Annotated in this window: 58 protein-coding genes (2 of these 58 only partly in view); 23 read left to right on the top strand and 35 right to left on the bottom strand. The window is 70.2% G+C overall.

Features of this window, described 5'->3' with window-relative positions; genetic code table 11:
• From ACZ7CD_RS23580 to ACZ7CD_RS23560, 5 genes are all read left to right on the top strand, one after another.
• Positions 1–360: the 3' end of an ABC transporter ATP-binding protein gene (locus ACZ7CD_RS23580; protein WP_470379677.1), read on the top strand. The gene continues 3,339 nt to the left of window position 1, outside the view; the window shows 360 of its 3,699 coding nt (coding positions 3,340–3,699); the start codon falls outside the window, past its left edge; it ends in the stop codon at positions 358–360.
• Between the two features lie 814 nt (positions 361–1,174).
• Positions 1,175–1,999: a hypothetical protein gene (locus tag ACZ7CD_RS23575; RefSeq protein WP_470379676.1), complete on the top strand. Its 825-nt coding sequence runs from the start codon at positions 1,175–1,177 to the stop codon at positions 1,997–1,999.
• A 301-nt stretch (positions 2,000–2,300) separates the two neighbouring features.
• On the top strand, positions 2,301–6,017 hold the full coding sequence (locus ACZ7CD_RS23570; protein ID WP_470379675.1) for a multifunctional oxoglutarate decarboxylase/oxoglutarate dehydrogenase thiamine pyrophosphate-binding subunit/dihydrolipoyllysine-residue succinyltransferase subunit: 3,717 nt from the start codon (positions 2,301–2,303) through the stop codon (positions 6,015–6,017).
• Positions 6,018–6,097: 80 nt separating this feature from the next.
• Positions 6,098–6,277, top strand: a complete 180-nt coding sequence (locus ACZ7CD_RS23565) for a DUF6104 family protein (RefSeq protein WP_030471325.1) — start codon at positions 6,098–6,100, stop codon at positions 6,275–6,277.
• Between the two features lie 30 nt (positions 6,278–6,307).
• Positions 6,308–9,001, top strand: coding sequence for an NACHT domain-containing protein (locus tag ACZ7CD_RS23560; protein WP_470379674.1), 2,694 nt, complete (start codon positions 6,308–6,310; stop codon positions 8,999–9,001).
• Positions 9,002–9,007: 6 nt separating this feature from the next.
• Here the strand turns inward: ACZ7CD_RS23560 and ACZ7CD_RS23555 are convergent, their stop codons facing one another.
• Positions 9,008–10,000 carry an aldo/keto reductase gene (locus ACZ7CD_RS23555; RefSeq protein ID WP_360395209.1) on the bottom strand — a complete coding sequence of 331 codons (993 nt, stop codon included), beginning with the start codon at positions 9,998–10,000 and terminating at the stop codon, positions 9,008–9,010.
• Positions 10,001–10,199: 199 nt separating this feature from the next.
• Here ACZ7CD_RS23555 and ACZ7CD_RS23550 point away from each other — a divergent pair, with 199 nt between their 5' ends.
• A complete protein-coding gene (locus ACZ7CD_RS23550) occupies positions 10,200–11,375 on the top strand; it encodes a S8 family peptidase (protein ID WP_360395206.1) in 1,176 nt (391 codons plus the stop codon).
• A gap of 123 nt (positions 11,376–11,498) precedes the next feature.
• Here the strand turns inward: ACZ7CD_RS23550 and ACZ7CD_RS23545 are convergent, their stop codons facing one another.
• From ACZ7CD_RS23545 to ACZ7CD_RS23510, 8 genes are all read right to left on the bottom strand, one after another.
• Positions 11,499–12,380 (bottom strand): hypothetical protein, encoded by an 882-nt coding sequence (locus tag ACZ7CD_RS23545; protein WP_360395203.1) that lies wholly within the window; start codon positions 12,378–12,380, stop codon positions 11,499–11,501.
• 63 nt (positions 12,381–12,443) lie between these two features.
• Entirely contained in the window at positions 12,444–13,592 is a 1,149-nt protein-coding gene (gene hutI / locus ACZ7CD_RS23540) for an imidazolonepropionase (RefSeq protein WP_470370180.1), read from the bottom strand.
• Entirely contained in the window at positions 13,589–14,863 is a 1,275-nt protein-coding gene (locus ACZ7CD_RS23535; RefSeq protein ID WP_360395197.1) for a formimidoylglutamate deiminase, read from the bottom strand. The genes hutI and ACZ7CD_RS23535 overlap by 4 nt, the downstream gene beginning before the upstream one ends.
• Positions 14,860–16,029, bottom strand: a complete 1,170-nt coding sequence (locus ACZ7CD_RS23530; protein WP_360395194.1) for an allantoate amidohydrolase — start codon at positions 16,027–16,029, stop codon at positions 14,860–14,862. Before ACZ7CD_RS23530 ends, ACZ7CD_RS23535 begins: the two co-directional genes overlap by 4 nt.
• On the bottom strand, positions 16,029–17,690 hold the full coding sequence (hutU, locus tag ACZ7CD_RS23525; RefSeq protein ID WP_360395191.1) for a urocanate hydratase: 1,662 nt from the start codon (positions 17,688–17,690) through the stop codon (positions 16,029–16,031). Before hutU ends, ACZ7CD_RS23530 begins: the two co-directional genes overlap by 1 nt.
• Positions 17,687–19,192 carry a histidine ammonia-lyase gene (gene hutH / locus ACZ7CD_RS23520; RefSeq protein ID WP_470370177.1) on the bottom strand — a complete coding sequence of 502 codons (1,506 nt, stop codon included), beginning with the start codon at positions 19,190–19,192 and terminating at the stop codon, positions 17,687–17,689. Before hutH ends, hutU begins: the two co-directional genes overlap by 4 nt.
• A gap of 72 nt (positions 19,193–19,264) precedes the next feature.
• Positions 19,265–20,173: a hypothetical protein gene (locus ACZ7CD_RS23515; protein WP_470379673.1), complete on the bottom strand. Its 909-nt coding sequence runs from the start codon at positions 20,171–20,173 to the stop codon at positions 19,265–19,267.
• Complete coding sequence (locus ACZ7CD_RS23510; protein WP_360395183.1) at positions 20,170–20,697, bottom strand: SigE family RNA polymerase sigma factor; 528 nt, start codon at positions 20,695–20,697, stop codon at positions 20,170–20,172. Before ACZ7CD_RS23510 ends, ACZ7CD_RS23515 begins: the two co-directional genes overlap by 4 nt.
• 113 nt (positions 20,698–20,810) lie before the next feature.
• Between ACZ7CD_RS23510 and ACZ7CD_RS23505 the strand changes: the two genes are divergently transcribed.
• Positions 20,811–21,596 carry an IclR family transcriptional regulator gene (locus ACZ7CD_RS23505; RefSeq protein ID WP_360395180.1) on the top strand — a complete coding sequence of 262 codons (786 nt, stop codon included), beginning with the start codon at positions 20,811–20,813 and terminating at the stop codon, positions 21,594–21,596.
• Positions 21,597–21,663: 67 nt separating this feature from the next.
• On the opposite strand, the gene ACZ7CD_RS23500 is transcribed toward ACZ7CD_RS23505, so the two are convergent.
• From ACZ7CD_RS23500 to ACZ7CD_RS23485, 4 genes are read right to left on the bottom strand one after another with little or no spacing between them, the layout of a single operon-like run.
• Entirely contained in the window at positions 21,664–22,563 is a 900-nt protein-coding gene (locus ACZ7CD_RS23500; protein WP_360395177.1) for an ABC transporter substrate-binding protein, read from the bottom strand.
• Positions 22,560–23,222: an ABC transporter permease gene (locus tag ACZ7CD_RS23495; protein WP_360395174.1), complete on the bottom strand. Its 663-nt coding sequence runs from the start codon at positions 23,220–23,222 to the stop codon at positions 22,560–22,562. The genes ACZ7CD_RS23500 and ACZ7CD_RS23495 overlap by 4 nt, the downstream gene beginning before the upstream one ends.
• A gap of 8 nt (positions 23,223–23,230) precedes the next feature.
• Entirely contained in the window at positions 23,231–23,869 is a 639-nt protein-coding gene (locus ACZ7CD_RS23490) for an ABC transporter permease (RefSeq protein WP_360395171.1), read from the bottom strand.
• Positions 23,866–24,948 (bottom strand): ABC transporter ATP-binding protein, encoded by a 1,083-nt coding sequence (locus ACZ7CD_RS23485; RefSeq protein ID WP_360395169.1) that lies wholly within the window; start codon positions 24,946–24,948, stop codon positions 23,866–23,868. Before ACZ7CD_RS23485 ends, ACZ7CD_RS23490 begins: the two co-directional genes overlap by 4 nt.
• 133 nt (positions 24,949–25,081) lie before the next feature.
• On the opposite strand from ACZ7CD_RS23485, the gene ACZ7CD_RS23480 reads away from it, so the two are divergent.
• Entirely contained in the window at positions 25,082–26,632 is a 1,551-nt protein-coding gene (locus ACZ7CD_RS23480) for a bis-aminopropyl spermidine synthase family protein (RefSeq protein ID WP_360395166.1), read from the top strand.
• On the opposite strand, the gene ACZ7CD_RS23475 is transcribed toward ACZ7CD_RS23480, so the two are convergent.
• The 4 genes from ACZ7CD_RS23475 to ACZ7CD_RS23460 form a co-directional block, all read right to left on the bottom strand.
• Positions 26,629–27,408, bottom strand: a complete 780-nt coding sequence (locus ACZ7CD_RS23475; protein WP_470379672.1) for a hypothetical protein — start codon at positions 27,406–27,408, stop codon at positions 26,629–26,631. The two genes, ACZ7CD_RS23480 and ACZ7CD_RS23475, sit on opposite strands and share 4 nt — an antisense overlap.
• Positions 27,409–27,417: 9 nt before the next feature.
• Entirely contained in the window at positions 27,418–28,119 is a 702-nt protein-coding gene (locus ACZ7CD_RS23470; protein ID WP_470379671.1) for a helix-turn-helix domain-containing protein, read from the bottom strand.
• A gap of 73 nt (positions 28,120–28,192) precedes the next feature.
• On the bottom strand, positions 28,193–31,369 hold the full coding sequence (locus ACZ7CD_RS23465) for a bifunctional diguanylate cyclase/phosphodiesterase (RefSeq protein WP_360395158.1): 3,177 nt from the start codon (positions 31,367–31,369) through the stop codon (positions 28,193–28,195).
• A gap of 246 nt (positions 31,370–31,615) precedes the next feature.
• Positions 31,616–32,764, bottom strand: coding sequence for an NAD(P)-dependent malic enzyme (locus ACZ7CD_RS23460; RefSeq protein WP_360395666.1), 1,149 nt, complete (start codon positions 32,762–32,764; stop codon positions 31,616–31,618).
• A gap of 386 nt (positions 32,765–33,150) precedes the next feature.
• Between ACZ7CD_RS23460 and ACZ7CD_RS23455 the strand changes: the two genes are divergently transcribed.
• Entirely contained in the window at positions 33,151–33,750 is a 600-nt protein-coding gene (locus ACZ7CD_RS23455) for a dTDP-4-dehydrorhamnose 3,5-epimerase family protein (protein ID WP_360395155.1), read from the top strand.
• On the opposite strand, the gene ACZ7CD_RS23450 is transcribed toward ACZ7CD_RS23455, so the two are convergent.
• Positions 33,740–34,042, bottom strand: a complete 303-nt coding sequence (locus ACZ7CD_RS23450; protein ID WP_470379670.1) for a S26 family signal peptidase — start codon at positions 34,040–34,042, stop codon at positions 33,740–33,742. The two genes, ACZ7CD_RS23455 and ACZ7CD_RS23450, sit on opposite strands and share 11 nt — an antisense overlap.
• 73 nt (positions 34,043–34,115) lie before the next feature.
• On the opposite strand from ACZ7CD_RS23450, the gene sodN reads away from it, so the two are divergent.
• Complete coding sequence (gene sodN / locus ACZ7CD_RS23445) at positions 34,116–34,523, top strand: superoxide dismutase, Ni (protein WP_065916284.1); 408 nt, start codon at positions 34,116–34,118, stop codon at positions 34,521–34,523.
• 113 nt (positions 34,524–34,636) lie between these two features.
• Here the strand turns inward: sodN and ACZ7CD_RS23440 are convergent, their stop codons facing one another.
• Positions 34,637–34,798, bottom strand: a complete 162-nt coding sequence (locus ACZ7CD_RS23440) for a hypothetical protein (protein ID WP_360395152.1) — start codon at positions 34,796–34,798, stop codon at positions 34,637–34,639.
• Between the two features lie 68 nt (positions 34,799–34,866).
• On the opposite strand from ACZ7CD_RS23440, the gene ACZ7CD_RS23435 reads away from it, so the two are divergent.
• From ACZ7CD_RS23435 to ACZ7CD_RS23425, 3 genes are all read left to right on the top strand, one after another.
• Complete coding sequence (locus ACZ7CD_RS23435) at positions 34,867–35,463, top strand: histidine phosphatase family protein (protein ID WP_360395150.1); 597 nt, start codon at positions 34,867–34,869, stop codon at positions 35,461–35,463.
• Positions 35,463–35,936: a GNAT family N-acetyltransferase gene (locus tag ACZ7CD_RS23430; RefSeq protein WP_458430352.1), complete on the top strand. Its 474-nt coding sequence runs from the start codon at positions 35,463–35,465 to the stop codon at positions 35,934–35,936. Before ACZ7CD_RS23435 ends, ACZ7CD_RS23430 begins: the two co-directional genes overlap by 1 nt.
• A gap of 115 nt (positions 35,937–36,051) precedes the next feature.
• Positions 36,052–36,432: a DUF5684 domain-containing protein gene (locus ACZ7CD_RS23425; RefSeq protein WP_360395144.1), complete on the top strand. Its 381-nt coding sequence runs from the start codon at positions 36,052–36,054 to the stop codon at positions 36,430–36,432.
• Positions 36,433–36,546: 114 nt separating this feature from the next.
• Here the strand turns inward: ACZ7CD_RS23425 and ACZ7CD_RS23420 are convergent, their stop codons facing one another.
• The 3 genes from ACZ7CD_RS23420 to ACZ7CD_RS23410 all read right to left on the bottom strand — a co-directional run bounded on the left by ACZ7CD_RS23420 (position 36,547) and on the right by ACZ7CD_RS23410 (position 38,749).
• Positions 36,547–37,365: an SAM-dependent methyltransferase gene (locus tag ACZ7CD_RS23420; RefSeq protein WP_470379669.1), complete on the bottom strand. Its 819-nt coding sequence runs from the start codon at positions 37,363–37,365 to the stop codon at positions 36,547–36,549.
• 168 nt (positions 37,366–37,533) lie between these two features.
• Entirely contained in the window at positions 37,534–38,250 is a 717-nt protein-coding gene (locus tag ACZ7CD_RS23415; RefSeq protein ID WP_360395140.1) for a S1 family peptidase, read from the bottom strand.
• 82 nt (positions 38,251–38,332) lie between these two features.
• Positions 38,333–38,749 carry a hypothetical protein gene (locus ACZ7CD_RS23410; RefSeq protein WP_360395138.1) on the bottom strand — a complete coding sequence of 139 codons (417 nt, stop codon included), beginning with the start codon at positions 38,747–38,749 and terminating at the stop codon, positions 38,333–38,335.
• Between the two features lie 250 nt (positions 38,750–38,999).
• Between ACZ7CD_RS23410 and ACZ7CD_RS23405 the strand changes: the two genes are divergently transcribed.
• Together ACZ7CD_RS23405 and ACZ7CD_RS23400 are read left to right on the top strand one after the other, a co-directional pair.
• Positions 39,000–39,938, top strand: coding sequence for a diacylglycerol/lipid kinase family protein (locus tag ACZ7CD_RS23405; RefSeq protein ID WP_360395135.1), 939 nt, complete (start codon positions 39,000–39,002; stop codon positions 39,936–39,938).
• 252 nt (positions 39,939–40,190) lie between these two features.
• Positions 40,191–40,445 (top strand): WhiB family transcriptional regulator, encoded by a 255-nt coding sequence (locus ACZ7CD_RS23400; RefSeq protein ID WP_015104912.1) that lies wholly within the window; start codon positions 40,191–40,193, stop codon positions 40,443–40,445.
• A gap of 141 nt (positions 40,446–40,586) precedes the next feature.
• On the opposite strand, the gene ACZ7CD_RS23395 is transcribed toward ACZ7CD_RS23400, so the two are convergent.
• Positions 40,587–42,065: a sensor histidine kinase gene (locus ACZ7CD_RS23395; RefSeq protein ID WP_360395662.1), complete on the bottom strand. Its 1,479-nt coding sequence runs from the start codon at positions 42,063–42,065 to the stop codon at positions 40,587–40,589.
• A 54-nt stretch (positions 42,066–42,119) separates the two neighbouring features.
• Here ACZ7CD_RS23395 and ACZ7CD_RS23390 point away from each other — a divergent pair, with 54 nt between their 5' ends.
• Positions 42,120–42,194 carry a 50S ribosomal protein bL37 gene (locus ACZ7CD_RS23390; protein WP_369809028.1) on the top strand — a complete coding sequence of 25 codons (75 nt, stop codon included), beginning with the start codon at positions 42,120–42,122 and terminating at the stop codon, positions 42,192–42,194.
• Between the two features lie 73 nt (positions 42,195–42,267).
• Here ACZ7CD_RS23390 and rsrA read toward each other — a convergent pair whose 3' ends face one another.
• Positions 42,268–42,528 carry a mycothiol system anti-sigma-R factor gene (rsrA, locus tag ACZ7CD_RS23385; protein WP_360395132.1) on the bottom strand — a complete coding sequence of 87 codons (261 nt, stop codon included), beginning with the start codon at positions 42,526–42,528 and terminating at the stop codon, positions 42,268–42,270.
• Entirely contained in the window at positions 42,525–43,139 is a 615-nt protein-coding gene (locus tag ACZ7CD_RS23380; RefSeq protein WP_458430349.1) for a sigma-70 family RNA polymerase sigma factor, read from the bottom strand. The genes rsrA and ACZ7CD_RS23380 overlap by 4 nt, the downstream gene beginning before the upstream one ends.
• 109 nt (positions 43,140–43,248) lie before the next feature.
• Between ACZ7CD_RS23380 and ybaK the strand changes: the two genes are divergently transcribed.
• Complete coding sequence (gene ybaK, locus ACZ7CD_RS23375; protein WP_470370172.1) at positions 43,249–43,725, top strand: Cys-tRNA(Pro) deacylase; 477 nt, start codon at positions 43,249–43,251, stop codon at positions 43,723–43,725.
• 22 nt (positions 43,726–43,747) lie between these two features.
• Here the strand turns inward: ybaK and ACZ7CD_RS23370 are convergent, their stop codons facing one another.
• From ACZ7CD_RS23370 to ACZ7CD_RS23355, 4 genes are all read right to left on the bottom strand, one after another.
• Positions 43,748–44,230, bottom strand: a complete 483-nt coding sequence (locus ACZ7CD_RS23370) for a hypothetical protein (RefSeq protein ID WP_470370171.1) — start codon at positions 44,228–44,230, stop codon at positions 43,748–43,750.
• Positions 44,231–44,296: 66 nt separating this feature from the next.
• Positions 44,297–44,842 (bottom strand): DinB family protein, encoded by a 546-nt coding sequence (locus ACZ7CD_RS23365; RefSeq protein ID WP_360395123.1) that lies wholly within the window; start codon positions 44,840–44,842, stop codon positions 44,297–44,299.
• A gap of 42 nt (positions 44,843–44,884) precedes the next feature.
• Positions 44,885–45,496: an alpha/beta hydrolase family protein gene (locus tag ACZ7CD_RS23360; RefSeq protein WP_470379668.1), complete on the bottom strand. Its 612-nt coding sequence runs from the start codon at positions 45,494–45,496 to the stop codon at positions 44,885–44,887.
• Entirely contained in the window at positions 45,493–46,221 is a 729-nt protein-coding gene (locus ACZ7CD_RS23355; protein WP_360395117.1) for an SOS response-associated peptidase, read from the bottom strand. Before ACZ7CD_RS23355 ends, ACZ7CD_RS23360 begins: the two co-directional genes overlap by 4 nt.
• A gap of 86 nt (positions 46,222–46,307) precedes the next feature.
• On the opposite strand from ACZ7CD_RS23355, the gene aroA reads away from it, so the two are divergent.
• The 4 genes from aroA to ACZ7CD_RS23335 all read left to right on the top strand — a co-directional run bounded on the left by aroA (position 46,308) and on the right by ACZ7CD_RS23335 (position 49,846).
• Complete coding sequence (aroA, locus tag ACZ7CD_RS23350) at positions 46,308–47,576, top strand: 3-phosphoshikimate 1-carboxyvinyltransferase (RefSeq protein ID WP_470379667.1); 1,269 nt, start codon at positions 46,308–46,310, stop codon at positions 47,574–47,576.
• A 2-nt stretch (positions 47,577–47,578) separates the two neighbouring features.
• Positions 47,579–48,577, top strand: a complete 999-nt coding sequence (rsgA, locus tag ACZ7CD_RS23345) for a ribosome small subunit-dependent GTPase A (protein WP_360395111.1) — start codon at positions 47,579–47,581, stop codon at positions 48,575–48,577.
• 35 nt (positions 48,578–48,612) lie between these two features.
• A complete protein-coding gene (locus ACZ7CD_RS23340; RefSeq protein ID WP_470379666.1) occupies positions 48,613–49,047 on the top strand; it encodes a hypothetical protein in 435 nt (144 codons plus the stop codon).
• 67 nt (positions 49,048–49,114) lie between these two features.
• Positions 49,115–49,846, top strand: a complete 732-nt coding sequence (locus tag ACZ7CD_RS23335) for an NAD-dependent epimerase/dehydratase family protein (protein WP_470379665.1) — start codon at positions 49,115–49,117, stop codon at positions 49,844–49,846.
• Here the strand turns inward: ACZ7CD_RS23335 and pruA are convergent.
• Complete coding sequence (gene pruA, locus ACZ7CD_RS23330) at positions 49,843–51,471, bottom strand: L-glutamate gamma-semialdehyde dehydrogenase (protein WP_470379664.1); 1,629 nt, start codon at positions 51,469–51,471, stop codon at positions 49,843–49,845. The genes ACZ7CD_RS23335 and pruA overlap by 4 nt on opposite strands.
• Positions 51,472–51,507: 36 nt before the next feature.
• Between pruA and ACZ7CD_RS23325 the strand changes: the two genes are divergently transcribed.
• Positions 51,508–51,894 (top strand): VOC family protein, encoded by a 387-nt coding sequence (locus ACZ7CD_RS23325; protein WP_360395099.1) that lies wholly within the window; start codon positions 51,508–51,510, stop codon positions 51,892–51,894.
• A gap of 19 nt (positions 51,895–51,913) precedes the next feature.
• Here ACZ7CD_RS23325 and ACZ7CD_RS23320 read toward each other — a convergent pair whose 3' ends face one another.
• The 4 genes from ACZ7CD_RS23320 to ACZ7CD_RS23305 form a co-directional block, all read right to left on the bottom strand.
• Entirely contained in the window at positions 51,914–52,408 is a 495-nt protein-coding gene (locus ACZ7CD_RS23320) for a pyridoxamine 5'-phosphate oxidase family protein (protein WP_458430340.1), read from the bottom strand.
• Between the two features lie 82 nt (positions 52,409–52,490).
• Positions 52,491–52,982 carry a DUF6912 family protein gene (locus ACZ7CD_RS23315; protein ID WP_360395094.1) on the bottom strand — a complete coding sequence of 164 codons (492 nt, stop codon included), beginning with the start codon at positions 52,980–52,982 and terminating at the stop codon, positions 52,491–52,493.
• Complete coding sequence (locus tag ACZ7CD_RS23310) at positions 52,982–54,373, bottom strand: WS/DGAT/MGAT family O-acyltransferase (RefSeq protein WP_360395091.1); 1,392 nt, start codon at positions 54,371–54,373, stop codon at positions 52,982–52,984. Before ACZ7CD_RS23310 ends, ACZ7CD_RS23315 begins: the two co-directional genes overlap by 1 nt.
• 10 nt (positions 54,374–54,383) lie before the next feature.
• Entirely contained in the window at positions 54,384–55,049 is a 666-nt protein-coding gene (locus tag ACZ7CD_RS23305) for a phosphotransferase (protein ID WP_360395089.1), read from the bottom strand.
• A 118-nt stretch (positions 55,050–55,167) separates the two neighbouring features.
• On the opposite strand from ACZ7CD_RS23305, the gene ACZ7CD_RS23300 reads away from it, so the two are divergent.
• Positions 55,168–55,917 (top strand): TrmH family RNA methyltransferase, encoded by a 750-nt coding sequence (locus ACZ7CD_RS23300; protein WP_360395087.1) that lies wholly within the window; start codon positions 55,168–55,170, stop codon positions 55,915–55,917.
• Positions 55,918–55,921: 4 nt separating this feature from the next.
• Here ACZ7CD_RS23300 and ACZ7CD_RS23295 read toward each other — a convergent pair whose 3' ends face one another.
• Positions 55,922–56,081, bottom strand: the 3' portion of a protein-coding gene (locus ACZ7CD_RS23295; RefSeq protein ID WP_360395084.1) for a hypothetical protein. Its footprint extends 143 nt past the window's final position; the window shows 160 of its 303 coding nt (coding positions 144–303); the start codon falls outside the window, past its right edge; it ends in the stop codon at positions 55,922–55,924.

The following is a 56,081-nucleotide window of genomic DNA, read 5'->3' as shown; positions in this document are numbered from 1 at the left end:
ACCCTCCCCTCGGGCTTCCACCAGCCCGTCGGCGAACGCGGCAACCGCCTGTCCGCCGGCCAACGCCAACTGGTCGCCCTCGCCCGCGCCGAGCTCGTGCACCCCGACCTCCTGCTCCTGGACGAGGCAACCGCAGCCCTGGACCCGGCCACCGAGTCCGCGGTCCTCGCGGCCAGCGACCACCTGGCCGGCTCCCGCACGACCTTCGTGGTCGCCCACCGCCTGGCCACCGCGGCCCGCGCGGACCGCATCGTGGTGCTGGAAGCAGGCCGCGTCGCCGAAGTCGGCACACACGACACCCTCCTGGCCGCCAACGGCGCCTACGCCCGCCTCTGGCGCCACGGCACCTCAACCCCCTGACCCCTCGCCCCTGCTCCCGCCGCCCACCGCTTGGGGCGGCCAACGCGTACACGCTGCCGCTCGCCCGCGAGGTCGGCCGCGCAGGCACTCGCCCGCGCCTTCGCACCGCGGTAGGCGGGCGCGTGCCGTTTGCGGTCGGCACCGGGTTGAGCCGGACACGCTGCCGGTCACCTCGGGAGGGGTGGTCACGCAAAGCGTTCACCTGCGCCTCGCACCGCGGTGAGGTAGGCGCGCGCCGGATGCGGGCGGCACCGGGTTGAGGCGAGCACGCTGCCGGTCACCTCGGGAGGGATGGTCACGCAAAGCGTTCACCTGCGCCTCGCACCGCGGTGAGGTAGGCGCGCGCCGGATGCGGGCGGCACCGGGTTCAGGCGAGCACGCTGCCGGTCACCTCGGGAGGGGTGATCGCGCAAGGCGCTCGCTTGCGCCTTCGCACCGCGAATGGGCACGTCGCCCGCAGTCTTGGCGCCAGGGGCCAGGCACGTTCTCTGTCACGTCGGCACAGCGGTCGGCCACGTCGACCGCTGTGCCGGCACGCGGGCTGGGCACGTTGCCTGTCACGCCGGCACAGCGGTCGGCCACGTCACCCGCCACGTCGGCATGCGGGCCGGGCACGTCGCCCGCCACATCGGCACCCAGGTCGAACAGCCACGGACCATGCGTTCGGGGTCCATCGCCGCACCGCGGCAACCTCCGCCCCGACCGCCCACCCGCCCCACAACACCAACCCCGCCCGTGGCGCCCCCCACGAAACCCTCGTGATCGGCCCCGTCCTCACGTACAAAGCGAACACCCCCACCCCCAGGAGCTCGCCGTGCCCGGTCGCCTCAAGGTCCTCTACGTCACCGACCTCTCCTACCCCGCCCGCGGCCGCCGGTACTGCGACGAGGACATCCACCTGACGTCCCGCCTGCGCGAGCACTTCGACATCGCGCTGTGCAACCCCCGGGACGCCGCCGCGTTCATCCGCGGCGGTGGCGGGTTCGACGTCGTGGTCGTGCGCAACAGCGGGCCGGTGATCGACTACCCGGAGGCGTACCGGGAGTTCAGGGAGGCGGCACTGGCGAGTGGCATCACCGTCTACAACCCGCTCACCGGCAAGGGCGACATGGCGGGCAAGCAGTACCTGGTCGACCTGACCGCGCTGGGGTTGCCGGTCATTCCCACGGTGGAGCGGGTCGCGGACGTCGGGCGGTTGCCGGAGGCGGAGCTGTACGTCGTGAAGCCGAAAGCGGGAGCGGATTCTCACGGGCTGGAAATCGTCCCGCGCGAGAAAATCCGGGACGAGAGCGACATGCTGATCCAACCGAAGGTCGACTTCAAATACGAGGTGTCGTTCTATTACGTCGACCGCGAGTTCCAGTACGCGTTGAACGCACCCGATCCCGCGCGGCGCTGGGAGCTGGTCGAGTACCGGCCGACCGGTGCGGACCTCGCGTTCGCGGAGAGGTTCGTCGAGTGGAACGGGCTGGAGCACGGCATTCAGCGGGTCGACGCGTGCCGGACGCGGGACGGGGAGCTGTTGCTGGTCGAGCTGGAGGACCTCAACCCGTACCTGTCGCTGGACCGGGTACCTGAGCGGACGAGGGACCGGTTCGTCGAGGCCGTGGTCAAGTCGATCACCGGTTCGGCCGGCTGACCGGAAGAGCGGGATCATTCCTCTGAGCGAAGTCGTCGTACCCGTCGTGATCTGATCACTGCGTTCGGTGTCCGTCCCCGGTCCGGGAGCGCGGTGGAAAAGCACGATGGGATGCTTCACAGCGAGTTTCACCTCAAGGGATGCTCAACTGCGGGTGACGTGAAGGCCGTCCTGATCGATCCTGTGACAGAGCACTCCTTGCCAGGTGCCTCCAGCGTGTGAAGGGCCACGCTGAGGGGACTAACCTGACTACCGCATGAGTCACCACCAAGAGCGAGATGGATAGAGGCGAGCGCCAGCCGTGTCCAGCAGCAGTCCTGCGTCACAGTTCGGGCCGAACGAGTGGCTCGTCGAGGAGATGTACGAGCAGTTCCTCGCGGACCCGTCATCCGTAGACCCGGCATGGCATGACTTCTTTGCCGACTACAAGCGATCGGGCGGGAACGGGAACGCCGCCTCGGCGAGCGCGGGTGGCACGACGACCACCACGACCGTGACGCCACCTGCCGCTGACACCGGCAAAGCCCAGGCCGAGGTCAAGGCCGCGCCGCAGCCCGCGGCCGCGAAGCCGGCGGCCGCCAAGCCCGCCGCCGCGAAGCCCGCCGCCGCCAAGCCCGCGGCTGCCAAGCCGGCGCCGCAGCAGGCCGCGAAGGCCGCCCCGGTCACGCCGAGCGCGCAGCCCGAGCAGAAGCAGCTGCGCGGTGCCGCCGCCGCCATCGCGAAGAACATGGAGCTGTCGCTCACCGTTCCGACCGCGACCAGCGTGCGTGCCGTGCCCGCCAAGCTGCTGGCCGACAACCGCATCGTCATCAACAACCACCTGAAGCGGACGCGTGGCGGGAAGGTCTCCTTCACCCACGTCATCGGCTACGCGGTCGTGCGGGCGCTGCAGGCGTTCCCGAACATGAACCGCCACTACGCCGAGGTGGACGGCAAGCCGTTCGTCGTCACGCCGGAGCACGTGAACTTCGGCCTGGCGATCGACCTGCCCGGCAAGGACGGGCAGCGCACGCTGGTCGTCGCCTCGGTCAAGGGCTGCGAGAACATGACGTTCACGCAGTTCTGGCAGGCCTACGAGGACCTGATCCGCAAGGCCCGCGGTGGGTCGCTCACGTCGGAGGACTTCTCCGGCACCACGATCTCGCTGACCAACCCCGGCACGATCGGCACGAACCACTCGGTGCCGCGGCTGACCGCGGGTCAGGGCACGATCGTCGGCGTCGGCGCGATGGAGTACCCCGCGCACTTCCAGGGCACCAGCGAGCAGGCGCTCACCGACATGGGCGTCAGCAAGATCATCACGCTGACCAGCACCTACGACCACCGCATCATCCAGGGTGCGGAGTCCGGTGAGTTCCTCAAGCGGATCCACCAGCTGCTGCTCGGCGAGGACGGCTTCTACGACGACATCTTCGCGTCGCTGCGGCTGCCGTACGAGCCCATCCGCTGGGTCGCCGACATCCCCGAGGGCGCCGTCGACAAGACCGCCCGCGTGATCGAGCTGATCGACGCGTTCCGCACCCGCGGCCACCTGATGGCCGACACGGACCCGTTGAACTACCGCCAGCGCAGCCACCAGGACCTCGACGTCCTGAGCCACGGCCTGACGCTGTGGGACCTCGACCGGGAGTTCCCGGTCGGCGGGTTCGCCGGTCAGGAGCGGATGAAGCTCCGCGACATCCTCGGTGTGCTGCGCAACTCGTACTGCCGCACGGTCGGCGTCGAGTACATGCACATCCTGGAGCCGGAGGAGCGGCAGTGGATCCAGGAGCGCGTCGAGGTCCCGCACGAGAAGCCCCCGGCCACCGTGCAGAAGTACATCCTCAGCAAGCTCAACGCGGCTGAGGCGTTCGAGACGTTCCTGCAGACCAAGTACGTCGGGCAGAAGCGCTTCTCGCTGGAGGGCGGCGAGACCGTCATCCCGCTGCTCGACGCGGTGCTGGACAAGGCAGCCGAGCACGAGCTCGACGAGGTCGTCATCGCGATGCCGCACCGCGGCCGCCTGAACGTCCTCGCGAACATCGTCGGCAAGCCGATCTCGCAGATCTTCCGCGAGTTCGAGGGCAACCTCGACCCCGGTCAGGCGCACGGCTCCGGCGACGTGAAGTACCACCTCGGTGCCGAGGGCAAGTACTTCCGGATGTTCGGCGACGGCGAGACCAAGGTGTCGCTGACGGCGAACCCGTCGCACCTCGAAGCGGTCGACCCGGTGCTCGAAGGCATCGTGCGCGCCAAGCAGGACCTCATCGGCATCGGCGGCGACACCTTCCCGGTGCTGCCGGTCGCCATGCACGGTGACGCGGCGTTCGCCGGTCAGGGCGTCGTGGCCGAGACGCTGAACCTGGCCCTGGTGCGCGGTTACCGCACCGGCGGCACGGTCCACATCGTCGTGAACAACCAGGTCGGCTTCACCACCGCGCCGGAGCACTCGCGGTCGTCGAAGTACTCGACCGACGTCGCGAAGATGATCGGCTCGCCGATCTTCCACGTGAACGGCGACGACCCCGAGGCCTGCTACTGGGTCGCGAAGCTCGCTGTCGACTACCGCCAGCGGTTCCGCAAGGACGTCGTGATCGACATGGTCTGCTACCGCCGCCGCGGTCACAACGAGGGCGACGACCCCTCGATGACCCAGCCGGCGATGTACGACGTGATCGACCAGAAGCGCTCGGTGCGCAAGACCTACACCGAGTCCCTGATCGGCCGCGGCGACATCACGGTCGAGGAGGCCGAGAAGGCGCTGCAGGACTTCTCCAGCCAGCTGGAGCACGTCTTCAACGAGGTCCGCGAGCTCGAGAAGCACCCGATCGTCGCGAGCCCGTCGGTCGAGTCCGAGCAGCAGGTCCCGGCGAAGCTGCCCACGGGCATCACCCGTGAGGTGCTGGAGCACATCGCCGACGCGCACGTGAACCTCCCGGAGGGCTTCACGCCGCACGCCCGCGTCAAGCCGGTGCTCGACCGCCGCGCCAAGATGGCGCGCGAGGGCGGCATCGACTGGGCGTTCGCGGAGCTGCTCGCGTTCGGCTCGCTCGCCCTGGAGGGCCGCAAGGTCCGCCTGGCGGGCCAGGACTCGCGCCGCGGCACGTTCGTGCAGCGCCACGCGACCCTGATCGACCGCAAGACCGGCGAGGAGTACACGCCGCTGCAGAACCTGTCGCCGGACCAGGGCAAGTTCATGGTCTACGACTCGGTGCTGTCGGAGTTCGCGGCGGTCGGCTTCGAGTACGGCTACTCGGTGGCGAACCCGCAGGCGCTGGTGCTGTGGGAGGCGCAGTTCGGCGACTTCGTCAACGGCGCGCAGCCGATCATCGACGAGTTCATCTCGTCCGGTGAGGCCAAGTGGGGTCAGCGTTCCGACGTCGTGATCCTGCTGCCGCACGGCCACGAGGGCCAGGGCCCCGACCACACGTCGGGCCGCATCGAGCGCTGGCTGCAGCTGTGCGCCGAGGGCTCCATGACCGTCGCGGTGCCGTCGACGCCGGCGAACTACTTCCACCTGCTGCGCCGCCACGCCCTCGACGGCGTCGACCGGCCGCTGATCGTCTTCACGCCGAAGTCGATGCTGCGCCTCAAGGCGGCCGTCAGCGGCACGGACGAGTTCATCAACGACCGCTTCCAGTCGGTGATGGACGACCCGACCGTCAAGGACCGCAACGCGGTCACGAAGGTCCTGCTGTGCAGCGGCAAGATCTCCTACGAGCTCCACTCGGAGCGGGAGAAGCGCGCGGCGAGCGACGTGGCGATCGTGCGCGTCGAGCAGCTCTACCCGGTTCCGGCCCGCAAGCTGACCGAGACCCTGGAGAGCTACCCGAACGCGAAGGACATCCGCTGGGTGCAGGAGGAGCCGGCGAACCAGGGTGCGTGGCCGTTCTACGGTCTCGCCCTGCCGGAGCTGCTGCCCGCGCACCTGTCCGGTGTGAAGCGGGTGTCGCGCCGCCCGATGGCCGCGCCGTCGGCCGGTTCGAGCAAGGTGCACGAGGTCGAGCAGCGCGAGATCATCAACCGCGCGTTCGAGTAAACCCGAGTACGCCCGAACGAGCCGCCGGATCCGACTGGGTCCGGCGGCTCGTTTTTCCAGCCCTCACAGGAGTTCAGGCCATGTACCACACCGATCGCGGCATCGAGGAGCTCGAGAAGCGGCGCGGCGAGGAGGAGGTCACGTTCGCGTGGCTCGCCGACAAGCTGCGGGAGTTCGTCGACGCCAACCCCGACTTCGAGACGCCGATCGAGCGCTTCGCCACGTTCCTGGCGCGCGACGACGACGACTTCGAGGACTAGTCCCACCCGAGGCGAATAAGGTGACGTCCCATGCCTTCAGAACGAATAGAAGGCATGGGAAAGATCCTCGGTCTGCTTGGTGCGGCCATCGCTCCACCGGTCGCCGCGTTCACCTTCTTACAAGCGCTGCAGACTTGGGCGAAGACGCACCCAGCGCTGGCTCTCGCGGCTTTGGTGGGCTACGAGGCCGTAATCCTCGGTATCGGCTTCGTGAGCAAGCTCGTCGGCGGAACTGCGGATGAGCTGAACAAGCGCTGGAAAGACCCCCTCGCGAAGACGATCGACGAGGGCGCTCGCCGACGACTGTCGCGCTATGAGCGCCGTTACCGCGATTTCGTCTTCGGCAACTTGAGGTACATCGACCTCAAAGGCCTTGCAACAATAGGATTCTACACGCCAGAACTTGATGAGGTCTTCGTTGACGTAAGCCTCGTGTACAGCGATCCCTCGACGATCCCGTCCGACGTCTTGGGACGATCGCAAGTCCACCCGGACAGGCATTTCATCGGTGATCTTGTTGACCAGTCGAAGCCTGCAGTGCTCGCTGTGATCGGCCCACCCGGCTGCGGCAAGACGACGTTGCTCCGCCACACCGCGTTGCGCATGTGCCGCCAACGGCACCGCCGCCGCAGGATTCCGGTGCTGCTCTACCTGCGCGACCACCTCCAGGCCATCACAGATGGCACTCCACTACCGGATCTGATCGACAAGGCTGCCCCGACTGGATGGTTCGAGCGAAAGCTGCGCGCCGGTTCATGCGTAATTCTCCTCGACGGGCTCGACGAGGTAGCGGACCAGAACAACAGGCACGAGGTGTCCGACTGGGTGGAGCGCCAGGTAAACCGCTACCCCTCGAATGACTTCGTGATCACGTCTCGTCCACACGGGTACCAATCGGCGCCAATCTCGGGCGCCGCCATCGTGCAGGTACGCGGCTTCACCGACAAGCAAGTCACAACGTTCGCGCGGAGCTGGTACCTGGCGTTCGAACAGCGCAGCACCGGCAAGAAGTCCTCCGAGGTGGCCCGCCGAGCCGAAAGCGAGGCGGCCGACCTCCTTAAACGACTGCACGAGACCCCCGCACTCTACGAGCTGACCGTGAACCCCTTGTTGCTCACCATGATCGCTAATGTGCACAAGTTCCGGGGCGCGCTACCCGGCAGTCGCGTTGATCTCTACAGTGAGATCTGCCAGGTGCTGCTGTGGCGGCGCCAGGAAGCCAAGAAGCTCTCGTCAGAGCTGAATGGCGAACAGAAGATGACACTCCTGAGCGGGCTCGCCTTTTCAATGATGAGCCGCAAGCTTCGCGACATCAGCCGAGAACAAATCGAGACGGAGTTCCGCACGTCCCTCAAGCGAATGGCACGCGACATGGACGAGATCGGCTTCCTCGCCGACATGACGTCCAACGGACTCCTTTTGGAACGTGAGCGGGATTCCTTCGCTTTCGCGCACATGACCTTTCAGGAATATCTTGCCGCTCATCACGTGCGGGAGAAGCAGTTGACCCGCGTACTGGTCGACAAGGTCGATGACGTGTGGTGGCGTGAGACGATTCTGTTGTACGTGGCGCGCACGAGCGCCGATCCGATAGTTCAGGCATGCTTGGACTCGGGATCGATCCGCGCGTTGTCGCTGGCGTTCGACTGCGCCGAGCAAGGCAGTGAACTGGCACCGGAACTACGAGCCGAACTTGACCGGATGCTGGACACCGTGACCGATCCGGAGGCCGACACCCAACTACGCGAGCTCATGATTTTTGTCGTATTGCAACGGAACTTGCACAACTTCGTCCGCGCAGAGCAGGGAACACGCCTGTGCGCCAGTCCAGTACCCGTGCACATTTACAAGTTGTTCCTCGAGTCCCACCCGCAATGCGTGCCCGATGCGCCCTTGGACGCTCCTGACCAGCCCGTTCGCGGAGTAAGGCTTGAGGATACACTTGACTTCGCCGCATGGCTCAACAGCAAGACCGCCAGCGAGACGACCTTTCGCCTGCCAAGCGACAGTGAGCTGAAGTCGTCACCGCTGGCAACAAAGCCAGGTCCACTGCTTCCATGGACCGCAGAAGACAACGGGGCAACAACTGAAGACTGGGTCCTTCGCCGGTCCACCCAGTTCGGGATCACACTGGCAGAGCTACATGCTGATTTACAAAAAGATTTCAGCCTGTTACCTGACGTGACAGATTGCGCATACCGAGCAAGAATTGCGCACGACGGCGCCCAAAATCTTTACCTCCCCTACCTCGAGCTTGAAACCCTGAATTTTGAACACCCCCCAACCACCGACTACGCAGCTGCGGTGGGCCGCACGATCAATGAAGCGCTCAAACGCTCGGACGCCCAATCAAGAGCCGCTTTCGCGGAAAGTTTCCCACGGGCTTTCGTCGACGTGATCCGCCGCAAGGGAAGCGGCAACTACCTGGCGATCCCCAGCTTGATAGCCGCCTCAATCACAGCGGTACGGACTGCACCGATGAGCCGTTGGGGAAAACGCTCAGTCATGAACTTCGCCGCTGTAGCGGAGAAGGCGCTCTCTCGAGCCACTCCGCTCACACCGACACTGGCGGCCGAGTTGCGGATCGCCGCGATCTGCCTGTCGGAAGAAACCGCTAGAAACGAATCAGATTTCTGGTGGATCGCCGTCGGCGTGTCGGTCATGCAACGACGCGCCGACGGCAGGCTCCCCGCGAACGAGACGATCCTCCTGGCTACTGACTGATCGGCATCACCAGGCGTAGGCCTCGGGGGCCGGCTTGGAGCCGTTGGGAGCGGGGGCCGGGAAGAGTTCGTCGAGCTTCGAGAGAACGTCCGCGTCGAGCTTCAGCTCCGCCGCCCGCAGCGAGCTGTCGAGCTGCTCGCCGGTGCGCGGGCCGATGATCGGCGCGGTCACGCCCTCCTGGTGCAGCAGCCACGCGAGACCGACGTTCGCCGGGTCCTCACCGATCTCCGCGCAGAGCTTCTCGTAGGCGTCGATGGCGTCGCGGTGCTTCTCCAGCGCGTCCGAGGAACGGCCGGAGGCGCTGCGGGAGGCACCGCCTTCGCGCTGCTTGCGCAGCACGCCGCCGAGCAGGCCGCCGTGCAGCGGTGACCACGGGATGACGCCGAGGCCGTAGTGGCGCGCGGCCGGCAGCACCTCCAGCTCGATCCAGCGGGTCATCAGGTTGTAGATCGACTGCTCGGACACCAGGCCGAGGAACCCGCGGGTGCGCGCGGCTTCCTGCGCCTGGGCGAGGTGCCAGCCGGCGAAGTTCGACGAGCCGAAGTAGATGACCTTGCCCTGCTGGCGCAGGACCGAGAAGGCCTCCCAGATCTCGTCCCACGGCGTGTCCCGGTCGACGTGGTGCATCTGGTACAGGTCGATGTAGTCGGTCTGCAGGCGCTTCAACGAGGCGTCGGCGGCGCGGCGGATGTTCAACGCCGACAGCTTCGTCTCGTTCGGCCACTCGCCCATGCTGCCGTAGAGCTTGGTGGCGATGACGGTCTTCTCGCGCCGGCCACCGCCCTGCGCGAACCACCGGCCGATGATCTGCTCGGTGACGCCCTCGCCCATCTTCCAGCCGTAGACGTTGGCGGTGTCGAAGAAGTTCAAGCCGTGCTCGTGGGCGCGGTCCATGATCGCGTGGCTGTCGGCCTCGGTCGTCTCGGGGCCGAAGTTCATGGTGCCGAGGCACAGGCGGGAGACAGAGAGGCCGCTGCGGCCGAGGTTCGTGTAGTCCATGGCTCAACCCTGCCCCTCCCGGCAGTGCTTGGCCACGTGGAGCTGCTCCAGGTGCGCCCGCCGCGGCCCTTCACAGCCGCCACAGCTCGGCCACAGTTTTGACAGTATTGCCGGCTGAATTTTCGAACCTCCCATTTCACCCGTTGGTGCGGTTAAGTTCGTCACGTTCCCCAAGTTCATTCCCTGCCAGGAGGAACCAATGGCACGACAACGAGGTCGTGTAGCGGTTGCGGCGGCACTCGGCATCGCTTCCACGGCGATCTGGGCGCCCACCGCGGTCGCTGAGCAGGCCGTGCTGCCCGGTGCCGGCGAGAAGGCCGTCGAGGGCAGCTACATCGTGGTGCTGAAGGACGGCGCGCACACCCCTGCCGCGACGCTGGCCTCCCGCTACCGCGGCACGGTCCGGCACACCTTCACGACCGCGCTGAACGGCTTCTCCGTGGCCGGTCTGTCCGAGCAGCAGGCCCGCAGGCTGGCGGCCGACCCCGCCGTCGACTTCGTCGAGCGCAACACGTTCGCGACGATCCAGGGCACCCAGGCCAACCCGACCTGGGGACTCGACCGGATCGACCAGGCGAGCCTGCCGCTGAACCGCTCCTACACCTACCCGAACACCGCCGGGAACGTGACGGCGTACATTCTCGACACCGGCATCCGCAAAACGCACGTCGATTTCGAGAACCGCGCCTCGGACGGTTACGACTTCATCGACAACGATTCAGTGGCGCAGGACTGCAACGGCCACGGAACACATGTCGCGGGCACCGTCGGCGGTAAGTCCTACGGCGTTGCCAAGCAGGTGAAGCTCGTCGGCGTGCGGGTGCTCGACTGCGCGGGCAGCGGCCCGTGGGACGGCATCATCCGCGCGATCGACTGGGTCACGCAGAACGCGAAGAAGCCGGCCGTGGTGAACATGAGCCTCGGTGGCAGCGGCACGAACAGCTCGTTGGAGAACGCGGTGCGGCGCTCGATCAGCTCCGGCACCACCTACGTGCTCGCCGGCGGCAACAGCGGCCAGGACGCGTGCGGCTTCACCCCCGCCCGCACCCCCGAGGCGATCACCGTGGGTGCGTCGGACCGCAACGACCGGCGGTCGATCTGGTCGGCGGGCTCGTCGAACTACGGCCGGTGCCTGGACATCTGGGCGCCGGGCAGCGAGATCGTGTCCGCGTCGCACAGCAGCGACACCGGCACGCGCTCGATGGGCGGCACCTCGATGGCCTCCCCGCACGTGGCGGGTGCCGCGGCGCTGTACCTGAGCGCCAACCCGTCGGCGACGCCCGCCCAGGTGCGCAACGCACTGGTCGGCGCGGCGACGCCGAACAAGCTCACCGACACCAGGACCGGTTCGCCGAACCTGCTGCTGAAGGTGTGAGACATGCCGTCGTCGTCACTCCCTGCACCGGCGACGGCCATCCTGCGCCCTTGATGCTCCGGCCGAATGCGGCTCGGCCGTGAGCGTCGATCCACCGGGGGCGCCTCGCGGTGGGAGTGGGTACTAGTCCCACTCCCACCGCACTCCGTAGATGCCCGGCTTCGCGTTGCGCACGTGGATGTGGGTGGACGCGGTGGTCCCGATCCACAGGTCGGACACCGCGGTCTCCGGTTCGTGCAGCGAGGGCCGGGTGAACTCGAAGCACCGCGCGGGCACGGCGTCGGGGTGGAAGTCGATCTGCAGCACGTAGTCGCCCACCGGCCGCAGGAACCGCCGGTCGCAGACCTCGCTCTCCGCGCCGGGCCGCATCTTGGCCGTGTAGTCGACCAGGGCGGTCTCCCCCGCCCGCAGCATCCGGTCGAACAGGATCTCCGCGACGAGGAACCCGGTGGTGTCGTCGCTGCGCACGCGCCCGAGCCGGCACGGCGGACCCGCCTCGACCGTCGCGACACCGAGGTCGGTGGCGTCGGCCAGCTGGATCGCGAGGAACCGGTCGACCCCGTCCTCCAGTGCCTGCACGACACCGGTGCAGTGCATCTCGACCTCACGCCGGTCCGGCCCGATCACCTGCCGGTCGCGCACGGTCAGGTAGGTCGACGCGGTGGGTTGCAGGCGGTCGATCCGCGCCATGACCTCACCGAGGTCGGTGGCCCGCGAGTCCCACATGTCCTCCAGCGACATCGCCTGCCCGACCCAGCGGCCGCGGGGGCGCTTGTCGCCGAGGCGGTCGGTGAGGTGGCCCTCCGCCAGCCCGAGGAGCTCCTCCAGCGCCGTGACGACCTTCAGCGACTCGGGGCGTTCCGGGCGGCTGCGGCCGCGGCGCCAGTAGCTGAGCGTCGACACGCTCACCTGCATGCCGCGGGCGGCCAGGTGGTGCTGGATCCGTTCGAGGCTGAGCCCGCTGTCGTCGACGGCCCTGGTCAGCGCGTCCGCGAAATCCGCCACGGGTGGAACCATACGGCCGCCGGACCCTGCGCCAGTAGGCCCACCCGGAGGGTTACAAGATCGCTATCTCGTTCGGTGCCAGATCACCTGTTCGCCGTTCTTCCAGACGGCGTGCGTGAGCGGCACGCCGGGCCGGTAGGCGAGGTGGGTGATCGACGGCGCGTCCAGCACGTGCAGGTCGGCGCGGGCACCGGCGCGGATCACGCCTACGTCGTCGCGGCGCAGGGCCAGCGCACCGCCGAGCGTGGCGGCGCGGACGGCCTCCTCGACGCTCAGGAACATCTGCAGCACCGCGGTCGCCACGCAGAACGCCATCGACGAGGTGTAGGACGAGCCGGGGTTGCAGTTGCTGGCCAGCGCCACGGTCGCGCCCGCGTCGAGCAGGGCCCGTGCCGGAGGCAGCGGCTGGCGGGTGGACAGGTCGCAGGCCGGCAGCAGCGTGGCGACCGTGTCCGACGACGCCAGTGCGTCGACGTCGGCGGCCGAGAGGTAGGTGCAGTGGTCGACGGAGGCGGCGCCGAGCTCGACGGCCAGCCGGACGCCGGGGCCCTCGCCGAGCTGGTTGCCGTGCACGCGCAGGCCGAGGCCCTTCTCCCGTGCCGCGAGCAGCACCGCCCTGGACTGGTCGTGGTCGAACGCGCCCTTCTCGCAGAACACGTCGGCCCAGCGCACCAGCGGCGCCACGGCGTCGAGCATCTCGCCGCGCACCAGGTCGACGTAGGTGTCGGCGTCCTCGCCGGGCGGGACGAGGTGGGCACCGAGGAACGTGACCTCCTCGACGTGCTCGGCGGCGATGCGGGCCGACCGCACCTCGTCGCGGACGTTCAGGCCGTAGCCGGTCTTGGTCTCCAGGAACGTGGTGCCCTGCCGCAACGCCTCGGCGACGTGCCGGCGCACCCCCTCGGACAGCTCCTGGTCCGACGCCCCGCGGGTCGCGCCGACGGTGACCGCGATGCCGCCCGCGGTGTAGGGCTGACCGGCCATGCGCGCGCCGAACTCGGCGGTGCGGTCGCCCGCGAAGACCAGGTGGGTGTGCGAGTCGACCCAGCCGGGCAGCACCGCGCGGCCCTCGACGTCGACCTTCACGTCGGCGGCGGGGGCGTGTGCGGCGGACCCGACCCACGCGATCCGGTCGCCGTCGACGACCAGCGCGTCCCCGGTGTCGTCGGTGTTCGTGGTGAGCTCACCGATGCCGGTGATCAACACGCTCATGCCCACAGCTCCTCGATCGCGGACGCCAGCAGCCGGCCGACGTCTCCCAGGGTCTCGTGCACGCCACCGGAGGCCACCACCCGGCCGCCGACCACGACGGTGTCCACGTCGGACGCCGTCGCGGACAGGAACACCTGCTCCGGCAACGACCCGGCGGTGCGCGGGGTCGAGCAGCTGATCGCCACCAGGTCGCAGGGCGCGCCCGGTTCGATCCGCCCGCCGTCGCGGCCGAGCGCCGAGTGCCGGGTGGCGGCGGCGCGCAGCTCGACCGGCGAGAACCGGCCGCGCTGCCCGGTGCGGAGGCGTTCGCCGTGCTCCAGCGCCCGCGTTTCGAGCAGCGGGTCGACGACGGCGTGCTGGTCGCTGCCCAGCGACAGCGGGCTGCCCGCGTCGGCGAGCTCGCGGGCCGGTCCGATGCCGTCCGCCAGGTCGGCCTCGGTGGTCGGGCAGAAGCACGCGCCGGTGCCGGTGCCGCCCAGGGTGGCGATGTCCTCTGCCGTGAGGTGGGTGGCGTGCACGGCGGTGGTGCGCGGGCCCAGCGCCCCCGCCTCGGCCAGCAACGCGGTCGGCGTCAGGCCGTAGGCGGCGAGGCAGGCCTCGTTCTCCGCGGGCTGCTCGGAGAGGTGCACGTGCAGCGGCGCGTCCGGAAACGCTTGCGCCACCACGGGAAGCTCCGCGCGCGGGACGGCCCGCACGGAGTGGATCGCGGCACCGACCAGCATCACGTCGTCGGCCTTCAGCTCCGCGACGCGGTTCGCCCACGCCTCGGCGGTGCCGTCGGAGAACCGCTGCTGCACCTCGTTGACCGGCTGGTCGATGCCGCCGGCGAGGTAGCAGGTGTCGAGCAGGGTGAGCCGGATGCCCGCGTCCGCCGCGGCTTCCCGCAGCGCGTACCCGAACTCGTTCGAGCGGTCGTGCACGTAGTGGAACTCGCCGACGGCCGAGACCCCGGCGAGCGCCATCTCCGCGTAGACCGCGCGGGCCAGGCGGTAGTAGGACTGCGGCGTCAGCTTGGACGCGAGGGCGTACATGCCCTCGCGCCACGTCCAGAACGTGCCGCCGCCGTCGTGCGTACGGCCCCGGAGCGCGCGGTGGAACGCGTGCGAGTGGGCGTTCGCGAAGCCCGGCACGACGACGCCGTACAACCGGCGCACGCCCAGCGGGATCGTGTCCACGGTGGACACACTCGCGATCTTCCCGTCCTCGACCCTGATCAGCACCCGGTCCGCGAGGCCGTCGGGCAACCAGGCCCGCTCGCACCAGAAGTTCATGACCCGAGGTGTTCGATCGTGGCGGCGAGGGCGCGCACGCCCTCGTCGACGTCGGCCTGCTCGGCGAACTCCTCCGGCGCGTGGCTCACGCCGGTCGGGTTGCGCACGAACAGCATCGCCGTCGGCACGTGGGCGGCGAGGATGCCGGCGTCGTGGCCCGCCCCCGTCGGCAACGCCGGAACGCCGCCGAGCGCACCCGCGATGTCGTCCCGCAGCGCGCTGTCGAAGTGCACCGTGTCGCCGTACGACTCCTCGGTGATCCGCAGCTCGCAGCCCTCCTCCTCGGCCGCCTGGCCGGCTGCCTCGGAGATCTCCGCGACCATCGCGCGGGTGCGTGCGTCGTCGCTGTCCCGCGCGTCGAGCCAGACGTCCACGGTGGACGCGATGACGTTGGTGCCACCGGGGTTGGGGACGAGCCTTCCCACGGTGGCACGGCCGCCACCCCTGGCCGCCTTCCTGGCGGCGAGGACGAGCCGGGACGCGGGGAGCATCGGGTCGCGGCGGTCCTCGATCAACGTCGCCCCGGCGTGGTTGCCCTCGCCGGAGAACGTGAAGCGCCACCGGCCGTGCGCGAGGATGCTGCTGGCCACGCCCACCGGCACGGTCAGGCCGCGGCCCTGTTCGACGTGCAGCTCGACGAACCGGCCGATGCGCCGCAACGCCCGTTCGTCGCGCCCGACCAGGTCCGGGTCGTGGCCGGCCGCCTTCATGGCCTCGGCCAGGGTGACGCCGTCCGGGTCCTTGAGCGCCAGCGCCTTCCCGGGCGGGATGGCCCCGGTCAGGAGCCTGCTGCCGAGGCAGGCGACGCCGAACCGGCCGCCCTCCTCCTCGGCGAAGACCGCGATCGCGAACGGTCGTGCGGGCTGGAAGCCCTTGGCCTGCAACAGGTCAACGGCCTCCAGCGCCGACGTGACGCCGAGCGGGCCGTCGAACGCGCCGCCACCGGGCACGGAGTCGAGGTGGCTGCCGGTGACGAGCGCGTCGTCGCCGGGCTCGCCCCACCACGCCCACAGGTTGCCGTTCCGGTCGGTCTCCACGCCGAGACCGCGCCGGACCGCCTGCTCCACGAACCAGTGCCGCAGCTCCAGCTCGGGCTTGTCGTACCCGTGCCGCGAGTAGCCGCCGCGCTTCGAGTCCCTGCCGACGTCCGCGATCTGGTCGAGCATCAACCCTCCACCGGACTGTGCATCATCGGGATGCGGACGCCCTTGTCCGCGGCCACGGTCTTCGCCTCGTCGTACCCGGCGTCCACGTGCCGGATGACGCCCATGCCGGGGTCGTTGGTCAGCACGCGCTCGATCTTCTGCGCGGCCAGCTCGGTGCCGTCGGCGACGGTGACCTGGCCGGCGTGGATGGACCGCCCGATGCCCACGCCACCACCGTGGTGCAGCGACACCCACGTCGCACCCGAGGCCGTGTTGACCAGGGCGTTCAGCAGCGGCCAGTCGGCGATCGCGTCGGAGCCGTCGGCCATCGCCTCGGTCTCGCGGTACGGCGAGGCGACCGAGCCGCAGTCGAGGTGGTCGCGGCCGATGACGATCGGCGCGGACAGCTCACCGGAGGCGACCATCTCGTTGAACTTGAGGCCCGCCAGGTGCCGTTCGCCGTAGCCGAGCCAGCAGATGCGGGCGGGCAGGCCCTGGAACTCGACCCGCTCACCGGCCATCTTGATCCAGCGGTGCAGCTGCTCGTTCTCCGGGAACAGCTCCAGGATCGCCCTGTCGGTCTTCGCGATGTCGGCCGGGTCGCCGGACAGCGCGGCCCAGCGGAACGGGCCCTTGCCCTCGCAGAACAGCGGCCGGATGTAGGCGGGCACGAAGCCGGGGAACGCGAACGCCCGGTCGTAGCCGCCGAGCTGCGCCTCACCGCGGATCGAGTTGCCGTAGTCGAACACCTCGGCGCCGCGGTCGAGGAACCCGACCATGGCCTCGACGTGGTCGGCCATCGACTTGCGCGCGCGGTCGGTGAACTCGTCCGGCTTCGCGGCCGCGTAGTCCTGCCACTCGTCGAGCGGGACGCCGACCGGCAGGTACGCCAGCGGGTCGTGCGCCGAGGTCTGGTCCGTGACGATGTCGACGGGGACCTCGCGGCGCAGCAGCTCGGGCAGGACCTCCGCCGCGTTGCCCACGACGCCGACGGACACGGCCTCACCGGCGGCCTTCGCGGCCAGCACGCGTTCGATCGCCGAGTCCAGGTCGTCCGCGATCTCGTCGAGGTAGCGGGTCTCCAGGCGGCGCTGGGCGCGGTGCGGGTCGACCTCGACGCACAGCGCGACGCCCTCGTTCATCGTCACGGCGAGCGGCTGCGCGCCACCCATGCCGCCGAGGCCCGCGGTGACGGTCAGCGTGCCCTTGAGCGTGCCGTTGAAGCGCTTGGTGGCGACGGCGGCGAACGTCTCGAACGTGCCCTGCAGGATGCCCTGGGTGCCGATGTAGATCCACGACCCGGCGGTCATCTGCCCGTACATCGTGAGGCCCTCGGCCTCCAGGCGGCGGAACTCGGGCCAGTTCGCCCAGTCCGGCACGAGGTTCGAGTTCGCGATGAGCACCCGCGGCGCCCACTCGTGCGTGCGCATGACGCCGACCGGGCGGCCGGACTGCACGAGCAGCGTCTCGTCGGCCTCCAGGTTCCTCAGCTCACGCGAGATCGCCTCGAACGACGGCCAGTCGCGCGCCGCCTTGCCGGTGCCGCCGTAGACCACGAGGTCCTCGGGGCGCTCGGCGACGTCGGGGTCGAGGTTGTTGTGGAACATCCGCAGTGCGGCCTCGGTCGGCCAGCTCTTCGCGGTCAGTTCGGTGCCGCGGTCGGCGCGAACGGTGGTCATCACAGAGCTCCACTTCGAATCAGGGCCTCGGCGGCGGCGATCTCGGGCGCGAGGTGGCGGTCGGGGCCGGGGCCCTGGACGGTCTCGCGCAGCTTCGCCACGGCGGCGGCGGTCGCGGGGGCGGGCTTGAGGGGCGCGCGCAGGTCGAGGGCCCGCGCGGCGGTGAGCAGTTCGACGGCCAGCACGGTCGTGAGCCCGTCCACGGCCTTGCGCAGCTTGCGCGCGGCGGACCAGCCCATCGACACGTGGTCCTCCTGCATCGCCGACGACGGGATGGAGTCGACGGAGGCGGGCACGGCCAGGCGCTTGAGCTCGGACACGATCGCCGCCTGGGTGTACTGGGCGATCATGTGGCCCGAGTCGACACCGGGGTCGTCTGCGAGGAACGGCGGCAGGCCGTGCGAGCGGGAGACGTCGAGCATGCGGTCGGTGCGGCGCTCGGCGATCGAGGCCACGTCCGCGACCGGGATGGCGAGGAAGTCCAGCACGTACGCGACGGGCGCGCCGTGGAAGTTGCCGTTGGACTCGACCCGGCCGTCGGCCAGCACCACCGGGTTGTCGACGACCGACGACAGCTCGCGGTCGGCCACCGTCGCCGCGTACGCCACGGTGTCGCGGGCGGCGCCGTGCACCTGCGGGGAGCAGCGCAGCGAGTACGCGTCCTGCACGCGGGTGCAGTCGGGGCCGCGGTGCGAGGCGACGATCTCGGAGTCCCGCAGGAACGCGAGCATCCTGGCCGCCGAGAGGTTCTGACCGGGGTGCGGGCGCAGCGCGTGCAGCTCCGGCTCGAAGACGCGGTCGGTGCCGAGCAGGGCCTCGACGCTCATCGCGGCGGTGAGGTCGGCGACGTCGAGCAACCTGGTCAGGTCGGCGATCGCGAGCGACAGCATGCCGAGCATGCCGTCGGTGCCGTTGATCAGCGCGAGGCCTTCCTTCTCGGCCAGCCGCACCGGCTCGATGCCCGCGGCCCTGAGCGCGTCGGCGGCCGGGACGAGCTCGCCGGCTGCGGTGCGGACCATGCCCTCGCCCATCAGCGCGAGCGCGCTGGCCGACAGCGGCGCCAGGTCGCCGGAGCAGCCCAGCGAGCCGAACTCGTGCACCACCGGCGTGATGCCGGCGTTCAGCATCCCGGCCATCGCGTCGACGGTGGACAGCCGGACACCGGTGTGGCCGGTCGCGAGGGTGCGCAGCCGCAGCAGCATCAGCGCCCGCACGACCTCGCGCTCCACCTCGGGGCCGGAGCCAGCCGCGTGCGAGCGGATCAGCGAACGCTGCAGCTGGGCGCGGCGGTCCGGCGGGATGTGCCGGACGGCGAGCGCGCCGAACCCGGTCGAGACGCCGTAGGTGGGGCGTTCGGCCGTGGCGAGCTGCTCGATGTGGCCGCGGGCCGTGCTGACCGCCTCGCGGGCCGCCTCGGTGATCGCCACCGGCGCACCGTCGCGGGCGACGGCGTGGACGTCCTCCAGGGTCAGCGGCTTCGGACCCAGCTCCACCGGTTGTGTCATGCAGACATCACAGCGCTCCGGGACCGCCTCAGCGACCCCGGAGCGCTCGATCGTGTCTGGGACTCCAGACGCCTACAGGCCGCGGCCGATCCAGGCCGTGTCCGGCTGCTCGACGACCTCGACCTCGTTGACCAGCTCGACCAGCTCGTCGGACCAGGAGCCGGCCGTCGCCGAGATCCACAGGCCGCCGTCCTGGACCGCCACGGTGTTGCCGTTGCGCACGCCCTGCTTGCCGCGCACGGTCAGCGGTTCGTTCGGCGCGGGCAGCTCCGGCTTGTCCGTCGCCACCTGCACGGACACCGAGTTCCTGCCCAGCGACGAGTGCCACCTGTCCGGTGCGGTGCCGCGCACGACCTCGGCGTACCTGCCGTCGAGCTTGAACGGCGGCGCGTGCGTGATCTTGGCGTCGGCCCGCACCGACTCGGCCACGCGCAGGGCGATCTCCCGCGCGTCGCCCACCCCGGTCACGGACACGTCCAGGACGTCCTGCGCCTGCCAGACGACGGTGGCGGCGTCACTCCTGACCTGCACCCTGGCCTCCAGGCCGCGAACACGGGTCAGGTCCCACCCGCGGACGTCCGGCATCTCGCCGTGCACCCTGAGCACGAGGCCCGGGTTGCCGTAGGGCGCGGCGCCCGCGGGACCCCACACCCTGGTGGGCCCCGCGTTCGTGGCGCGGAGGCTCTCGACGAACCCGGCCGGCAGCCAGTGCGGTGCGTACTTGAACGGAACGTCCTTGCCGGCGTCCTGCGCGAGCGCCGCGGCGGCGTCGTTCGGGTTCGGCGGGGTGTACCGCTCGCTCGCGACGAGTCCCGTGAAGATCAGGACGGCGACGGCGGCGACTCCGGCGGTGGCGATGAGGAAGACGTTGCGCTGCCTTTTGCGCTTGCGGCGCAGCGCGTTCAACGTCGGTCCGGGGTGCGGGGTGCGTTCGGCGAGCTGGCCGAGCGCCTCCTTGATCAGCTGTTCGGTGTCGTTCACGACAGGCCCTCCCCGAGCCGCAACCCGACACCAGCGGGCTGCGGCGTGTGGTCCATCCGGAGTGTGGCCAGCGCACGTGAGATGTGGCTGCGCACGGTTCCCTCGGCACAACCGAGCATCTGTGCGATCTCCGAGTCCTCGTAGTTCTCGTAGTAGCGGAGCACCACGGCCGCCCGCTGTTTGCGGGGCAGCCTGGCGATCCGCTGCAACATGGCTTCCCGCTCGTCGTAGTGGTGCGTCGTGTCCCCGACCGGCGGTGTGACGGACTCCAGGGTGGTCGTGCAGAGGGCGACGTCCTTGGCGGCCCTGCGTCTGCGCCACGAGAGGTACTCGTTGGTCACCATGCGCTTGACGTAGGCGTGAGGGAGGTCGACTGAACCGATGCGGTCCCACTTCTGCTGCGCGCGCAGCAGGACTTCCTGGACCACGTCCTGGGCCAGGTGTGGGTCGCACGTGAGCACGGTGGCGTAGCGCAGCAACGGGGTCACCTGTTCTGCCACGAAGTCATCGAAACTCGGTGTCAATCCCGACCCCCTTCAAAACCGTCACACCACTCCAACGCACCCGCGGCCCGTTCTGTTGAGTGTGCACTGACGGCGGATCGGCGTGGGCTGGATCACGTGGGAAAATCACCGGTGTGGGCAGCAGCAGTGATGTTCCCGCGTTGCGGCGAGGGCTCGCGGTCCTGCGCCTGCTGGCCGGCCGTCCGGGCCCGGTCTCCGCGGCGTCGGTGGCGCGTGAGCTCAACCTGCCCAGGTCAACGACCTACCACCTGCTCTCGGAGCTGACCGAGGCCGGTTTCGCGACGCACTTCCCCGAGGAGAAGCGGTACGGCCTGGGCGTCGCGTCGTTCGAGCTCGGCTCCGCCTACCTGCGCCACGACCCGCTGGAACGGCTCGCGCGCCCGTTGCTGCGCAAGCTCGCCGACCGGATGGAGAAGGTCGCCCACCTGGGCGTCCTGCACGGCTCGGAGGCGCTGTACCTGGTCCGCGAACAGCCCCGGCAACCCCAGTCGATCGTCTCCGACGTCGGCGTCCGCCTGCCCGCCCACCTGACCGCCTCCGGCCGCGCGATGCTCGCCCACCTGCCCCCGGCGCAGGTCAGGGCGGTGTTCCCGTCGGTGGCGGCATTCGTCGACCGCACCGGCCGCGGCCCGCACAACCTCCCGGCGCTGCGGCGGCTGCTGACCGTAGAACGACGGCAGGGCTGGGCCGTCGAGGACGGGTTCGTGACAGCCGGCTTCGCCTCCGTGGCGGCCCCGGTGTTCGACCACGGCGAGCGCCCGATCGCGGCGATCACGCTGACGTTCCGCCACCTGTGCGACACGCCGTGCGGTCAGACGTGGCCGGACCTGGCGAAGGAGGTCCGCAAGGCCGCCGAGGAGCTGACGCTGCGGATCGGCGGTCACGCGGCGCACACGTGACAAGGGCGTCTGCAAGTACCACCAACAGCGTGTTGGTAGTACTTGCAGACGCCCGAGAGGCAGAGCGTCAGAGACCGACCGAGGCCAGCCAGTCCTTCGCGACCTTGTCCGGCTCCGGCTTGTCCGGCGCCGCCAGCTTGGCGTTCAGGTCGAGCAGCGTCTTCGTGTCGAGCTTCTTCGAGATGCCGTTGAGAATCCCGCGGACCTGCTCCGACGCCTTCTTCTCGTTGATCAGCGGCAGCACGTTCTGCGCCGCGAACACGCTCTTCGGGTCCTCCAGCGCCACGAACTCGTTGGCCGAGATGGCGGTGTCGGTGGTGAAGAGGTCGGCGGCCTGCACCGTGCCGTCCTTCAGGCCCGCGACGGTGACCGGGCCGCCGACGTCGAGCGCCTTGAAGGACTTGAACTCGCAGTTGTACTTCTCCTTCAGGCCGGGCAGGCCGTCGGGACGGGTCTGGAACTCCGGCGGGCCGCCGAAGACCATCTCCTTGCAGTACGGGACGAGGTCCTCGATCGACTTGAGGCTGTACTGGGCAGCGGTCTGCTTGGTGACGACGACCGCGTCCTTGTCCTCGGCCGCGGACTTGTCCAGCACGGTCAGGCCCTGCGGCAGCGACTTCTTCAGCGCCGTGTAGACCTCTTCCGCGGCCACCTCGGTCGCGTTCTTGTTGACGTGCTTGAGCAACACGCCGGTGTACTCGGGGATCAGGTCGATGGAACCGTCCTGGACGCCCTTGAAGTACAGCTCCCGGTTGCCGATGTTGAGCTTCTTGGAGACCTTGACGCCCTTGGCGGACAGGGCTTCCGCGTAGATCTCGGCGAGCAGGCGGGACTCCGGGAAGTTGCCGGAGCCCACGACGATCGTGTCCGTCGGGGCCGGGTTGTTGCCACCTCCGCCGGACAACGGGTCACCACCGCACGCCGACAGGAGCACGACCGCAGCAACAGCCGTGGCGATGCGCTTCATTTCTTTCCTCCGGTTCCCACTGGACGCAGCCCTGGCGAGACCGTCAGCCGTTGCAGGCCGGCGAACGCCAGGTCGACGAGGACGGCGAGCAGTGCGACGAGCACCGCGCCGGCGAGCATCTGACCGAATTCCTGGAGGGCGAGGCCGTCGAAGACGAACCTGCCCAGACCACCCGCGCCGGTGTAGGCGGCGATGGTGGCCGTGGCGACGACCTGGAGCGCGGCGCCCCGGAAACCGCCGTAGATCAAGGGAAGAGCGTTCGGAATCTCCACCTTCAGCAGCACGCCCGACTCGCGCATGCCGACACCGCGCGCGGCGTCGACGATCGCCGGGTCCACCGCGCGGATGCCCGCGTACGCGCCCGCCATGATCGGCGGGATCGCCAGCAGCACCAGCGCGACGTACACGGGGAAGTCGCCCAGCCCCGCCCACAGCACGACGAGGATCAGCACTGCCGTCGTCGGCAGCGCCCGCAGCGCGTTCGACAGCCCGACGACGACGAACCCGCCACGGCCGGTGTGGCCGACGAACGCACCGAGCGGCACGGCGATCACGGCCGCGATCAGCAGCGTGAAGAACGTGAACCCGAGGTGTTCCAGCAGCCGCACCGGAATCCCGGTCTCACCGCTCCAGTGCGCGGGGTCGAAGAGCCAGCCCATCGCTCAGCTCACCTCCCCACCCGTGCCCACGGCGTGAGCAGCCGTCCGGCCAGCAGCAGCACCCCGTCCGCGAGCACCGCCAGCACCACCGTGCCGATGAGGCCCGCGACGACCTTCTCGGTGTGGTCGTTCTGGTAGCCCTCGGTGAAGAGCTGGCCGTACCCGCCGAGGCCGACGAGCGCGCCGACGCTGACCATGCTGATGTTCGACACCGTCGCGACCCGCAGGCCCGCCACCGTGACCGGCAGCGCCAGCGGGAACTCGACGGTGAGGAACCGGCGCAACGGCCGGTAGCCCATCGCGTTCGCCGCCGCCACCACGTTGCCGGGCACCGCGGCGAGCGCGTCGGCGACCGAGCGCACCATCAGCGCCACCGTGTAGACCACCAGCGGCACGATGACGTTGATCTCGTCGAGGATCTGCACGCCGAGCAGCACCGGCGTGATCACGATCAGCGCGATGGACGGGATCGTGAACAGGATGTTGGAGAGCGGGAACAGCACCGCGCGCGCCGGCTGCGACCGGCTGGCCCACCACCCGAGCGGGATCGAGAGCACGAACCCGATCACCACCGGCAGGAGGGCGAGCCGGACGTGAACCTCCGTGACTTCCCAGAACTTCTCCCAGTTCTCGAAAATCCAGTTCACTTGGGGACCTCACCCGCCGCGCGGGCCTTCGCGAGGGCCTTGATCACGTCGTCGGCCCGCACGACGCCGATCACCGCGCCGGAGCCGTCGACGGTGACGCCGAGCGCGGACGGCGAGCTGAGCGCCGCGTCGAGCGCGCCGCGCAACGAGCCGCCGTCGTAGAGGGACCCGCCGGAGACGAGGTGGTCCTCGCTGACCAGCACCTCACCGTCCACTCCGGACAGCCAGCCCTTCGGCCTGTTCTGTTCGTCGACGGCGAGCGTCCAGTCGGTGACGGTGACGCGTTCGCCGATCCTGGCGGTGGCGACGGGGTGCACGGGCACGTCCGCGTGCAGGAACGTCAGGGTGCGGTAGCCGCGGTCCCTGCCGACGAACGACGCCACGAAGTCGTTGGCGGGCGCGCTCAGCAGCTCGGCCGGCCGCGCGTACTGCGCCAGGTGGCCGCCGGTCTGGAACACGGCGACCCGTTCGCCGAGCTTGAGCGCCTCGTCGATGTCGTGGGTGACGAACACGATGGTCTTGTCGAGCTCGGCCTGCAACCGCAGCAGCTCGTTCTGCAGGTCCTCGCGCACGACCGGGTCGACGGCGCTGAACGGCTCGTCCATCAGCAGCACCGGCGGGTCGGCGGCGAGCGCGCGGGCGACGCCGACGCGCTGCTGCTGGCCGCCGGAGAGCTGCGCCGGGTACCGCTTGCCGAAGCTCGGGTCCAGCCCGACGATCTCCAGCAGCTCCGCGGCGCGCGTGCGGGCCTTGCGTCTGTCCCAACCGGACAGCAGCGGCACCGTGGCGACGTTGTCGAGGACGGTGCGGTGCGGGAACAGCCCGGCCTGCTGGATGACGTAGCCGATGCCGCGCCGCAACGTGGGCGGGTCGACCTCGAGCACGTCCTCGCCGTCGACCAGGATCGTGCCCGAGGTGGGGTCGATCATGCGGTTGACCATGCGCAGCGACGTCGTCTTGCCACATCCGGAAGGACCGACGAACACCGTGATGGTGCCCGCCTCGACCACGAGGTCGAGCTGATCGACAGCGATGGTCCCGTCCTCGAACCGCTTGGTGACGGCCCGGAACTCGATCACCCTTCGGATCCCTCCGGTCGTGACGGTCTCCCCGGTTCGGACCGCCCTGGATGCAGATCCCTGAGACCTTAACTCGTTCGGCGTACCCCGGCACAGCGTTCCAGAATGTGACAGCCCGTATGGTTTACCGCTTGTGACGATCGACCAGGTGCGCACGCTGCTGTCCGACCGCGGCGTGCACGCGCGCAAGCTCCGCGAGGTGTTGTCCCTGCTCAGCCAGGACTGGCACCCGCTGGCGGAGCTGGTGCGCCTGCCCGCTGTCCCCCGCCGCACGGTCCAGGACCTGCTGAAAGCCCTCGGCGACGACGCCGAATCTTCAGGTGATCGTTACCGCATCGCGCCGAAGCTGGTCCCCGCCTACCGCGAGGCGTTCGCCGTCGCCGGCGTGCGCGACCACACCGACGTGCTGCGCCAGATCCTCGTCGACATCGCCGACGTGCCACCGCCGTTGTCCTCGTTGGACCACGTGCAGGCCACCGCGGAGACCGCACTCCACCGCGCCGTGCACCTGAACTCGGTCTACGACCTCGCGGGCAAGCACCTGCTGTGCCTGGGCGACCACGACCTGACCTCGCTGGCGGTCGCCGCGGTGAACCCCGCGGTGTCCATCACCGTCGTGGACCTCGACGAGCGCCTGCTGGAGTTCATCGACTCGCGCGCCCGCGACCGCGGCCTCACCATCAGAACCTTGCACTGCGACATGCGTTTCGGCCTGCCCGCGTCCGTGCTGGAGTCGGCGGACCTCGTGTTCTCCGACCCGCCGTACACGCCGGAGGGCATGGCCCTGTTCGCCGGCCGCGCGGTGGAGGCCTTGTCCGACATCGCTTCGGGCCGCGTGCTGCTCGCCTACGGCTTCTCCGACCGCACCCCGGCACTGGGCCTGAAGGTGCAGCAGGAACTGCAGAAGCTCGGCCTCGTCTTCGAGGCGATCCTGCCCGCGTTCCACCGCTTCGACGGCGCCCAGGCCATCGGCTCGGCCGCCGACCTGTACGTCTGCCGCCCGACGGGCCGCCGCGCGGTGACCGGCGGCACCCGCATCTACACCCACGGCGCGCAGTCCGTGGAGTCCACCGGCCCGTCCCGCGAGGCCCTCGCCGCCCTGTCCGAACTGGCCCCCCGCCCCGAGTCCTCCCCACCCCCGAAGCCGCGCGCCGCCGGGTGGGCCGAACCGGTCGGCAAGGGCGCGGCGTCCCTGGCCGTTGACCTGTCCGCGGACCCAGGCCCGTGGCTGCTGCGGACCCTGCTGGCGTCCTCCCCCGCCCGCCTGGCCTGCCTGGTGCCGAACAACCACCCGGCCGTGTCGTCGGCGGCGGGCCAGCAGGAGCTGCAGTCGCTCGTGCGCACCCGCTTCACGCTCAAGTTCCTGCGCAACAAGCCGGACGGCAAGACCACGATCGTGGTCGCCGACCAGGTCCTGCACGGCTCGCTGTCCCTCGGCGACCGGGTCGTGCGCGAGGTGCTGATGAAGGCGCACGGCAAGTTGCGCAACGTCTGGCGCGAGGCGCTGATCACGGCCTCGCAGGGCCTGCTGACCAAGCGGCAGGCGGCCGAGGTCGTCGACAACGCCGCGGCGGACTCGGAGGACCTGGAGCTGCGGTTGATCGACCTGCCGAAGCACCGGATCGCGGCGTTGCTGCCGGAGGTGTCGGCCAGCGCGCGGTACGTGGAGCGGCCGGAGGGCTAGTCACCGTGGCGCAGGAGGTCCCAGGTCAGCCGAGCGTCCTCGGCGTCGTCGCCCACGGCACGCCATGCGTGGTGCTCCGGTTCGTCCAACACGGAGGCCTGTGCGAAACGGCCGTTCGCCGGAGGCGGACCCAACTGCTCCAGCAGCACGTCGGCGTCGTCCACCAGCGAGGTGAGGAACGCCAGGTCCTCCAGATGCCGGGAGCCGAAGGCCGCAGCGGGCGACCGGTGCGCCTCGCCCGCGTAGGCGGCGACCTTGAGACAGAGGGCTCGGGCCAGGTCCGGAAGCACAACGGCGCCCGTCCGCCCTCGGTACTCGGCACGCACGGCGACACGGTTGCGCAGCGCGGCGAGGCCGCCGTACACCTCGATCGTCCGCCCCGGCGGCGTCGTGGTCAGGTCGGGCGGTGGCCGGACCCCGGCCGGCGCGAGAACGTCGACGCGTTCGTCGTTCGCACCGATGTACCTGTGCGTCGAGGCGTCCGGGCTCGCCGGATCGACCCGGTATCCCAGGCCTTGCAACACCTCGACGGCATCGCGCAGGCATGACGGGACCAACTGCACGTCGAAGAGCACGTCCACGTCCCGGGTGACCCTGACAGGTTGACGCCCCAGGACTGCACCGTGCAGGTAGACCATCACCCCGCCGATGATCACGTGGTCCGCCGGCAGCGCCTCGCTCAGATCGAGCAGGCTCGGCCACAGCGTCGAGTCGCCGAGTTCGGGCAGCACGGCCGTTCCCGCGACGTGCAGATCAGGCCAACGCGCGAAGATCATCGCGCAACGTTACCTAATATGGGTGAGCAGTTCCTGAGCAGCTCCACGTGACCGTTCGTCGCCCAAGTCCAGCAAATCCGCTGCGGCAACGGCTTTCGGCACGTACGGCGCGCCGAACACCATCTCCTCGACAGACCGGGGCAGCCCTCCAGGAAGGACACGCACAGTCACATTCGGCTTCGGCGAATCCCAACTGCTGCCCCTCATGCGCGCAAGCGCGTCGAACGCCTCGACAGAGGTCAGCAGCTCCGCGCGCGGCTCGTCCGCCGAGACCAGTGCGGCCCCGTGGTGGTTCGCGGCTCGGACGCCGCCGATCGCGACGCCCGGCAACTCCTCGGCACGACGAAGAACGTTCGCCAGCATGCGCGCACAGCGGACGTCCGCACGCCTGGCCAGCAATCGGGGCCAGTCGCTCAGGGGTCGTTGCGCATAGCGCTTCACGCGAACCAGTTCCGAAGGGGAGAGCCAGTCCACGTGCGCACCTGACGCGTGAGCGAGCACGGCCCAAGCGATCCGCGGCGACCACGGTTGTCCGCGCTGCGGCTTCTCGACGTGCAGCCGCCGGTGGACCGCGTCAGCGTCGACCAGCAGGTCGCGCCCGGGTTTGACGGCGTTCAGCCGTCCTGCTGCCACCAGGTCCCGGACCTGCGCAGCGGACACCCCGAGCCGTTGGGCCGCTTCGGCGACCGAAAGCCATCCGACCAAGCTCATCCGCTGTCCTCCGATTTACAGTATACCCCGCATTAGGTGGGGGTTACTGTAAAAACGCAGGTGAGGGAACTGCTCACCCCGCACGGGGGATGTGCAGGGGCCCGAGGGCCAGTATCGCCCTGAACTCCTTCGGCGGCACCGGCCGGGAGAACAGCCACCCCTGGTACGCGTCCACCCCGACCCCGCGCAGCACGTGGAACTGCGTCGCCGTCTCCACGCCCTCGGCCACGCACTTGCGCCCCATCGCCCGCGCCATGTCGACGACCGCGCGTGCGACGGCGAAGTCGGAGGAGTCGTTGCCCACGCCGGAGACGAAGCGGCGGTCCACCTTGATGATCTGGGCCGGCAGGTCCTTCAGGCGCGCCAGCGACGAGTAGCCGGTGCCGAAGTCGTCCACCGCGAACTGGACGCCGCGCTGCACCAGCTCGTCCATCGACTGGCGGACCCGCGAGGGCAGGTCGACCAGTGCGGTCTCGACCAGTTCCAGCACGACCCGGTCCCACGGCACGCCGGACTCGAGGATCGCGGTCGACACGATGTCGACGAACTCGGGGTCACCGGGCACCAGGCCGGCGAGGTTCACGGCCACCGACACCGGGCGGCCGTCGGGTGCGGGCCAGGTCGCGGCCTCCTTCAGCGCGGTGCGGAGCACCCAGCGGTCGAGCTCGCGCATCAGGTCGCCCTGTTCGGCGACCGGCAGGAACACGTCGGGTGGCAGCAGGCCGCGGTCGGGGTGCGGCCAGCGGACGAGGGCCTCGGCGGTCAGGACCGAGCCGTCGACGCCGACGACCGGCTGGTAGTGCAGTGCGAGGCCGTCGTGCTGCAGTGCCTCGCGCAGCTGGCCCTCCAGGTGCACCTGGCGGTCGGCGGAAGCGATCAGCGCGGCAGAGGCGAGGGACACGCGACCGGCGCCGTTGCGCTTGGCCTCGAACATCGCCGCGTCCGCGAAACGCAGCAGGTCCGCGCCGTTCGCGCGGGAACCGTTCGGCACCGCGGCGCCGATGGAGGCGGACACGCGGACGAGCTGGCCGTGCACGGGGACCGCGGTCCGCAACAGGGACGCCACGCGGGTCGCGAGTGCGTCGACACCGCCCACGGCGTCGATGTCCTCACAGATGATCACGTACTCGTCGCCGGACAACCGCGCGGCCGTGCACCCGTCCGGAAGGCCGCCCTCCAGCCTGCGCGCCAAGGCGACCAGCAGCTCGTCGCCGGCGTCGTGGCCGAGGGAGTCGTTGACGCGCTTGAAGTTGTCGATGTCGCAGAAGAAGACGGCGACCTTCGACCGGCCGGGGCCGTCCAGGAGCCGGCCGAGGATCTCCTTCACCAGCGCGCGGTTCGGCAGGCCGGTCAGCTCGTCGTGGGTGGCCTGGTGGCGCAGGGCCTCGGCGGCGCGGCGGCGTTCGGTGATGTCGAGGAACACGATCAGCCAGAAGCGGCGGCCGTCGTCCTGCACGGACAACGCGATGTGCAGCTCGCAGTACACCTTCTCGCCGTCGGGGCGGACGAGGATGCGCTGCGGGATCTTCTGCGTGCGCTCGGCGGCCCACTGCAGGCCGGGCGAGGTGTCCTCGGGGTGCGTGAGCTGCTCCGCGGTCATGCCGCGCAGCTGTTCCAGCTCCATGCCGAGCAGGTCGCACAACGCGTCGTTGGCGTCCACGAGCCGTTCGCCCTCGTCGAACAGGCCGATGCCCACCGGCGTCACGGACACGAGGTCGGTGAAGCGCTGCGAGGAACGCTTCATGCGCGCCTCGGCGGCACGCTGCTCGGTGACGTCCTGGGCGGTGCCGACGGCGAGCTGCTGGCCGTGGTTGTCGCGGACGATCATGCCGTGGCAGCGGAAGACGCGGGTCTGGCCGTCGTGGCGCACGAGCCGGTGCTCGCACTGGACGGGCACCTCGTCGCGGGCGAGCTGGCGCCACAGGTCGTCCACCCAGCCGCGGTCCTCCGGGTGGATCAGGTCGAGGTAGGTCTCGTAACGGCTGCTCGCGTCCTCGGGCAGGCCGTAGAGCTCGCGCAGCATGTCCGACCACACCGTCTCGTCGGTGGCCGGGTTCCACTCCCACGTGCCCAGCCGTGCCGCCTGCTGGGCATCGGCCAATCTTCGGCGGTCGTCGCGCAGCTGGCGTTCCAGCGCGCGGGCCTCGGTGACGTCCTGGATGGTGCCGTGGAAGCGCTCGATCCGGCCGAACGAGGAGATCTCCGCGCGGGCGCGGCAGATGTAGACGCGGTCGCCGGACTCGCTGCGGACCTCGACCTCCACCGGGTCGTTGTCCTGCGCGTGCAGCAGCCGGTGGCGCAGGTCGGTGACGGCCTGGCGGTCGTCCGGGTGCACGCCGCAGAGCAGGTCGTCGTCCGGTGTCATGCCCAGCTCGGCGTACATCTCCAGCAGCACCTCGCTGCGGTGCACGGCGCGGGTGCCGGTCTCGTAGGCCCAGCTGCCGATCCTGGCGATGCGCTGGGCCTCCAGCAGCCGTGCGCGTTCCTGGGCGAGATCGGTGGCCGCGCGCTTCGACTCGGTGATGTCGCGGATGTAGCCGGTGATCTTGTCGAGCCTGCCGTCGGTGAGCCGCGCCTCGGCCACGCCGCGGATCCACCGCAGCTGGCCGTCCGGGCGGACGATCCGGTACTCGATGTCTATCGGGTCGCCGGTGATCTCGCGGCCGTGCCAGTACGACTCGACCATGTCGTAGTCGTCGGGGTGCACGACGTCGAGCACGGCCTGCGCGCCGGGGACGACCTTGCCGCGGGTGATGCCGAGCAGCTCGTAGTGGGTGTCCGACCACACCGTCAGACCGGTCTCGGGGTCGTACTCCCACGACCCGAGCTGGGCGACCCGCTGGACCTTGCGCAGCCGCCGCTGTTCGTCACGCAGCGCGTCCGCCGCCGCGGAGAGGTCGGACACGTCGATCAGGAGGACGGCCTGCAGCCCGGTGCCGGGAACCGCGTGCCGGGCCACCCGCACGGGCAGCAGCGTGCCGTCCGCGCGGGACAGCCGGAGGTCGGAGGAGTTGCCCAGCAGCAGTTCGCCCAGCGGGTGCCCGACGAGGTCGTCGGCCCCCTGCGCGCCGGCCAGCCCGACGGCGGCCGGGTTCGCCCGCATGACGACGCCCTTGGTGTCGACCAGCAACGACGGCGCGTCGGGCAGGGTCAGCCCGTCCAGCGTCACCGGCGGCTTCTCCGCCTCCTGAGCAGCCGCCGATCTGGCACGGCCGTTCACCACCGTCGCGCGTCCCACCCACTTGGGCACCGGCCCACCCTCTCCCGCATTAGCCGCCCGCGGCAATTCGGGTGGGCACGACAACGGCACCCGAACGGCGGCAAACACGAACCCTCTCCCCGGGTGAACACCCGAGGAGAGGGACGGTAGCGCTTCGGAGCGTCATCGCCCACCCCTGCACGGGTTAACGAAAAGCCACGTTCGTGGTTCCGCTCAACCGCGTGATGCACAAAGGTGGCAAATACGCGCGCCGCTCCGCTGTGGCGTTCGCCGAGATCAGACCACGCCGTCGGCCTTCGCCGCCACCGCGACGGCCGCGGCGACCTCGGGACCGACCCGCGGGTCGAGCGCGGACGGAACAATTCGGTCTGGGCCCAAATCATCTTTCGCGACCGCCAGAATGGCGTCGGCCGCGGCGAGTTTCATGCCCTCGGTGATCCGGCGCGCGCCCGCGTCCAATGCGCCGCGGAAGATGCCGGGGAACGCGAGCACGTTGTTGATCTGGTTGGGGAAGTCGCTGCGGCCGGTCGCGACGATCGCGGCGTGCCGTGCGGCGACCTCCGGGTGCACCTCGGGGTCCGGGTTGGAGAGCGCGAACACGATCGAGCCGCTCGCCATGCTCGCGATCAGGTCCTCCGGCACCTTCGACGACGAGACGCCGATGAAGACGTCCGCGCCGCGCAGGGCCACGTCGATGCCGCCGTCGAGGCCGGAGGTGTTGGTGAGCGCCGCGATCTCCTCCTTGACGGGGTTGAGACCGGCCCTGCCCGTGCGGACGATGCCGCGCGAGTCGAGCAGCGTGATGTCACCGGCGCCGGCGGCGATGAGGATCTTGGCGATGGCGATGCCGGCGGCACCCGCACCGGAGATGACCACCCGCTGGTCGCCGATGCCCTTGCCGAGGACCTCGTTCGCGCCGTTGAGCGCGGCCAGCGACACCACGGCGGTGCCGTGCTGGTCGTCGTGCATGACCGGGCAGTCGAGCGCCTCGACCAGCTTCCGCTCCAGCTCGAAGCAGCGCGGTGCGGAGACGTCCTCCAGGTTGACCGCGCCGAACGACGGGCGCAGCCGCACGAGCGTCTCGACGATCTCGTCCACGTCGGTCGTGTTGAGCACGAGCGGGATGGAGTCGAGGCCGCCGAAGGTCTTGAACAGCGCCGACTTGCCCTCCATGACGGGCAGCGACGCGCTGGGGCCGATGTCGCCGAGGCCGAGCACGGCGGTGCCGTCGCTCACGACGACGACCAGCCGGTGCGCCCAGGTGTACCGGGCGGCGAGGCTCGCGTCCTGCGCGATCGCCCTGCTCACCCGAGCGACACCGGGGGTGTAAGCGATGGACAGCGCTTTGGGGTCAGCGAGCGAGGCGGTCGCACCCACCTCGAGCTTCCCGCCCAGGTGCGCGGTGAAGATCTCCTCGTCCGTCAGCTGCGTCGGATCGGAGTTCTCGGTACGGGCTTCGTTCACTGCTGTCACGGCGTCCCTCCTGCGGTGCGGGCGGCGTAGTGGCCCATCTAGCTGTGGGCTCATCACCAAACGGCGCACCGGCCCAGCGTTGTCACACCGGGTACACGGGGCCTGGAAACTCGGTCGACGTCCTCCGACGAGTTGCGTCCGGGAACAGTCCGAGTGCTGCGGGTGGAGCGAAGTGTGGCAGGACCGGACCGACCTGTCTGCGGCGGGGATCACACTTTTTCCGCAGGTCAGAGGGCATGTAGCAAGACGTCCGTCCGGTTTTCTGCACCGACCGGTCGGTTTATGCAGGCAGGAAGCACCCGATCGGTCAAGAAAACATGACGCCTTAGAGTGACGGCATGCAGGCGAGTTCGCTGAAAATCGACGGCGCTTTCGAGTTCACGCCCCGGACCTTCCCCGACGACCGCGGCGTGTTCGTCTCGCCGTACCAGGAGGCGGCGTTCGTCGAGGCGGTCGGCCACCCGCTGCGGGTCGCCCAGACCAACCACAGCGTCTCGCGCGCCGGGACGATCCGCGGCATCCACTACGCGGACGTCCCGCCCTCCCAGGCGAAGTACGTGTTCTGCCCGCGCGGCTCGTTCATCGACGTGGTCGTCGACATCCGGGTGGGCTCGCCGACGTTCGCCCAGTTCGACGCGGTGCTGGTGACGGCGCAGAAGTGCAACGCCGTCTACCTGGCGGAGGGCCTCGGCCACGCGATGATCGCGCTGGAGGACGACACGACCATGAACTACCTGTGCTCCACCCCGTACAACCCCTCCGGCGAACACGGCCTCACCCCGCTCGACCCGGCCCTCGACCTGCCGTGGCCGCGCGAGATCGAGTTCCTGCTCTCGGAGAAGGACACCGCCGCCCCGACCCTGGCCGAGGCCTACGAGGCCGGCGTCCTCCCCCGCTACGAGGACTGCGTGGCCCTGTACGCGTCCCTCAAAGCCTGAACCGCGGCCGCGGCCACAACCGCGCCCTGACGACCCCGAGCACCTCGGCCGGCCCGAGCTGCCCGGAGTCCGTGCTGGCGAACGGGTTGTCCCCCACCACGTGCCACCCGCCGTCCACCAGGTGGGAGGCGCGCTTGACCGACAGCTGATCAGGTCGCTGCGCCCACCTGACCAGCACGACGTCACCGGCCCTGGGCCGCGCACCCCAGCTGACCAGCACGACGTCCTCACTGCGCAGCGTTGGTGCCATCGACGGCCCGCGGACGAGCACGGTGGAAAGGCGCGGTCTCAACGATCACCCTTCGGTCAGCCGGAGTAGGGTCCTACTTGTCGGAGCATCCACTGTTTTCACTCTGGGAGGAACGATGCGACTCGTGTCGCGCATTCTCCGCCCGCGCGTCGAAGCCACCGCGCACTGCGACCTGCCCTGCGGCGTCTACGACCCCGCGCAGGCCCGCATCGAGGCCGAGTCCGTCAAGGCGGTCCAGGAGAAGTACCAGGCCAACGAGGACCCGGAGTTCCGGGAGCGCGCCGTCCTGATCAAGGAGCAGCGCAGCGAGCTCGTCAAGCACCACCTGTGGGTGCTGTGGACGGACTACTTCAAGCCGCCGCACTTCGAGAAGTACCCCGAGCTGCACGACCTCTTCAACCGCGCCACCAAGGCGGCGGGTGCGTCGGGCACCAAGGGCTCGATGGACCCGGCGACGGGGCAGCAGCTGCTGGACCTGATCGCGCAGATCGACAAGATCTTCTGGGAGACCAAGCAGGGCTGATTCCCTCAGCCTTGTGAACGACGCTGGCCTGCGAATTCGTTCGCGGGCCAGCGTCGTTTTGCGTCTGCGGGTTGTTCGACGACCTATGCGCCCCAGAGTCGAGCGCCAGGAGGTCATTCTCCCCTGTTGTCGGCGTCGCGTTCGTTCTGCCGCAGCTTGTTCCACGTCGACGTGAGCTCGGCCCGGATGCGCGCGACGCGCACCCCGAACGCTTCGCGGATCTCCCGGGCATCCACCTCGTCGGGCTCGCCGTGGTCGTGGGGCTCGGAGGTCATGGCGAGCGGGGTACCTCGAACGGAGACTCCCCCAAACGTGGTCGCGGCCACTCCTTAGGATCGAACAGGTGAGCACCCACCTCTACCTGCTGCGCCACGGCCAGACCGAGTGGTCCGAGAGCGGCAGGCACACGGGACGCACCGACATCGAGCTGACGCCCGAGGGCGAGCAGCAGGCACGCAGGGCGGGCGCCACGCTCGCCCGGCTCAGAGCGACGGACCAGGCGCCCGCGCTCGTGCTGACGAGCCCGCGGCAACGCGCCACCAGGACGGCGGAGCTGGCCGGACTGGAGATCACGGCGACGACCGAGGACCTGGCCGAGTGGGACTACGGCGACTACGAGGGCATCACCACGCCGCAGATCCGCGAGCGCGTGCCGGGCTGGACCGTGTGGACGCACCCGATGCCCGGCGGCGAGACGCACGCGGAGGTGCAGGAGCGGGCCCGCAAGGTGCTCGCCGAGGTGCGCCGCGTCCTGCCCGGTGGTGATGTGGTGCTGGTCGGCCACGGCCACTTCAGCCGCGTGCTGATCGCCGCGTGGCTGGGGCTGGCGCCCGACCAGGGCGTCCACTTCGGACTGGACCCGGCCGGCACCTGCCAGCTGGGCGACGAGCGGGGCGACCCGCAGGTGCGCAGGCTCAACGTGCCTGCCTGGGAGGTGTGATGATCCGGCGGGTGGAACCGCGCGACGTCGACGCGGTCGTGCGGCTGGTGCACGAGCTCGCGCTCTACGAACGGGCGCCGGAGCAGTGCCACCTCACGGCCGAGCAGCTGCGGACGGCGCTGTTCGGCGAGCACCCCGCGCTGTTCGGGCACGTGGCCGAAGTGGACGGTCAGGTCGTCGGCATGGCGTTGTGGTTCCTCAACTTCTCGACGTGGGACGGCGTGCACGGCATCTACCTCGAAGACCTCTACGTCACGCCGGAGCAGCGCGGCAAGGGTCTCGGCAAGCAGCTGCTGGAGGTGCTCGCGCGGGAGTGCGTCGAGCGCGGGTACACCCGGCTGCAGTGGTGGGTGCTCAACTGGAACGAGCCGTCGATCGGGTTCTACAAGTCGCTGGGTGCCGTCCCGATGGACGAGTGGACGGTGATGCGGGTGGCCGATCACGCGCTGCGGGAGCTCGGCGCTGCACGCTGAAGGTTGACGGAAGGTCTCGAAAGGCTCACGAAACGGGAATTCCACTGAGGACCGGTGCTCGGTGCTGGCAGCGTCCCGCGTCGCCGATCCCCGGCAAATCCTGGAAGGACCTACCGTGTACGAAGACTCCGGCTCGAGCACCGGCTCCCTGATCTTCAGCCTCGTGTTCGCGGTGCTCGTCATCGCCGGCATGTGGGCGACGTTCAGCAAGGCCGGCAAGCCCGGCTGGGCCGCCATCATCCCGATCTACAACATCTACGTCTGGCTGAAGGTCGCCGGCCGTCCGGGCTGGTGGCTGATCCTGATGATCATCCCGCTCGTCAACCTCGTGATCTCGATCATCGTGTCGCTCGACATCGCGAAGTCGTTCGGCAAGAGCGGCGTGTTCGGGTTCTTCGGGCTGTGGCTGTTCGGCTTCATCGGCTACCCGATGCTCGGCTTCGGCAGCGCGCAGTACCAGGGCCCGGCCGCGGCCGGCGGCGCCTACCGGGGCTGACGCGGCAGCAAAACGACCAGGCCGGGCCCACCTCTGGGGCCCGGCCTTCGCCGTTCCCGCCGGAGGAGGAGCCGCGCGCCGTGACGAGCTTCTGGGTCGAGCGCTACCTGCTCGTCAGTCCCGGATGAGCGCGACGGCACCGTAGGTCGACGCGTCGGCCGCCGCCGAACCGCCGGGCAGCTCACCGTCGGCCCGCCAGTGCGCGGCGAGCACGAGGCCCGGTTCGAGCAGCTCCAGGCCGCAGATGAACTCCTCGACGTCCTGCTTCGTGCGCGGCACGAGGGGCGTCTGCAGGCCGTCCGCCAGGGTCACGAGCTTGTCGACGAGCTCGGGTTCCACGTCGCGGGTCAGGTGGGTCAGCGCCAGCACGCTCCCCCCGCTCACCGCGGCCCGGTAGCGCGCGACGACACCGGTGGGGTCCTCGTGGACGTACGGGAGGATGCCGATCATCAGGACGGCCACCGGCTTCTCGAAGTCGAGCAGGCGGCGGGTCTCCCGGTCGCGCAGCACGGCGCCGACGTCGCAGATGTCGGCCTGGACGATGGCGGCGTTGAGGTTCTCGCGCAGCATCGTGCGGGAGTGGGCGACGGCGACCGGGTCGCGGTCCACGTACACGACGTGGCACGAGGGGTCGACGGCCTGGGCCACCTCGTGGACGTTGCCGACGGTCGGGATGCCGCTGCCGAGGTCGAGGAACTGGCGGATGCCGAGGTCCTCGGCGCAGAAGCGCACCACCCGGCGGGAGAACGACCTGATCGTGCGGGCCATCTCGGCGATGGGGAACTGCTTGATCGTCTCCTCGGCGAGAGCCCGGTCAACCGCGAAGTTGTGGGCGCCGCCGAGGTAGTAGTCGAAGAGGCGCGCCTCGTTGGGTCGTTCGGAACTGCTGCCTGTCGTCACCCGCTGCGGGCCGTCCTGCACTGCGCACCTCACCCTGCTCCCGAGCGGCGCGAACGCTGGCAGCACGGTAGCTGGCTACTCCGTTCGTGTCCATCCACCATTCGTGAACACGCTCGGTGACATACGCACGTGCTTCCACGTGACACGCGGGAGCCCCGCGTTCCCCTGAGAGGAACGCGGGGCCCCCGCGTTACTTCGGGATCAGACGCCCGCGTACTGGCGGATCCAGGAGCGGTACACGCCGACGTGGGTGTAGTTGGACCGCGTCGAGCGGTCCGACGTCGAGGCGACACCGACCTGCTTGCCGTTGGAGAACATCGGGCCACCCGAGTCACCGCCGGCGGCGATGCCGTCGACGCGGGTCACGGCCACCGCGGTGCCACCGCGGTAGTCACGACCGTTGACCGACGTCACGCGGGTGTTCGCGACCTTGAGGTAGCGCGACTGGCAGTTGATCTCCGGCTGGTTGGTGCAGGTGGCACCCCAGCCGTAGAGCTGCACGGTGTTGCCGTTGGCCACGTCCGACGTCGTGCCGAGCGGCGCGAACGGCGCCGACATCGACGTGCCGACCCGCGCGAGCGCGAGGTCGGCCGACGGGTGCTTGATGATCTGGGTCGCGGTGACCAGCTGGCCACCGGACGTCTGGTCCAGGCTGCCCGCGCGGAACGTGTACGTGCCGCTGCCCGAGACGCAGTGCTCAGCGGTCAGGATCCACTGAGGTGCGATCTTCGTGGCGGAGCAGTTCTCCCGCCCGTTGAAGAACAGGCGGGCGGCGTACGGGAAGTTCTGCGCGTAGCTGCCGCCGATGATCATCGGCGACATGCTCGGCTCTTCCGGCGCGGCCGTGGCCGTCGCCGTCATGGGTGCGAGGGAAAGCGCCGCCAGGAAAGCGCTCGCGATCGCGGTCTTGAAACGCATGGTTGGTCACCTCGTGAGTGCAGGGAGTGGTTAAGCAACCACCGACAGCTTCACCCGACTGCGTGACCGTGACCACCCTCCGTTAGTCGGCTTTGTCTTCTTCGACGCTCGGCAAACCGAGCGCCCACTCCCGGCCGTCGCGGGTGAAGAGCAGGACGAGCACCACGACGCAGTAAATGCCGCCCAGAGATCCGATGAGCGGCTGTTCGGACGGGCCGTAGGCGTACCAGGCGCAGCCCAGGAGCAGCAGCTGCGTGACGATCACGGGCGTGCGGGCGCCGTGCCGGCCGCGGAACAGCATCACGCAGGCGAAGATCACCCCGCCGAACCACAGCACGAGCACACCGGCGGCTCCGAGCACCGGACCTGCGGAGGGAGCGCCCTGCAGCACCCGCAGGACGAGCGCGCCGGCCAGCGCGATGCCGCCGAGCCCCTGGACGAAGGTGAGTGCGGCGGCGGTCCGCACCGCGCGCGGCGGGGCCGGGGTACCGGTAGTCACAGGCGACCTTTCCTCACGTTCTGTACTGGTCACGGATCGTAGGCCACCCGGTTGGAGGGCTCTGCGAGCCCGCCGGGAGGGGGAAGATCAAGGGGCCTTCAGCGAGCCGGCGGTCGTCCGGGGTGCACTCGCCTGCGGGCTCGGCGCGGTGCGAGCGGAGGGAGATCTACGCCACTTTCGTGAGGCTGGAGTCGCTCCGAGGGAGGACATGCGAACCGCGAGCGGTCACGCATTGTCCTACCCTCAAGTGGTGCGCGCTCTTCTCGTGGTGAACCCCCAGGCGACTACAACGACGCCGGCGGGTCGCGACGTGCTGGCGCACGCACTCGCCTCCGACGTGAAGCTGGAGATCGTCCAGACCTCCTACCGCGGCCACGCGCTCGACGCGGCCGCCCAGGCGGTCAAGGACGGGTTCGACCTGGTCATCGCCCACGGCGGCGACGGAACGGTCAACGAGGTCGTCAACGGCATCCTGCTGCACGGCCCCCGCCCCGACACCCCGATGCTGGGTGTCGTCCCCGGCGGTTCCGCGAACGTCTTCGCGGGCGCGCTGGGCATCCCGCGCGACCCCGTCGAGGCCACGCACGTCCTGCTGCAGGCCATCGAGAACGGCACGACCCGCCGCATCGGCCTCGGCCAGGTCTTCTCCGACGTCATCGGACGTGACGAGGGCCGCTGGTTCACCTTCAACGCGGGCATCGGCCTGGACGCCGACGTCGTGGCCGGTGTCGAGGCCAAGCGCGCCCGCGGCCGCAACGCGAGCCCGGCGCTCTACCTGGCGGTGGCGCTCAAGGCGTACGCGAGGCTCGTGCGCACGCCGGAGCGCTTCACCGTCGAGGTGCCGGACGAGCCGCAGTTCGACGTCGGCATGGTGTTCGTGTCCAACACGGACCCGTGGACGTACTTCGGGGACAACGACATCCACCTGAACCCGAGCACCTCGTTCGACAACGGGCTGGGCCTGTCGGCGCTCACGACATTGCGACCGCCGACCGTTGCGCGCTACATCACACAGGTGCTGGCCACCGGGAACCCGAAGAGCCCGAAACTCGTGCGGCGCGATGACGTCGAATATGTCAAAGTGAAGAGCGAGGAACCCGCCAACCTGCAGGTGGACGGCGACTTCCTCGGCACGACGACCCAGGTGGAGTTCCGAGCGGTTCCCCAGGCGTTGACCGTAGCTGTGTGACGCAGGGCGAACTCGACGGTCCGTGATCGTTCTGTAACCGTCTCGCTACCCATCCGGGATGTAGAGCAATCGAGTGACAGCAGAGCGTGAAACCCCAGGTGAACGCTGTCGATCTTTTGGGTGAGTTCACTCACCGGGTTGGTGCCAACCCCTTGACATCCCAGCCGTTCGTGAAAGCATTCACAAGCACCCCAAAACGACCGCTGACAACCGGCGTGCCTTTGTGCGCGCCAAGGCTGAGGAGTAGTTCCAATGGACTGGCGCCACCGCGCGATCTGCCGCGACGAGGACCCCGAGCTGTTCTTCCCCGTTGGGAACAGTGGTCCCGCGCTGCTTCAGATCGCCGAGGCGAAGACCGTCTGCCGCCGTTGCCCCGTCGTCTCCGACTGCCTCGCGTGGGCACTGGAGAGCGGCCAGGACGCCGGCGTCTGGGGCGGGATGAGCGAAGACGAGCGTCGCGCTCTCAAGCGCCGCAACGCTCGCACGCGCGCCCGCAGCAACGCCTGAGCAGGCTGTTCGCCGCGACAAGCACACATAGAGAAGAACCCGACACCGTGCCAGGTGTCGGGTTCTTTTCTTGTTTGCACACCCTCCCGCATGACCACGTGAGACCGCTGAGGCTGGTCGTCACGTGTGCACGAGGCCAGTTTAGCGCCGCCCCCGCAGCGGCACGCGCAGGACCGCCTCTGTACCGCCTCGGGGCCTCCGTCGCAAGCTCAACGAGCCCCTCAGTTCGGAGTCGACGAGGGTCCGCACGATCTGCAGACCGAGACGATCCGTGCGTTCCAGGGAGAAACCGGGCGGCAGGCCCTTGCCGTCGTCGGAGATCGTCACGTCGAGCCACTTCGCCGAGCGCTCGCTGTGCACGACGACCTCCCCGCGCTGGCCAGGGGCGTAGGCGTGCTCGAAGGCGTTCTGCACGAGCTCGGTCAGCACCATCACGAGCGGGGTCGCGATCTCCGAGGAGACGATGCCGAACCCGCCCTCGCGGCGCACCTTCACCTGGGTCTCGGTGACGGCGACGTCGCCCATCATCGGGATGACCTTGTCGATGACGTCGTCGAGGTCGACGCGTTCGTCGACGGACATCGACAGCGTCTCGTGCACGAGCGCGATCGAGGTGACCCGGCGCACCGACTCGGCGAGCGCCTCCTTGGCCTCCGGGTTCGACAGCCGGCGCGACTGCAGCCGCAGCAGCGCCGCCACGGTCTGCAGGTTGTTCTTGACCCGGTGGTGGATCTCGCGGATCGTCGCGTCCTTCGACATCAGCGCGCGGTCGCGGCGGCGGACCTCGGTGACGTCGCGGCACAGCACGATCGCGCCCGCCGCCTGACCCCGTGGCCGAAGGGGCAACGACCGGAAGAGGACCGCGGCACCGCGGCGCGACTCGGCCTCCATGCGCATCGACGGCTGCCCGTCGAGCGCCTGCCGGATGCGCTGGGCGACCTCGGTCGCGTCGAACGGGTCACCGATCAGGCTGCGGGTCAGCGGCGCCAGGTGCACGCCGACCAGGTCGGACGCGTGCCCCATGCGGTGGTAGGCCGACAGCGCGTTCGGCGAGGCGAACACCACCGCACCGGACGGGTCGAGCCGGATCAGGCCGTCACCGACGCGCGGGCTGGTGTGCACGTCCGGCGACGGTTCGGGCGCGGGGAACGTGCCGTCCGCGATCATCTGGCACAGGTCGGCCGCGCTGCCCAGGTAGGAGATCTCCAACGGCGACGGCACCCGCGGCACGGCCAGGTTCGTGCTGCGGCTCAGCACCGCGATGACCTGCGTGCCCAGCCGCACCGGGATGGTCTCGCGCCGCACCGGCACGCCCAGGTGCCAGCGGGGGTCCTCCTCGCGGCAGATCCGCGACTCGTCCATCGCCCGGCGCAGCTGCGGGTGCTCGTCCGAGCGCACCTCGCTGCCGACCACGTCCTCGGGGTGGGCGGTGGGCGCCGTCGTGGGCCGGGCCTGGGCCACGCACAGGAAGACGTCGTCGTCCAGCGGCACCCACAGCAGGAAGTCCGCGAACGAGAGGTCGGAGAGGAGCTGCCACTCCGCCACCACCAGTTGGAGGTGGTCGGCGGCGGCGCCGGAGAGCTTGGTGTGCTCGGCCAGCAGGTCCGTGAGAGTAGACAGAACTCCTCCATGAGAAACTGGTCGGTGAAGCAGTTCTGATCCTAGGAGACACCCATGTCGAAGCGTGCTCGCAAGCGCCGCGACCGCAAAAAGGGCGGCGCCAACCGAGGCAAGCGCCCCAACGCCTGAGTGCTGCGAAAAGGCCTGGCCACCACGACGGTGACCAGGCCTTTTCGTTGTTCTGGGGCGGTGTTCGAGGCGCTCAGTCCTCGGTGCGGATCTCCACGATCGTGGCCCGGATGCGCGCCTTCAGGTCGGCGGGGGCGTAATCGCCGCCACACTTGCGCGCGAGCAGCGCCTTGAGGTGCTCCTCCAGCCCGAACTGCTCCAGGCACGGGTGGCACTCGTCGAGGTGGGTCTGCAGTGCCGCGCGACGACCCTGGTCGCACTCCTGGTCGAGGAACAGCCAGACCTCGGACAGGACCTCGGAGCAGTCGGTCTCGTGGGGTTCGCCGCAGTTCATGACGCGTCTCCGTTGCCACCGTTGCCACCGCGGAGGAAGCCGCGCTCGCGTGCGGTGTCCGCGAGCAGGTCGCGGAGCTGGCGACGGCCCCGGTGCAACCGGGACATCACCGTGCCGATCGGGGTGCCCATGATGTCTGCGATCTCCTTGTACGCGAAGCCTTCGACATCGGCGAGGTAGACCGCGATCCGGAACTCCTCCGGCAACCGCTGCAATGCTTCCTTCACGTCGCTGTCAGGCAGGTTGTCGAGTGCCTCGACCTCCGCGCTGCGCAGCCCGGCCGAGGTGTGGCTCTCCGCCTGCGCCAGCTGCCAGTCCGTGATCTCCTCGGTCGGCTGCTGGATCGGCTGGCGCTGCTTCTTGCGGTAGCCGTTGATGTAGGTGTTCGTCAGGATCCGGTACAACCAGGCCTTGAGGTTCGTGCCCTCCGAGAAGGACGCGAACGCCGAGTAGGCCTTGAGGTAGGTCTCCTGGACGAGGTCCTCGGCATCCGCCGGGTTGCGGGTCATGCGCAACGCCGCCGAGTACAGCTGGTCGAGCATCGGCATTGCATCGCGCTCGAAACGCGCGGCGCGCTCCGCCGTCGTCTCCGTCGTGCCGGTGGCGGGCACCGCGCTCCCTTCCCACAGGTCCTGGGTCGGTGCTGACTCTACGCGGGGCCGCTCGAGCGTGTTCGTAGCCACGTCCTGACCAACACGGACGTGCTGGTAGTAATTCCGCATGGCCGGACGTGGGACCCCCGCCACAGCGCTGCTGGACAAGCAGCGGGTGGCGCACACCTTGCACTCGTACGAGCACGACCCCCGCCACGAGTCGTACGGGCTGGAGGCCGCGGAGGCGCTCGGCCTGGTGCCGGGCCGCGTGCTCAAGACCCTGGTCGCCGAGGTCGACGGCAAGCTCGCGGTCGGCGTCGTGCCGGTGACGGTGCAGCTCGACCTCAAGGCGCTGGCGGCGGCGTTGAAGGGCAAGAAGGCGAAGATGGCCGTGGTCGCCGACGCCGAGCGCGCCACCGGGTACGTCGCGGGCGGGATCTCGCCGCTCGGGCAGAAGAAGCGCCTCCCGGTCGTGGTGGACGCCTCCGCGCTGGAGTTCGAGACGGTGTTCTGCAGCGCGGGCCGGCGCGGGCTCGAGGTGGAGATCGCGCCGGCCGAGCTGGTGCGGCTCACCGGTGCCGTGGTGGCCTCGATCAGCGCCTAGCACGTTCCGGTCTCGGCAACGGTCAGCTGACCGGCCAGCCGATGTTCGTGAACTGCACGGGCGTGCCGACCCACGACGGCCACGCCGTGGTGACCCTGGCACCGAGGCTGCCCTTGCCCGGCAGGTCGAACCGGATGAACGCCGGGGTCACGGTGTCGCTCTTCTTCGGCGAGCCGACGTAGGCCACGGCGCTGAAGATCCCGTGGACCGTCGCCTCGGTGTACGGGCCCTGGCCGCCGGTCAGCGGGACGTCGAGGTCCCGGCCCTCGGCGTCGAGGAACCGCACGTTGCTCAGGCTGCCGCCGATCGTGCAGGTGACGCCCTCGACGGCCGCGAACCTGATGACGTGCCCCTTGTTCGGGCTCGTCGTCGGACGCATGTCGTGGGCGGTGATCACCAGGTCGTCGCCGGTGCACCACGGCGTCTCGGCCTGCGCGGGAGTGCCCGCGGCGGCCAGGAGGGCGGCACCGGCCAGTGCGACGGCGGTCGGACGGATCTTGTTCACGAGTTCTCCCCGATCATGTGGCGTTCGTCTACTTCCAGGTGAACGCCGCAGAGCCCCGATCGGTTGTCATTCGCCCGTTCGGCCGTCGACCGCCTCGCGCAACAGGTCGGCGTGGCCGTTGTGGCGGCTGTACTCCTCGACCATGTGCGTGAGGATCCAGCGCAGGCTCACCGTGCGGTCGTCGCCGCGCCACGGTTTGCGCTTGGCCGCCTGGCCGAGGTCGCCGGTCGCCAGCGCCTCCTCGACGGCCTCGCGGGAACGGCCGACCTCGTCCTGCCACAGCGCGAGGAGCTCCTCCGGTGCGTGGTCGGCGGCCGAGTGCCAGTCCCAGTCGTGGTCGGCCTTCCAGTCCACGCTCTTCCACGGCTCCAGCGGCTCGCGGTCGTGCAGCACGACGTGGAACCACTGCTGCTCGACGTACGCGAGGTGCTTGACCAGGCCGCCGAGGGTCATCTCGGACTTGGCGGTGGTCATGGCCAGCTGCTGGGCGGTGAGGCCCTCGGTCTTCCACGCGAGGGTGGCGCGCTGGAAGTCGAGGAACCCGGTCAGGGTGGCGAGCTCGTCGCCGTCGGTCGGAGGTTCTGGTCTGCCCTGCTCGTCGAGAACGGTCATGGGGCGGGACAGTAACGGCGCGACCCCGTCCCAGCAGGTGATTCAGTCGAGCGGCCGCAGCACGCGGTCAAGCCACTCGCCCACGCACCGGCCCACGTCCGCGATGGAGGCCTTCAGCGAGTGGTCGCCGTTCAGCAGCACGACCTCGCGGTGCGGGGCGCGCACCGGGCGGCCGAACGGGTCGTTCTCGCCCTGCACGACCAGGGTGGCGACCTCGACGCCGTCCAGCTCGGCCATCCGGGACTTCTCCGGCTTGCCCGGCGGGTGCACCGGGAACGCCAGGCACAGCACCGCCACGGCCTGGCCCTCGACGCTCGTCCGGCAGGCCACGCGGGCGCCCGACGACCGGCCGCCGAACACCAGCGGCAGGCCGTCGAACCAGCGTTCGCCCAGGTCTTCGACCACCGCGAGCCACGCCGTGTCGAGCTGGCCCGCCGGCGCGGGGGCACGGCGGCCGGCCACGCGGTAGGGCTGTTCGACCAGGGCCACGTGCACGCCGACGGAGTTCGCGGCGTGGCACGCGGCCACCAGGTCGGGTGCCTCGACGCCGCCGCCGGCGCCGTGGCCGAGCAGCAGCGCGGCCCGCGGTTCGTGGGCGCAGTGCAGGGAGGCCCGTGCGGGGCCGTGCGGCGTGTCCACCGACAGCGTCGTCACGACAGCTCGACCGCGGTGGGTGCGGGCGTCCCGTCCTCGGTGAGCGAGACGCGGTCCAGCAACGACGGGTTGTTGTTCTTCACGCTGTTCACCGCGGTGGAGACCGGGCGCAGCTCCAGCGCGTCGACGATCGACGGGTCCGGCGCGAGCAGCCCGCTCGGGTCGAGCGAGGACGGGTCGAGCCACGCCGACCAGCGGTCGGGCGGCAGCAGCAACGGCATCCGGTGGTGCACCTCGGTCAGCGCGCCGATGGCGTCCGTCGTCAGCACCGCGCACGTCACGGTCGGGACGTCGTCCTTCCACCACACGGACCAGATGCCCGCCAGCGCGAGGGACGAGTCGTCCCCGAGCGTCATGAAGTACGGCTGCTTGCGGCCCTCGCCCGGCTGCCACTCGTACCAGCCGGTGGCCGGGATGATGCACCGGCGCTTCATCGCCGACTGCTTGTACGCGGGCTTGGACAGCACGGTCTCCGCGCGGGCGTTGATCATCTTCGCCGCGCCGGAGAGGTCCTTGGCCCAGTGCGGGACGAGGCCCCAGCGCATCACGCGGATGCTGCGCTCCAGGTCCTCGTCCTCCGGCTTGCGCTCGACCACCGCCATGACGTGCTTGGTGGGAGCGATGTTGTAGTCCGCCCCCGGCGCCTCGTCGCCGGTGGCGTCCACCGCTTCGAACTCGGCCGCGAGCAGCGCCGGGTCCTTGGTGGAGGCGTACCTACCACACAAAACCGATCACCTCCGAAGTCGCAATCGTCGCACGTCGGGAACACCTGTGCGAGCCGCCCTCGACGCCGTGCGGGATCATTCCGGGCATGACTCAGCACTGGTCAGCCCCCAGCGCGTCCGGCCCAGTCCACTCCACGGTGCCGGTGCCCGGCTCGAAGTCGATCACGAACCGCGTCCTGGTGCTCGCGGCACTGGCCGACGGGCCGTCCGCGGTGCACGCGCCGTTGCGCAGCCGCGACACCGTGTTGATGGTGAAGGCGCTCACGTCGCTGGGCGTCGGGATCATCGACCGGGAGGACGGCGGCTGGGACGTCACGCCGGGCGCGTTGCGCGGACCGGCCGACGTCGACTGCGGGCTCGCGGGCACGGTCATGCGGTTCCTGCCGCCGGCCGCCGCGCTGGCCGAGGGCGAGATCAGGTTCGACGGCGACCCGCACGCGCGGGTGCGCCCGATGAGCACGGTGCTGGACGCGTTGCGCGCGCTCGGTGCGCACGTCGAGGGTGACGCGCTGCCGTTCACGTTGCGCGGCAGCGGTTCGCTGGCCGGTGGCGAGGTCACGATCGACGCGTCGGGCTCGTCGCAGTTCGTGTCCGGGCTGCTGCTGTCGGCGGCGCGCTACGACAAGGGCGTGACGGTGCGGCACTCGGGCCGGCCGGTGCCCTCGTTGCCGCACATCGACATGACGGTGCAGACGCTGCGCTCGGTCGGGGTCGCGGTGGAGACCGACGGCAGCAGCGCGTGGCACGTCGAGCCGGGCCCGATCGCGGCGCGGACGTGGCACGTGGAGCCGGACCTGTCGAACGCGACGGTGTTCCTCGCGGCCGCCGCGGTGACCGGGGGCCAGGTCACGATCCCGCACTGGCCCGCGCGGACCACCCAGCCCGGTGACGCGGTGCGCGGCATCCTGGAACGCATGGGCTGTGCGGTCGAGGTGTCGGAGGAGGGGCTCACCGTGCGCGGACCGGCTGAGCTGTCCGGAGTGGACATCGACCTGCGCGACGAGAGCGAGCTGACGCCCACGGTGGCGGCGCTCGCGACGGTGGCTCGCGGTCGCACGCAGATCCGCGGTGTCGCGCACATCCGCGGCCACGAGACGGACCGCATCGCCGCGCTGGTGAACGAGATCAACGCGCTGGGCGGCAACGCCTCCGAGACCGAGGACGGGCTCGTGATCGAGCCGGCACCGCTGCACGGCGGGGTGTGGAAGGCCTACGCCGACCACCGGATGGCCACCGCGGGCGCGATCATCGGGCTGGTGGTGCCGGGCGTCTCGGTCGACGACATCGGGTCGACGACCAAGACGATCCCCGACTTCCCGGGGATGTGGGACGCGATGCTCGGCGGAGGCGCGTAGCAGTGGGCAAGCGGGACTGGCGCAAGCTCGACGAGTCGGACGTGCGGGTGCGCCCCGGCAAGGGGACGCGGCCGCGCAGCAAGATCAGGCCGGAACACGCCGACGCCGAGATCGCGATGGTGATCGGCGTCGACCGCGGCCGCTGGACGTGCGCGTTGGAGTCCGGTGTCGTCGTCACGGCGATGCGTGCGCGTGAGCTCGGCCGCACGCCCGTGGTGGTCGGCGACCAGGTCGGCATCGTCGGTGACACCTCCGGCCAGCCGGACACGCTGGCCCGCATCGTGCGCGTCGAGGAGCGGACCTCGGTGCTGCGCAGGACCGCCGACGACACGGACCCGTTCGAACGCGTCGTCGTCGCGAACGCCTCCCAGCTCATCATGGTCGTCGCGCTGGCCGATCCCCCGCCGCGCACCGGTTTCATCGACCGGTGCCTGGTCGCCGCGTACGCCGGTGGCCTGGAACCGGTGCTGTGCCTGACGAAGTCCGACCTCGCGTCGGCCGACGACCTGCTCGCGCTCTACACCGAGCTGGACGTGCCGGTGCTCGTGACCCGGTCCGACGAGGAACCGGCCGAGCTGCGCGAACGCCTGCGGGACACGGTGTCCTGCCTGATCGGCCACTCAGGTGTCGGCAAGTCCACCCTGGTCAACAAGCTCGTCCCGGACGCGAACCGCGCGGTCGGCGTCGTCTCCGGCGTCGGCAAGGGCAGGCACACCTCGACCCAGGCCGTCGCGCTGCGGCTGCCCGGCGGCGGCTGGGTGGTCGACACCCCCGGCATCCGCTCGTTCGGCCTCGCGCACATCACGCCGGACGACATCGTGAAGGCCTTCCCCGACTTCGCGGAGGCCGCCGAGGAGTGCCCGCCCGGCTGCGGCCACCTGGGTGCCCCCGAGGACCCCGGCTGCATGCTCGACGAGCTCGTGCCGGACGCGCCGGGCCGGTTGACGTCGTTGCGCCGCCTGCTCGCCTCCCGGGCCGGGCTGGACGACCACACGGACTGAGCTCCGACCCCCGTGACCGACTGCAGAGGAAGTGGATGAAGCGAGTTCTGGCCCTGGTGCTGCTGCTGAGCGCCTGCGGTGGCGACCCCGCTCCCCCGAAGTTCACCGACACCGACCCGTGCACGCTGCTGCGGGACGGTGACCTGGGCTCGTTGTCCGGTACCGCGAAGGGTGAGCGCGAGTGCACGTTCTCGTTCGGCTCGGCAACGGTGACGCTGAAGCTGCTGGAGGCGAAGTTCGAGCAGGAGTCGGCGCGGCTGCAGGCGAACGGCGGCTACGGCGCGGTGGTCGAGGACCGGCCGATGACCCGCCGGTGCGCGTCGTCGGCGTGCGAGGCCGTGGTGCAGGTCCGCGAGGGTGAGCTGCTCGGGCTGACCGTGACCAAGCAGGGCGAGGACGACAACGTGCTCGGGCAGACCACGCAGGGACTGGCGCTGAAGGCGTTGGACCGGCTGCCTGCCACGGGCTGAGCTGTCACGGGCTGAGCTGTCATGAACCGGGCTGTCACGAATCGGCAGCCTGTCCCGTCCACCGGTCATGAAGGTCTTCGTGATCGGTGCGACGGGTGTGCTCGGGCGGGAAGCTCTGCCGCGGCTGCGGGAGGCGGGCCACGAGGTCGGGGTGCTCGACCGGCACACCACCTCGATGTTCGACGCCGGCCGGCTGACGGCCGCGCTGAGCGGCTACGACGCCGTCCTCAACCTCGCCACCCGCATCCCGTTGAGCGCCAGGGCCGTGCTGCCCGGTGCCTGGGCCGAGAACGACCGCATCCGCACGGAGGGCAGCGCGGCGGTGGCCGAGGCGGCGTTGCGGGCGGGCGTGGGCCGCGTGGTGCAGGAGGGCATCTCGTTCGTGTACGCCGACGGCGGTGAGCGGGAGCTGGACGAGAACGCTCCCATCGAGCCCGTCGGTCACATCGCCAGCTCGGTGACGGCGCAGCACAACGTCCTGCGCCACCCCGGCGGCGTCTTCCTGCGCTTCGGGATGCTGATGGGCGGCGCTGCCCAGTCGCCGCCCGTGCTCGTCGGCGACGGCTGGACGTCGGTCGTGCACCCCGGCGACGCGGCGGCCGCCGCCGTCGCCGTGCTCGGCGCGCCCGCGGGCGTCTACAACGTCGGCACGCCGGTCCTGAAGCGGGACCTGGGGATCACGCGGCTGCCGCGCGCGTTCGGGAGGCTCGCGGCGTCGTTGGCGGTGTTCGGGCGCTCGCAACGAGTCGTGAGCACCAAGCTCACCGCGGCGACGGGCTGGGCACCGCGGGCCCGCTAACCCATGTGCGGGTAGCCGTGGTGCGTGGGCGGCACCAGCGTCTCCTTGATGGCACGCGGTGACGTCCACCGCTGCAGGTTGTAGATCGACCCCGCCTTGTCGTTCGTGCCGGACCCGCGCGACCCGCCGAACGGCTGCTGTCCCACGACCGCACCGGTCGGCTTGTCGTTGACGTAGAAGTTGCCCGCCGCGAACCGCAACGCGCGGTGGGCCTGTTCCACCGCAACGCGGTCACGCGCGAACACGGCACCGGTGAGCGCGTACGGCGTGGAGGTGTCGATGACGCCCATGACGTCCTCGTAGTCCGCGTCGTCGTAGACGTGCACGGCGAGGATCGGGCCGAAGTACTCCGAGGTGAAGATGTCGTGGTGCGGGTCGGTGCCCAGCAGCACCGTCGGGTCCACGAAGTAGCCGACCGAGTCGTCGCAGGTGCCGCCGGCCAGCACGTCGACGGAGGTGGACGCGGACGCCATCAGCAGTGCGTCTTTGTGCTTGGCGAACGCGCGGTGGTCGATCACGGCGCCGCCGAACACCGACAGGTCCCTGACGTCGCCGTACGCCAACGACTTCGTGACGTCGACGAGCTGGTCGCGCACACCGTTGTCCCACAACGACCGCGGGATGTACGCGCGGGACGCGGCCGAGCACTTCTGGCCCTGGTACTCGAAAGCACCGCGCACCAGACCGGTGACGAGGGCGTCGGGGTCGGCGGAGGCGTGGGCCAGCACGAAGTCCTTGCCGCCGGTCTCACCGACCACCCGCGGGTAGGCGCGGTAGTGGTCGAGGTTGCTCGCCATGGTCTGCCACAGCGCCTTGAACGTGCGGGTGGACCCGGTGAAGTGCAGTCCGGCGAAGAACCGGTCCCGCAGCGCCACCTCACCCAGCGCCTTGCCGGCGCCGGTGACGAGGTTGACCACGCCCGGCGGCAGGCCGGCCTCCTCCAGCAGCCGCATGGTGCAGTGCGCGGCGAGCTGCTGCGTCGGCGACGGCTTCCACACCACCGTGTTGCCCATCAGCGCCGGTGCCAGCGGCAGGTTGCCGGCGATGGCGGTGAAGTTGAACGGCGTGATCGCGACGACGAACCCGTCGAGCGGCCGGTGGTCCATCCGGTTCCACACGCCGGGGCTGGACGCCGGCTGCTCCTCCAGGACCCGGCGGCCGAAGTGGACGTTGAACCGCAGGAAGTCGATCAGCTCGCAGGCGGCGTCGATCTCGGCCTGCTGCACCGACTTCGACTGCCCGAGGACCGTGGCGGCGTTCAGCGTGTCCCGCCACGGGCCGGACAGCAGGTCCGCCGCTCGCAGCAGCACCGCGGCCCGTTCGTCGTACGGCAGCTCCTGCCACCCCGGTGCGGCGTGCTGCGCGGCCCTCATCGCCGCCGCGACGTCGGAGCCGGTGGCCTGCGCGGTCACCCCGAGCACGTGCCGGTGGTCGTGCGGCTGGACCACGTCGACGCGGTCACCGCCGCCCATCCGCTGTTCGCCGCCGATCGTCATCGTCAGCTCGTGGGTGGTGCCCTCCAGCTCCGCGATGCGGGCCTGCAGGGAGGCGCGTTCCGCGCTGCCGGGAGCGTAGGTGCGCACGGGTTCGTTGACCGGTTCGGGTGCAGCCGTCACGGCGTCCATTCCCCCATCGTGGCACGCGGTAGTAGGGTCCGTCGGGTGGCGCGGGTGACTGGCATCGGCGGGGTCTTCCTGCGTTCCCGGGATCCCGTGCGGCTGGCGGCCTGGTACCGCGAGAACCTCGGTGTGCCGATGAGCGAACGCGGCACCGTCACCTTCCACTGGCTCGACACCGCGACGTCGGACCGCCCCGGCACGACGACGATGGCGTTGTTCGCGCAGGACACCGAGTACATCGGCGAACCGCACCAGCGCACCATGCTGAACCTGCGGGTCGACGACCTGGAGTCGTTGATGGTGAAGCTGCGCGGCCGCGGCGTCGAGGTGCTGCCGGAAACCGAGGACTCGGAGTTCGGCCGGTTCGGCTGGTGCGTCGACCCCGAGGGCAACCGGATCGAGCTGTGGGAGCCCGCCGAGGGCATGTGAGTGGCGGTTTCCGCCGTGCTCAGGCCTGCCGCGCCGCGGCTTGGCGCCGCACGAGCTCGGCGACGTTGTCCGGCAACGTGGTCTCGAAGTCGGTCAGCTTCGCCCAGGCCGGCCGGATGACGATCCGGACCATGCCGTCGGTGTAGAGCGAACGGACGTCGGCCTCCCACTCGGCACGCTGCTCCGGCGTCATGGACTTGGTCACCTGGAGGTACTCGGCCGGGATGTCGTCCACGGGGTCGAGCTCGGCCCTGCCGCGCACGGACAGGATCCGCGGCGGGAACGCCTCGGTGTCGATCGTGAGCGCGACGGCCGGGTTCGCGGCCAGCATCGCGAGCTTGCGGGCGTTCTTCGACGTGCAGATGACGATCTCGCTGCCGTTCCAGCAGAACCCGACCGGGAGGTTGCGGGGCGTGCCGTCCTGCGCGACGAACGCCAGCCGGGCGATGTCGCGGCCGAGCAGCTCCTGGCTCAGCGGGCGGTTCAGGACCTCGTCGACGTCGTGCTGGTTCATGGCGGCTCCGTCTCTCCGGTGTCGGACACCTCGGGGACGGAGCCGCTCACGGCACCTCTACCTCAGTTCGACGTGACCTGAGTCACATCAGCTCCAGCACGAACGCCAGCTCCTGCGCCGCGTACCAGGCCAGCTCGTGGTCCTCGGCGCTGCCCAGCGCGAACTCGGCGTCCGGGTCGCCCAGATCCGCCGCGTCCACGACCTCGGCGGCGGCGCGCACGTCGTCCTCGGCCTCGGCCGTGTCCAGGTGCACGGACGCGACGTCCTTCAACGTGAACGGGCCCACGACCTTCACCACCGAGAAGTCCAGGTCCGGGCGCAACGTCACGTCGTCCGCGTCCACCGCGACGACCGCACGGCGCGGTTCCGACTTCTCGTCACCGGCCAGCAGCCGCAGCGACGCGCGGGCCGCGTCGAGCATCGCGGCGTACTCCAGCTCCTCGGTGTCGCCGGCGGCGTAGGACTCGCGCAGCGCCGGCGTCAGCGCGAACGCCGTGCCGCCCACCGGTGTGAGCTCGCCGCTGTCGACGAAGCTGCGCAGCATGGCCACCGTGGCCGGGATGTAGACCCTCATCACGCGCTCGCCGTCCCCATCAGTTCCTCCACCGACTCCTCGACCATGCTCGCGAGAACGTCCACATCGGACATGGCGTCGCGGTCGCCGTTCAGCCCGAAGTACACACCGCCGTCGTACGACGTCACCCCGATCGCCAGCGCCTGGTTCTTGGCGAGCGGCACGACCGGGAAGATCTCGGTCATTCTCGCGCCCGCCGCGTACAGCGGCACCTGCGGGCCGGGCACGTTGGTGACGATCACGTTGAACAGCCGGCGGCTGAACGAGCTGGCCGCCCGCGCGCCCAGCGCGTGCAGGGTCGGCGGCGCGAAGCCGGAGACCTTGACCAGCGCATCGGCGGCCACCGACTGGCCGGACTCCAGGTGGGCGCGGGTCGCGTGGCTCACGTGGTGCAGCCGCACCACCGGGTTCGGCTCGCCGACCGGCAGGTCCACCAGGTAGGCGGAGACGTTGTTGCCCGAGTCGGGGTCGGTGTCGCGCACCGACATCGGCGTCATCGCGCGGATCGTGGTGCTGCCGGTGACGTTCTCACCGCGGCTGAGCAACCAGTTGCGGATCGCACCGGCCAGCGCCGCCAGCACCACGTCGTTCACCGTGCCGCCGTGGGCCTTGCGGATGGCGCGCAGGTCGTCGAGCTGGGCGCGCGCCACGGCGAACCGGCGCTGCGGCGAGGTGATCCGGACGTTCAGCGGGCTGCCGGGCGCCGGGCTCGCGGCGGTGTGGATGGCGGCGGCGACCGCACCCACGGCGTTGACGACCTTGCCGACCGTGGCGACGGTGTCCATCGCGGCGCTGCGCACGTTCTCCACGAGCTCGCCCGGCCGGTGCACGATGTCCGTGACGGCGTCGCTCACCAGCTGCAACGAGCTGGGCTCCGGCTGCGGCATCCACAGGTTCTCGACGTTCGTGCGCGGCGACGGCGACACGTCCAGCATGACCTGGCCGATCTCCAGCGACGCGATGCCGTCGACCATGGCCTGGTGGGTCTTGGTGATCACGGCGAGCTGGTTCTTCGCCAGCCCCTCCACGAGGTAGCTCTCCCACAGCGGCCGCGAGTGGTCGAGCGGCCGCGACATCAGCCGCGCCACCAGGTCGTGCAGCTGCTTCTCGTTGCCCGGCTTGGGCAGGGCGGAGCGCCGCACGTGGTAGGTGACGTCGAAGTCAGGGTCGTCCACCCACACGGGCCGCGCGATGCGGCCGGGGACGTGCACGACCTTCTGCCGGTAGCGCGGCACGAGGCTCAGCCGCTGCTCGATGAGGTCGACGAGCTTGTCGTAGTCGAACCCCGCCTTGGGCCTGCGGAACACCGCCACGCCACCGACGTGCATCGGCGTCGTGGAGCCCTCCAGGTACAGGAACGAGGCGTCCAGCGCTGACAGTCGGTCCGGCATGCCCGCCAGACTAGTGCCGTTTCGCGTCCATGAGCTTTTCCAGCGCCGCCCGTTCCCGCGGATCGCGGTCGTGCCGCTCCAGCCGGATGCGCGCGGCCTCCGGAATCGCCTCCCGCGCCCGCGGGTCCACGTTGGCCATGAACGACCTGAGGAAGTTCCACCGCGTCAACCGGCGGGCCGTCGTCAGCCGCGCGACCGCCAGCGACACCCAGGACAGCGCCACGTCGAGCCGCCGGTCGCCCCTCATCGCGCAGGCCCAGTCGAGCACGACCGGTCCCTCCGGGCCGAGCACGACGTTGCCGGGGTGCAGGTCGAGGTGCAGCAGGTCGCCGTCGCCGGTGAGGAAGTCGGGGGCCCGCACCGCGTCCAGGCGGTGGTGCAGGTCGGCGAGCTCGCGGCCGAGCTGACCGGCGAGCCACGGCTTGCGGCCGATCTCCTCGGACATCCGCGGGCCGGGCACGTACTGCATGACGAGCTCGTCCGCCGTCGCGTCGTGCACCCGCGGCACGGGGATGCCGTGACCGCTCAGGTACAGCATCATCTCGGCCTCGCGCCGCAGGTCACGGCCTGTGCGCGTGCGTTTGACGAGCAACCCGTCGGACCGGATGAACACGTCCGAGTCCTGGCCGCTCGCGAGGTGTTGACGTTGCGCGACGCTGCGCACACCTGACGTCATGTGACGATCATCATGCATATGATCCAAAGCACAAGGGCCGAACGGCTCTACTCGTGCTCTTCACCCGTTCGAGCCGGGCGTGCGGGGGCGTGCCGGGCCGTCTGGCACCCTCTTCGGCGTGGAGATCTCGCCCAAGGACCGCTTCGTCACCGTCTACGGCCGCAAGCCCGTGCTGGAGGCGCTGGACGACCCGGCGCTGTCGGTGGACAAGGTGGTGCTCGCCGACACCGCACGCGGCCCGGCGGCGCGCGAGATCCTGGACGCTGCCCGGTCGCGGGGCGTGCAGGTGCAGCGGGCGACCGCGCAGCGGGTGAAGGTGCTGGCGGGCAACGGCAAGCAGGACCAGGGCGTGCTCGCCGACGTCGTGGCGCCGCGGATGAAGCCGCTGGCGCTCGCGCTGGAGGAGGACGACCTGCGGTCCGTGCTGGTGCTGGACGGCATCACCACGCCGGCGAACGTCGGCATGATCCTGCGGACCGCGACGGCCGCGGGCATCGACGGCATCGTGGTGCCGCGCCGCGGCGTCGCCTCGATCGACCCGCTCGTGGTGAAGGCCTCCGCCGGGGTGGCTTTCCGCGCGCCCGTCCTGCGCTGCGGCACCGCGGCGGAGGCCTCCGCTCTCCTGCGCGCGTCCGGATATCCGCTCCACGCGCTCGATTCCCACGCGTCCGACACGATCTATTCCGCTGAATTCGCGGAACGGTCGGCATTCGTGCTCGGCAGTGAGACGTTCGGGATCACCGAGGACGTGCGCCCGCACATCACCTCGTGGCTTTCGATCCCGATGGCGGCGGGCGTGGAATCGCTCAACGTCGCCTCAGCGGCGGCCGTGCTCTGCTTCGAGCTCGTGCGGCGCGCCCAGGGCTGACCGCCTACAGCCAGTCGACGTGGTAGCCCTCGACCCACACCGGGCCGACCAGGCCGTCGCACCCGGCGATCGACGACCTCGCGCGCACGTGCCCGATCGTGCCGTGCTCGTCCCAGCTCGACAGCGTGGTCCGGCAGTGGGCGACGGCGCGGAAGTTGCCCGGC

Source organism: Lentzea sp. NPDC036949 (assembly GCF_055608075.1).
The sequence above is the reverse complement of the archived record's forward strand: the minus strand, read 5'-3'. Positions and strand labels throughout refer to the sequence as shown.

Bases quoted from the DNA above. Each gene is read 5' to 3' on its own strand.
- ACZ7CD_RS23400 (WP_015104912.1), top strand. From the start codon at position 40,191: ATGGACTGGCGCCACCGCGCGATCTGCCGCGACGAGGACCCCGAGCTG.
- ACZ7CD_RS23535 (WP_360395197.1), bottom strand. From the start codon at position 14,863: ATGAACTTCTGGTGCGAGCGGGCCTGGTTGCCCGACGGCCTCGCGGAC.
- ACZ7CD_RS23555 (WP_360395209.1), bottom strand. From the start codon at position 10,000: ATGGACTACACGAACCTCGGCCGCAGCGGCCTCTCTGTCTCCCGCCTG.
- ACZ7CD_RS23495 (WP_360395174.1), bottom strand. From the start codon at position 23,222: ATGGGCTGGCTCTTCGACCCCGCGCACTGGAGCGGTGAGACCGGGATT.
- hutI (WP_470370180.1), bottom strand. From the start codon at position 13,592: ATGAGCGTGTTGATCACCGGCATCGGTGAGCTCACCACGAACACCGAC.
- rsrA (WP_360395132.1), bottom strand. From the start codon at position 42,528: ATGAACTGCGGCGAACCCCACGAGACCGACTGCTCCGAGGTCCTGTCC.
- ACZ7CD_RS23560 (WP_470379674.1), top strand. From the start codon at position 6,308: ATGCCTTCAGAACGAATAGAAGGCATGGGAAAGATCCTCGGTCTGCTT.
- ACZ7CD_RS23415 (WP_360395140.1), bottom strand. From the start codon at position 38,250: ATGCGTTTCAAGACCGCGATCGCGAGCGCTTTCCTGGCGGCGCTTTCC.
- aroA (WP_470379667.1), top strand. From the start codon at position 46,308: ATGACTCAGCACTGGTCAGCCCCCAGCGCGTCCGGCCCAGTCCACTCC.
- ACZ7CD_RS23440 (WP_360395152.1), bottom strand. From the start codon at position 34,798: ATGACCTCCGAGCCCCACGACCACGGCGAGCCCGACGAGGTGGATGCC.
- ACZ7CD_RS23500 (WP_360395177.1), bottom strand. From the start codon at position 22,563: ATGAAGCGCATCGCCACGGCTGTTGCTGCGGTCGTGCTCCTGTCGGCG.
- ACZ7CD_RS23430 (WP_458430352.1), top strand. From the start codon at position 35,463: ATGATCCGGCGGGTGGAACCGCGCGACGTCGACGCGGTCGTGCGGCTG.
- ACZ7CD_RS23335 (WP_470379665.1), top strand. From the start codon at position 49,115: ATGAAGGTCTTCGTGATCGGTGCGACGGGTGTGCTCGGGCGGGAAGCT.
- ybaK (WP_470370172.1), top strand. From the start codon at position 43,249: ATGGCCGGACGTGGGACCCCCGCCACAGCGCTGCTGGACAAGCAGCGG.
- ACZ7CD_RS23320 (WP_458430340.1), bottom strand. From the start codon at position 52,408: ATGAACCAGCACGACGTCGACGAGGTCCTGAACCGCCCGCTGAGCCAG.
- ACZ7CD_RS23475 (WP_470379672.1), bottom strand. From the start codon at position 27,408: ATGATCTTCGCGCGTTGGCCTGATCTGCACGTCGCGGGAACGGCCGTG.
- ACZ7CD_RS23470 (WP_470379671.1), bottom strand. From the start codon at position 28,119: ATGAGCTTGGTCGGATGGCTTTCGGTCGCCGAAGCGGCCCAACGGCTC.
- ACZ7CD_RS23315 (WP_360395094.1), bottom strand. From the start codon at position 52,982: ATGAGGGTCTACATCCCGGCCACGGTGGCCATGCTGCGCAGCTTCGTC.
- ACZ7CD_RS23455 (WP_360395155.1), top strand. From the start codon at position 33,151: ATGCAGGCGAGTTCGCTGAAAATCGACGGCGCTTTCGAGTTCACGCCC.
- ACZ7CD_RS23530 (WP_360395194.1), bottom strand. From the start codon at position 16,029: ATGCTCGACCAGATCGCGGACGTCGGCAGGGACTCGAAGCGCGGCGGC.
- ACZ7CD_RS23565 (WP_030471325.1), top strand. From the start codon at position 6,098: ATGTACCACACCGATCGCGGCATCGAGGAGCTCGAGAAGCGGCGCGGC.
- ACZ7CD_RS23310 (WP_360395091.1), bottom strand. From the start codon at position 54,373: ATGCCGGACCGACTGTCAGCGCTGGACGCCTCGTTCCTGTACCTGGAG.
- pruA (WP_470379664.1), bottom strand. From the start codon at position 51,471: ATGGACGCCGTGACGGCTGCACCCGAACCGGTCAACGAACCCGTGCGC.
- ACZ7CD_RS23340 (WP_470379666.1), top strand. From the start codon at position 48,613: ATGAAGCGAGTTCTGGCCCTGGTGCTGCTGCTGAGCGCCTGCGGTGGC.
- hutH (WP_470370177.1), bottom strand. From the start codon at position 19,192: ATGACACAACCGGTGGAGCTGGGTCCGAAGCCGCTGACCCTGGAGGAC.
- ACZ7CD_RS23305 (WP_360395089.1), bottom strand. From the start codon at position 55,049: ATGACGTCAGGTGTGCGCAGCGTCGCGCAACGTCAACACCTCGCGAGC.
- sodN (WP_065916284.1), top strand. From the start codon at position 34,116: ATGCGACTCGTGTCGCGCATTCTCCGCCCGCGCGTCGAAGCCACCGCG.
- ACZ7CD_RS23550 (WP_360395206.1), top strand. From the start codon at position 10,200: ATGGCACGACAACGAGGTCGTGTAGCGGTTGCGGCGGCACTCGGCATC.
- ACZ7CD_RS23365 (WP_360395123.1), bottom strand. From the start codon at position 44,842: ATGACCGTTCTCGACGAGCAGGGCAGACCAGAACCTCCGACCGACGGC.